The 57,128-nt window shown below is 71.3% G+C and carries 50 protein-coding genes and 1 riboswitch (1 of these 51 running past the window's edge); of the genes, 22 read left to right on the forward strand and 28 right to left on the reverse strand.

What is annotated here, in order from left to right; genetic code table 11:
- Positions 1–288 precede the first annotated feature (288 nt).
- Positions 289–458, forward strand: a riboswitch (cyclic di-AMP (ydaO/yuaA leader).
- Between the two features lie 11 nt (positions 459–469).
- The gene (locus ABH920_RS11935; RefSeq protein ID WP_370348965.1) at positions 470–1,516 is read left to right on the forward strand and encodes an NlpC/P60 family protein; all 1,047 of its coding nucleotides are present in this window, start codon (positions 470–472) and stop codon (positions 1,514–1,516) included.
- A 69-nt stretch (positions 1,517–1,585) separates the two neighbouring features.
- A complete protein-coding gene (locus ABH920_RS11940; protein WP_370348966.1) occupies positions 1,586–2,638 on the forward strand; it encodes a hypothetical protein in 1,053 nt (350 codons plus the stop codon).
- A 155-nt stretch (positions 2,639–2,793) separates the two neighbouring features.
- On the opposite strand, the gene guaA is transcribed toward ABH920_RS11940, so the two are convergent.
- The 4 genes from guaA to ABH920_RS11960 form a co-directional block, all read right to left on the reverse strand.
- Positions 2,794–4,365: a glutamine-hydrolyzing GMP synthase gene (gene guaA, locus ABH920_RS11945; RefSeq protein ID WP_370348967.1), complete on the reverse strand. Its 1,572-nt coding sequence runs from the start codon at positions 4,363–4,365 to the stop codon at positions 2,794–2,796.
- Positions 4,366–4,574: 209 nt separating this feature from the next.
- On the reverse strand, positions 4,575–5,960 hold the full coding sequence (locus ABH920_RS11950; protein WP_370348968.1) for an amidase: 1,386 nt from the start codon (positions 5,958–5,960) through the stop codon (positions 4,575–4,577).
- 96 nt (positions 5,961–6,056) lie between these two features.
- Positions 6,057–6,296 (reverse strand): DUF397 domain-containing protein, encoded by a 240-nt coding sequence (locus ABH920_RS11955; RefSeq protein WP_370348969.1) that lies wholly within the window; start codon positions 6,294–6,296, stop codon positions 6,057–6,059.
- A 452-nt stretch (positions 6,297–6,748) separates the two neighbouring features.
- Positions 6,749–7,327, reverse strand: coding sequence for an ATP-binding protein (locus ABH920_RS11960; RefSeq protein ID WP_194915416.1), 579 nt, complete (start codon positions 7,325–7,327; stop codon positions 6,749–6,751).
- 302 nt (positions 7,328–7,629) lie between these two features.
- Between ABH920_RS11960 and ABH920_RS11965 the strand changes: the two genes are divergently transcribed.
- The 3 genes from ABH920_RS11965 (at position 7,630) to ABH920_RS11975 (ending at position 11,808) form a co-directional block, all read left to right on the forward strand.
- Positions 7,630–8,526: a helix-turn-helix domain-containing protein gene (locus ABH920_RS11965; protein WP_370348970.1), complete on the forward strand. Its 897-nt coding sequence runs from the start codon at positions 7,630–7,632 to the stop codon at positions 8,524–8,526.
- 73 nt (positions 8,527–8,599) lie between these two features.
- On the forward strand, positions 8,600–11,197 hold the full coding sequence (locus ABH920_RS11970) for a hypothetical protein (protein ID WP_370348971.1): 2,598 nt from the start codon (positions 8,600–8,602) through the stop codon (positions 11,195–11,197).
- A gap of 371 nt (positions 11,198–11,568) precedes the next feature.
- Positions 11,569–11,808: a helix-turn-helix transcriptional regulator gene (locus tag ABH920_RS11975; RefSeq protein ID WP_370348972.1), complete on the forward strand. Its 240-nt coding sequence runs from the start codon at positions 11,569–11,571 to the stop codon at positions 11,806–11,808.
- A gap of 288 nt (positions 11,809–12,096) precedes the next feature.
- Here ABH920_RS11975 and ABH920_RS11980 read toward each other — a convergent pair whose 3' ends face one another.
- Positions 12,097–13,074 carry an alpha/beta fold hydrolase gene (locus tag ABH920_RS11980; protein ID WP_370348973.1) on the reverse strand — a complete coding sequence of 326 codons (978 nt, stop codon included), beginning with the start codon at positions 13,072–13,074 and terminating at the stop codon, positions 12,097–12,099.
- 119 nt (positions 13,075–13,193) lie between these two features.
- On the opposite strand from ABH920_RS11980, the gene ABH920_RS11985 reads away from it, so the two are divergent.
- From ABH920_RS11985 to ABH920_RS11995, 3 genes are all read left to right on the forward strand, one after another.
- Complete coding sequence (locus ABH920_RS11985) at positions 13,194–13,817, forward strand: TetR/AcrR family transcriptional regulator (protein ID WP_370348974.1); 624 nt, start codon at positions 13,194–13,196, stop codon at positions 13,815–13,817.
- Between the two features lie 126 nt (positions 13,818–13,943).
- Positions 13,944–14,810, forward strand: coding sequence for a ZIP family metal transporter (locus ABH920_RS11990; protein WP_370348975.1), 867 nt, complete (start codon positions 13,944–13,946; stop codon positions 14,808–14,810).
- A gap of 113 nt (positions 14,811–14,923) precedes the next feature.
- Positions 14,924–15,619 carry a DUF4262 domain-containing protein gene (locus tag ABH920_RS11995; protein WP_370348976.1) on the forward strand — a complete coding sequence of 232 codons (696 nt, stop codon included), beginning with the start codon at positions 14,924–14,926 and terminating at the stop codon, positions 15,617–15,619.
- A gap of 16 nt (positions 15,620–15,635) precedes the next feature.
- On the opposite strand, the gene ABH920_RS12000 is transcribed toward ABH920_RS11995, so the two are convergent.
- A complete protein-coding gene (locus tag ABH920_RS12000) occupies positions 15,636–16,514 on the reverse strand; it encodes a hypothetical protein (protein ID WP_370348977.1) in 879 nt (292 codons plus the stop codon).
- 225 nt (positions 16,515–16,739) lie between these two features.
- Here ABH920_RS12000 and ABH920_RS12005 point away from each other — a divergent pair, with 225 nt between their 5' ends.
- Positions 16,740–18,761 carry a chaplin gene (locus tag ABH920_RS12005; RefSeq protein WP_370348978.1) on the forward strand — a complete coding sequence of 674 codons (2,022 nt, stop codon included), beginning with the start codon at positions 16,740–16,742 and terminating at the stop codon, positions 18,759–18,761.
- A gap of 146 nt (positions 18,762–18,907) precedes the next feature.
- Here the strand turns inward: ABH920_RS12005 and ABH920_RS12010 are convergent, their stop codons facing one another.
- The 3 genes from ABH920_RS12010 to clpS all read right to left on the reverse strand — a co-directional run bounded on the left by ABH920_RS12010 (position 18,908) and on the right by clpS (position 20,400).
- The gene (locus tag ABH920_RS12010) at positions 18,908–19,384 is read right to left on the reverse strand and encodes a hypothetical protein (protein WP_194921166.1); all 477 of its coding nucleotides are present in this window, start codon (positions 19,382–19,384) and stop codon (positions 18,908–18,910) included.
- A 132-nt stretch (positions 19,385–19,516) separates the two neighbouring features.
- Positions 19,517–20,074: a DUF2017 domain-containing protein gene (locus tag ABH920_RS12015; protein ID WP_370348979.1), complete on the reverse strand. Its 558-nt coding sequence runs from the start codon at positions 20,072–20,074 to the stop codon at positions 19,517–19,519.
- Between the two features lie 23 nt (positions 20,075–20,097).
- Positions 20,098–20,400 (reverse strand): ATP-dependent Clp protease adapter ClpS, encoded by a 303-nt coding sequence (gene clpS / locus ABH920_RS12020; protein ID WP_370348980.1) that lies wholly within the window; start codon positions 20,398–20,400, stop codon positions 20,098–20,100.
- A gap of 24 nt (positions 20,401–20,424) precedes the next feature.
- On the opposite strand from clpS, the gene ABH920_RS12025 reads away from it, so the two are divergent.
- From ABH920_RS12025 to ABH920_RS12035, 3 genes are all read left to right on the forward strand, one after another.
- Complete coding sequence (locus ABH920_RS12025) at positions 20,425–21,726, forward strand: nicotinate phosphoribosyltransferase (RefSeq protein WP_370348981.1); 1,302 nt, start codon at positions 20,425–20,427, stop codon at positions 21,724–21,726.
- A gap of 119 nt (positions 21,727–21,845) precedes the next feature.
- Positions 21,846–22,421 (forward strand): nicotinamidase, encoded by a 576-nt coding sequence (locus tag ABH920_RS12030; protein ID WP_370348982.1) that lies wholly within the window; start codon positions 21,846–21,848, stop codon positions 22,419–22,421.
- 142 nt (positions 22,422–22,563) lie between these two features.
- Entirely contained in the window at positions 22,564–23,232 is a 669-nt protein-coding gene (locus ABH920_RS12035; RefSeq protein ID WP_370348983.1) for a hypothetical protein, read from the forward strand.
- A gap of 605 nt (positions 23,233–23,837) precedes the next feature.
- Here ABH920_RS12035 and ABH920_RS12040 read toward each other — a convergent pair.
- Positions 23,838–24,920: a DUF2510 domain-containing protein gene (locus ABH920_RS12040; protein ID WP_370348984.1), complete on the reverse strand. Its 1,083-nt coding sequence runs from the start codon at positions 24,918–24,920 to the stop codon at positions 23,838–23,840.
- A gap of 132 nt (positions 24,921–25,052) precedes the next feature.
- A complete protein-coding gene (hppD, locus tag ABH920_RS12045) occupies positions 25,053–26,195 on the reverse strand; it encodes a 4-hydroxyphenylpyruvate dioxygenase (RefSeq protein WP_370348985.1) in 1,143 nt (380 codons plus the stop codon).
- A 182-nt stretch (positions 26,196–26,377) separates the two neighbouring features.
- Between hppD and ABH920_RS12050 the strand changes: the two genes are divergently transcribed.
- The 3 genes from ABH920_RS12050 (at position 26,378) to ABH920_RS12060 (ending at position 28,910) form a co-directional block, all read left to right on the forward strand.
- Positions 26,378–26,857, forward strand: a complete 480-nt coding sequence (locus ABH920_RS12050; protein ID WP_370349039.1) for an Lrp/AsnC family transcriptional regulator — start codon at positions 26,378–26,380, stop codon at positions 26,855–26,857.
- Between the two features lie 101 nt (positions 26,858–26,958).
- Entirely contained in the window at positions 26,959–27,660 is a 702-nt protein-coding gene (locus ABH920_RS12055) for a DUF5819 family protein (RefSeq protein ID WP_370348986.1), read from the forward strand.
- Positions 27,657–28,910, forward strand: a complete 1,254-nt coding sequence (locus tag ABH920_RS12060) for an HTTM domain-containing protein (protein ID WP_370348987.1) — start codon at positions 27,657–27,659, stop codon at positions 28,908–28,910. The genes ABH920_RS12055 and ABH920_RS12060 overlap by 4 nt, the downstream gene beginning before the upstream one ends.
- Here the strand turns inward: ABH920_RS12060 and ABH920_RS12065 are convergent.
- The gene (locus ABH920_RS12065; protein ID WP_370348988.1) at positions 28,792–29,421 is read right to left on the reverse strand and encodes a hypothetical protein; all 630 of its coding nucleotides are present in this window, start codon (positions 29,419–29,421) and stop codon (positions 28,792–28,794) included. The genes ABH920_RS12060 and ABH920_RS12065 overlap by 119 nt on opposite strands.
- A gap of 38 nt (positions 29,422–29,459) precedes the next feature.
- Between ABH920_RS12065 and ABH920_RS12070 the strand changes: the two genes are divergently transcribed.
- Positions 29,460–30,140 (forward strand): IclR family transcriptional regulator, encoded by a 681-nt coding sequence (locus tag ABH920_RS12070; protein WP_370348989.1) that lies wholly within the window; start codon positions 29,460–29,462, stop codon positions 30,138–30,140.
- Between the two features lie 16 nt (positions 30,141–30,156).
- On the opposite strand, the gene ABH920_RS12075 is transcribed toward ABH920_RS12070, so the two are convergent.
- Positions 30,157–30,633, reverse strand: coding sequence for a nitroreductase family deazaflavin-dependent oxidoreductase (locus ABH920_RS12075; RefSeq protein ID WP_370348990.1), 477 nt, complete (start codon positions 30,631–30,633; stop codon positions 30,157–30,159).
- A gap of 117 nt (positions 30,634–30,750) precedes the next feature.
- A complete protein-coding gene (locus tag ABH920_RS12080) occupies positions 30,751–31,506 on the reverse strand; it encodes a helix-turn-helix transcriptional regulator (protein ID WP_370348991.1) in 756 nt (251 codons plus the stop codon).
- A 142-nt stretch (positions 31,507–31,648) separates the two neighbouring features.
- Between ABH920_RS12080 and ABH920_RS12085 the strand changes: the two genes are divergently transcribed.
- The gene (locus ABH920_RS12085) at positions 31,649–32,761 is read left to right on the forward strand and encodes an MFS transporter (protein ID WP_370349040.1); all 1,113 of its coding nucleotides are present in this window, start codon (positions 31,649–31,651) and stop codon (positions 32,759–32,761) included.
- Between the two features lie 20 nt (positions 32,762–32,781).
- Positions 32,782–33,450, forward strand: a complete 669-nt coding sequence (locus ABH920_RS12090) for a hypothetical protein (RefSeq protein ID WP_370348992.1) — start codon at positions 32,782–32,784, stop codon at positions 33,448–33,450.
- Positions 33,451–33,477: 27 nt separating this feature from the next.
- On the opposite strand, the gene ABH920_RS12095 is transcribed toward ABH920_RS12090, so the two are convergent.
- The 8 genes from ABH920_RS12095 to ABH920_RS12130 form a co-directional block, all read right to left on the reverse strand.
- Positions 33,478–33,849: a hypothetical protein gene (locus tag ABH920_RS12095; RefSeq protein ID WP_370348993.1), complete on the reverse strand. Its 372-nt coding sequence runs from the start codon at positions 33,847–33,849 to the stop codon at positions 33,478–33,480.
- Positions 33,850–33,887: 38 nt separating this feature from the next.
- A complete protein-coding gene (locus tag ABH920_RS12100; RefSeq protein ID WP_370348994.1) occupies positions 33,888–38,420 on the reverse strand; it encodes an RHS repeat-associated core domain-containing protein in 4,533 nt (1,510 codons plus the stop codon).
- 291 nt (positions 38,421–38,711) lie between these two features.
- A complete protein-coding gene (locus tag ABH920_RS12105; protein WP_370348995.1) occupies positions 38,712–40,511 on the reverse strand; it encodes a DEAD/DEAH box helicase in 1,800 nt (599 codons plus the stop codon).
- Positions 40,512–40,596: 85 nt separating this feature from the next.
- The gene (locus ABH920_RS12110) at positions 40,597–42,876 is read right to left on the reverse strand and encodes a xanthine dehydrogenase family protein molybdopterin-binding subunit (RefSeq protein WP_370348996.1); all 2,280 of its coding nucleotides are present in this window, start codon (positions 42,874–42,876) and stop codon (positions 40,597–40,599) included.
- The gene (locus ABH920_RS12115; RefSeq protein WP_370348997.1) at positions 42,873–43,436 is read right to left on the reverse strand and encodes a (2Fe-2S)-binding protein; all 564 of its coding nucleotides are present in this window, start codon (positions 43,434–43,436) and stop codon (positions 42,873–42,875) included. Before ABH920_RS12115 ends, ABH920_RS12110 begins: the two co-directional genes overlap by 4 nt.
- Before the next feature lie 88 nt (positions 43,437–43,524).
- A complete protein-coding gene (locus ABH920_RS12120; protein WP_370348998.1) occupies positions 43,525–45,009 on the reverse strand; it encodes a xanthine dehydrogenase family protein subunit M in 1,485 nt (494 codons plus the stop codon).
- A 5-nt stretch (positions 45,010–45,014) separates the two neighbouring features.
- A complete protein-coding gene (locus ABH920_RS12125; RefSeq protein WP_370348999.1) occupies positions 45,015–45,314 on the reverse strand; it encodes a DUF3039 domain-containing protein in 300 nt (99 codons plus the stop codon).
- A gap of 86 nt (positions 45,315–45,400) precedes the next feature.
- On the reverse strand, positions 45,401–47,047 hold the full coding sequence (locus ABH920_RS12130; protein WP_370349000.1) for an RICIN domain-containing protein: 1,647 nt from the start codon (positions 47,045–47,047) through the stop codon (positions 45,401–45,403).
- A gap of 173 nt (positions 47,048–47,220) precedes the next feature.
- Here ABH920_RS12130 and ABH920_RS12135 point away from each other — a divergent pair, with 173 nt between their 5' ends.
- Positions 47,221–48,057, forward strand: a complete 837-nt coding sequence (locus ABH920_RS12135; protein WP_370349001.1) for a hypothetical protein — start codon at positions 47,221–47,223, stop codon at positions 48,055–48,057.
- A gap of 118 nt (positions 48,058–48,175) precedes the next feature.
- Here the strand turns inward: ABH920_RS12135 and ABH920_RS12140 are convergent, their stop codons facing one another.
- Complete coding sequence (locus ABH920_RS12140) at positions 48,176–48,793, reverse strand: YqgE/AlgH family protein (protein ID WP_194905001.1); 618 nt, start codon at positions 48,791–48,793, stop codon at positions 48,176–48,178.
- 315 nt (positions 48,794–49,108) lie between these two features.
- On the opposite strand from ABH920_RS12140, the gene murA reads away from it, so the two are divergent.
- Positions 49,109–50,461 (forward strand): UDP-N-acetylglucosamine 1-carboxyvinyltransferase, encoded by a 1,353-nt coding sequence (gene murA, locus ABH920_RS12145; RefSeq protein ID WP_370349002.1) that lies wholly within the window; start codon positions 49,109–49,111, stop codon positions 50,459–50,461.
- A 116-nt stretch (positions 50,462–50,577) separates the two neighbouring features.
- Entirely contained in the window at positions 50,578–51,045 is a 468-nt protein-coding gene (locus tag ABH920_RS12150) for a DIP1984 family protein (protein ID WP_370349003.1), read from the forward strand.
- 490 nt (positions 51,046–51,535) lie between these two features.
- On the opposite strand, the gene ABH920_RS12155 is transcribed toward ABH920_RS12150, so the two are convergent.
- Both ABH920_RS12155 and ABH920_RS12160 read right to left on the reverse strand, forming a co-directional pair.
- Complete coding sequence (locus ABH920_RS12155; protein WP_370349004.1) at positions 51,536–52,027, reverse strand: nitroreductase/quinone reductase family protein; 492 nt, start codon at positions 52,025–52,027, stop codon at positions 51,536–51,538.
- Between the two features lie 40 nt (positions 52,028–52,067).
- The gene (locus tag ABH920_RS12160) at positions 52,068–53,495 is read right to left on the reverse strand and encodes an NAD-dependent malic enzyme (protein ID WP_370349005.1); all 1,428 of its coding nucleotides are present in this window, start codon (positions 53,493–53,495) and stop codon (positions 52,068–52,070) included.
- Positions 53,496–53,808: 313 nt separating this feature from the next.
- On the opposite strand from ABH920_RS12160, the gene ABH920_RS12165 reads away from it, so the two are divergent.
- Positions 53,809–54,012, forward strand: coding sequence for a cold-shock protein (locus ABH920_RS12165; protein ID WP_370349006.1), 204 nt, complete (start codon positions 53,809–53,811; stop codon positions 54,010–54,012).
- A gap of 125 nt (positions 54,013–54,137) precedes the next feature.
- Here the strand turns inward: ABH920_RS12165 and galE are convergent, their stop codons facing one another.
- From galE to ABH920_RS12180, 3 genes are all read right to left on the reverse strand, one after another.
- Complete coding sequence (gene galE, locus ABH920_RS12170; protein WP_370349007.1) at positions 54,138–55,109, reverse strand: UDP-glucose 4-epimerase GalE; 972 nt, start codon at positions 55,107–55,109, stop codon at positions 54,138–54,140.
- Positions 55,110–55,180: 71 nt separating this feature from the next.
- Positions 55,181–55,816 carry a lactate utilization protein C gene (locus ABH920_RS12175; protein ID WP_370349008.1) on the reverse strand — a complete coding sequence of 212 codons (636 nt, stop codon included), beginning with the start codon at positions 55,814–55,816 and terminating at the stop codon, positions 55,181–55,183.
- On the reverse strand, positions 55,813–57,128 hold the 3' portion of the coding sequence (locus ABH920_RS12180; RefSeq protein WP_370349009.1) for a LutB/LldF family L-lactate oxidation iron-sulfur protein. Its footprint extends 142 nt past the window's final position; only the last 1,316 of its 1,458 coding nucleotides appear in the window; its start codon lies beyond the right edge, outside the window; it ends in the stop codon at positions 55,813–55,815. Before ABH920_RS12180 ends, ABH920_RS12175 begins: the two co-directional genes overlap by 4 nt.

Genomic DNA, 57,128 nt, shown 5'->3' on the forward strand with positions numbered 1-57,128 from the left:
CGCCTACCGCTCCCGCTCTCCGGGCATCATGCCGACGATGCGTCGGCAAGAACCACGCGATCGACCCTGTCCAAACTCGGACAGGCCGGAGTGAATCAGGATCTCTAAACGCCTCCCAAGGTAAAATCCTGGTATAGCGTCCTGGGCCGGTCCGTTTTGTCGTTCGGGGTCTCGCTAGGGTTACGGCCGGACACCCGTAACCACGCCGACCGCCCTGGACGGTGGCGGGAGTTCACGCCGAATCCGGCAAAGCGCGGCCCGCAGTTTCCACGGACTCCCACACGGTCCGAGGGCGGAGCGCCGATCCGGAACCGGGGACCCACCAAGTCCCACCGGCCCGCATCCACTGGGGCCAAGGGGTGAATCGGTCCGCTGCGTACCCCCGCGCGGCGGCCTGTAGGGCACGCTTCTCAGCCCGAACCCGTCAGCTAACCCGGTAGGCGGCAGGGAGAGAAGGAGAGTCGCCCTAGTGGCGTCCCACAAAACCGTGACCACTCACCGCGCGTCCAAGAAGACGATCACCGCGCCTCGCACCGCGGTGACGCTGGCGACCGCCACGGTCGGTTCCATCGCCCTGGTCCCGGGTCTGGCCCACGCCGACCCGACCGCGAACCTCAATGACGTCAAGGGCCAGGTCAACAGCCTCCAGCAGCAGGCCGAGCAGGCCTCCGAGGCGTACGACCAGGCGGCCACGAACCTGGCCACCCTGCAGCACAAGGTCGACCAGATCCAGGCCCGCATCACGGCCGAGCAGACCCAGCTGACCACCGCGCAGTCCTCGCTGGGCAGCCTGGCCGCCGCGCAGTACCGCGCCGGCGGCGTGGACAGCTCGCTGGAGCTGATGCTGTCGGCGGCGCCGGACTCGTTCCTGCAGCAGGCCACCGCGATGACCGAGGTGTCCAGCCACTCCGCGGACTCGATGAAGACCGCGCAGGAGATCAAGCGCCAGCTGGACCAGGACAAGAACGAGGCCTCCTCGGACCTGCAGCAGCTGCAGAAGACGCGCGACGAGATGGCGGCGAACAAGGCGGCCATCGACGCCAAGGAGAAGCAGGCGCAGGCGCTGCTGGACTCGCTGACGCCGACCCAGCGCACCCAGTACGTGCAGCAGCAGGCGCAGCAGAACCAGCAGAACGTCAAGACGCCGAGCAACCTGCCGCCGGCACCGAACGCCCGCGCGGCGATAGCGGTGGAGTTCGCCAAGGAACAGCTCGGCAAGCCTTACGTCTACGGCGCCGCGGGCCCGCGCAGCTTCGACTGCTCCGGCCTGACGATGGCCGCGTGGGGCGCCGCCGGAGTGTCGATGTCGCACTCCTCCTCGGCGCAGGCCTACGAGTTCCCGCAGGTCAGCGAGAGCAACATCGCCGTCGGCGACCTGGTGATCTACTACGGGAGCCTGCACCACGTCGGGATATACGTGGGCAACGGCATGATCATCCACGCCGCGATGCCCGGCACCGTGATCCAGTACGCTCCGATCAACTCGATGCCTGTGGCGATGATCGTCCGGCCGTAGTATCGTGCCGAGCCAGCCGCGGGGCGCCGACGTCACGTCGGCGCCCTTCGACGTCGTCAGGGGGAAGGAATGCCAGAGTACGGACTCGGTCGGGAGACCGGCGCGGGCGAGCAGCCGGTGGCGACCGCCGGCGGTGAGCCGTGGTTCGAGCGGGGCGAGGCCGCGGCGGCCGCGGAGCCGATGACGGAGCCGGTCGTCGATCAGGTCGTCGATCAGGTCATTGATTCGGGGATCGACCCGGTGATCGATCCGATCGAGGAGCCGGTGGAGGACCCGGTCGAGGACTACGCCGACCCCTACGCCGACCCGCAGGAGTGGATCAGCAGCCTGATCGCGAAGGTGGAGCGGGCCGAGCAGGGCATCGGCTCCGGGCCGCGCGACGCGCTGATGGCGCGGATCAAGCTGGCGCAGGCGTATTCGGAGCTCGGCGACACCGTGCAGGCCGCCTCGCTGGCCGTGAAGAACGTGGCGCAGGCCCGGCAGCTGTTCCCGTCGAGCGAGGGGATGCTGCGGCAGCTGCGGGAGTTCCGGGACGCCGCGTGCGAGGCGGCGGGGTGGACCGCGGCGATGATGCGGGAGTCGGAAGAGGACGTGGCGGTCGAGGAGCCGAGCGAGTTGGTGACGCGGCCGGACGCGGTCCCGGCGGCCGAGGCGGCCACAGCGCCCGACGCGGCCGTGAGGGCTGACGCCGCCGAGGCGGCCCTAGCGCCTGACGCGGCCGAGGACTCCGGCTTCGAGCAGGAGACGCAGTCCGCCGAGCCGACGCCGAGCCCCGCGAGCCGGCCCGCCGAGGCGGAGTCGGTCGGCGCGGTGATCCACGAGTTCGTGCGCCGCTCCCCCGAGCCGGACGCGCTGCAGTGGGCCGCCGAGGTGCAGGCCGCGCTCACGCAGCCGGCCGAGCTGGCGATCCCGTCGCCGCCGGAGCCGGAGTACGCCGAGGAGGTCGAGCCCGCGCTGGCTTCGGCGGACCTGGCCGACCTGAGCGACCTGGCCGACCTCGCCGCCATCGAGGAGATCATCCGGCTGCGGTACGAGCTGCGGGAGGCGCAGCGGACCATCGAGCGGCTGCGGCACGTGAACCGGAAGCTGCGCGAGGCGCTGGAGTTCGACGAGAAGGCTTAGGCCAGGCTTAGGCCGCGGGCAAACAAGGCTCAACGCATGGCTCAACGCGCGATCCAACGCGCGCAAAAAGGCTCAGCACAAGGCTCAGCACACGGAAAAGCCGGGTCCGAAGACCCGGCCTTCCAGCACCGCAGCCGCACCCGCGACCGCGGCGCCTACTCCCACTCGATGGTCCCCGGCGGCTTGCTGGTCACGTCCAGCACCACCCGGTTGACGTCGGCGACCTCGTTCGTGATCCGCGTCGAGATCCGAGCCAGCACCTCGTACGGCAGGCGCGACCAGTCGGCGGTCATCGCGTCCTCGCTGGAGACCGGGCGCAGCACGATCGGGTGGCCGTAGGTGCGGCCGTCGCCCTGCACGCCGACCGAGCGCACGTCGGCCAGCAGCACCACCGGGCACTGCCAGATCTCGGTGTCCAGGCCGGCCGCGGTCAGCTCCTCGCGGGCGATGGCGTCGGCCTCGCGGAGCAGGTCCAGGCGCGCCTTGGTGACCTCGCCGACGATGCGGATGCCCAGGCCCGGGCCCGGGAAGGGCTGGCGGCCGACGATCGCCTCGGGCAGGCCGAGCTCGCGGCCGACCTGCCGGACCTCGTCCTTGAACAGCTTGCGCAGCGGCTCGATCAGCTCGAACTGCAGGTCCTCCGGCAGGCCGCCGACGTTGTGGTGGCTCTTGATGTTCGCGGTGCCGCTGCCGCCGCCGGACTCCACGACGTCCGGGTAGAGCGTGCCCTGCACCAGGAACCTCACCGGCTCGCCGGCGTCCGCCGACTGCTCGACGATCTCGCGCTCGGCCTGCTCGAAGACCCGGATGAACTCGCGGCCGATGATCTTGCGCTTCTCCTCCGGGTCGGACACCCCGGCCAGCGCCGACAGGAAGCGCTCCTCGGCGTCGACGACCTTGAGCTGCACGCCGGTGGCCGCGACGAAGTCCTTCTCGACCTGCTCGGCCTCGCCCTTGCGCAGCAGGCCGTGGTCGACGAACACACAGGTCAGCTGCTCGCCGATGGCCTTCTGCACGATCGCGGCGGCCACCGCGGAGTCCACGCCGCCGGACAGGCCGCAGATCGCGCGCTTGCCGCCGACCTGCTCGCGGATCGCCGCGACCTGCTCCTCGACGATGTTGCCGGTGGTCCAGTCCGGCTCGATGCCGGCGCCTTTGTACAGGAAGTTCTCCAGCAGCAGCTGCCCGAACTGCGAGTGCAGCACCTCGGGGTGGTGCTGGACGCCGTAGAGCCGCTGCTCGTCGTCCTCGAACGCCGCGACCGGGGTCTTGGCCGTGGTGCCGGTCACCCGGAAGCCCTCGGGGGCGGCCGTGACCGCGTCGCCGTGCGACATCCACACCGGCTGCTCGGCCTGCGAGCCGCGGAACAGCGTGGAGTCGGTGTCGGTGACCTCCAGCGAGGTGCGGCCGTACTCCCGGCCGCCGGTCTGCTCGACCACGCCGCCCAGGGCCCGGGCCATCGCCTGGAAGCCGTAGCAGATGCCGAGGGTCGGCACCCCGGCGCGGAACAGCTCCGCGCCGACGTTCGGCGCGCCGTCGGCGTAGACCGAGGACGGCCCGCCGGACAGGATCACCGCCTTGGGCTTCTTGGCGAGGATCTCGGCCACCGTCGCGGTGTGCGGCACGATCTCGCTGTAGACGTGGGCTTCGCGGACCCGGCGCGCGATGAGCTGCGCGTACTGGGCGCCGAAGTCGATGACAAGGACGGTGTCGGCAGGCTGCTCCATGATGCGGTCAAGTCTATCGGGAGCGCGTGACTGCTCAGGTCACGACGGTGATCGCGGAATTCACGCGCCGCCGCGACGTCGGTCACAGGAACCGCTGCCGGACGGGCCCAGCGATCAGTCGCGCGATCGACCCCGAGACAAGCCCCGAGGCGAGCCCTGAGGCAAGCCCCGAGACCAGCGCGAAGACCGGCCCCAAGGCCAGCGCAGCATCAGCCGCCCACCACCCCCACCGGCGCCGTCCGCGGCCACGGTCGCACCGCCTCGAGGTGCGCCGCGAGCCCCAGCAGCAGCGCCTCCCGACCGGGTCGCGCGACGAACTGCACGCCGATCGGCATCCCGCTGCTGTGCGTCCCGGCTGGGACGCTCATCGCCGGCCAGCCAGCCAGGTTCCACGGCGGGCACAGCCCCGCATAAGAGGTGTTGGCGATCAGGTTGGCCAGCAGCCCACGCCGTCCCCACCGCAGGGCCGGGGGCGGCGGCCTGAGCAGCGTGGGGGTGAGCACGATGTCGGCGTCGCCCAGGAAGCGCTCGGCTCCGGTGTCCCGCCACCGCCGCCGGGTCCGGGCCCCGGTCAGCCCGGCCTTCGCCAGCGTCCGGCCGGCCGACGCCATGCGCCGCGTGCGGCGCTCCAGGGCCCGCCGGTCGTACTCCTCGGCGTCCAACGCGGCGGCCGCGTACCAGGTCAGCACCGCACCGGGCCCGAGGAGGGCGGGATAGCGCGGCGCCTGGACGATCGTGTGCCCGGCTGATTCGAGCAACCCGGCCACACCTTCGACGGCGTCCTTGTGCTCCCGGTCGACGCGGTAGCCGACCGAGGGCGGCGCCGTGGAGACCGCGATCCTCAAGCCGGACGGCCGCGAATTCACGGCGTCGACGAGCTCGGGAGCGTCGGCCATCACCGACAGCATCAGCGCCGCGTCCTCGACCGTCGTGGCCAGCGGACCGTTCTCCGACAGCCCCCACCACGAGTTCCGCCCGAGCTCCGACGGCACGGTCCCGTAACCGGGCTTGAAGCCGAACAACCCGCAGCACGCCGCCGGCCCGCGGATCGAGCCCAGGCCGTCGTTCCCGTGCGCGATCGGCACCAGCCCGGCGGCCACCGCCGCGGCCGCGCCGCCGGACGAGCCGCCCGGCGTCCGCGTCAGGTCCCAGGGATTGCGCGCCATCCCCAGCGCGCTGTCGGTCATCGCGACCAGCGACAGTTCCGGGGTGTGAGTGAGGCCGACCACGATCGCGCCGGCGGCCCGCAACCGCGCCACCACCGGGTGGTCCTCGGGCTGCGGCGGCCGGTCCGCGGTCGCCGCGGTGCCGTTGCGGCACTGCTCGTCGGCGACCGGCACGTTGTCCTTCACCGCGATCGGCACACCGGCCAGCGGCAGCTCCGCCAGATCGGGCCGGCCGGCCAGCTCGTCGGCCTCGGCCAGCGCCGCGTCCTGCCGGACCTTGCGGAACGCCCCGATCCGGGGGTCCGCGGCGGCTATGCGGTCCAGGGCCTCCTGGACGGCGCCGCGCACACTGCTCTTTCCTTGACGGACGGCCGCCGCTATCTCGGCGGCCGTCCGCGGCTCCACGCCGCTTCCGGTCCAGCCAGCCATCCCTGCATCATCGCGCCGTCAAGGTGCGAGGCCAAGGGGGCAGGCGTCGGAGTCCGGAAGCGGGTACCACTATCTATCGCGCAGCTCCCGCCGGCCTCAGCCGAGCAGGTCGTCGAACTCGCCGTCCTTGATCCCGTTGATCATGGCCTCGATCTCGGCCCGGGTGTACAGCAGGGCCGGGCCGTGCGGGTCGCGCGAGTTGCGCATCGCCACGGAACCGTCCCCGAGCCCTGCGAACTCCACGCAGTTGCCCTGCGAGTTGGAGTAGCTGCTCTTGCGCCACGCGGCGGCGACCTTGGTGGCCGGCATGCCGTTGTAGACCTCGAACTCGCTCATTGTCGTTTTCCCCTTACATGTACGGTGGGAAGGGTTGATCCACTGCACGTGCATCCGCGCTGGAATCAGCATTCGCCGATGCATGGCAGTAAACGGATGCTAGCGGTCTTGCTGGCGCACGCGCAGAGGTTTCGAGTGTGAAACGTTCAAAGAGCGGGTAAAGGTTCTCCCCGCAGGTTCAAGGCATGCGTTCGCCGCGGCTTCGATACCAGATCGATATACATTCGAGCCCTGTGATCGCCAACCAATTCGACCGTGTGCCGGCCGTGACCGGGTGCGGACCGTTCGTTAGGGCGAACACGGAAAGCGGTTACTGCGTCACAGCTCCCGCGGTCGGTCGACGACAGAGGAGCGACGAGGCCGTCAAGCCGATGGGAATCCCTGACTGAAACAGTGGATGAAGCCCCGTATGAACCCCTGGACGGAACCGGGCGGAAACGCCGGGTTCACCTTCAACAGGCGAGTTCGAAAAGCGCCCAAACGACTTTCCCGGACGGCTCGGCCGCGCCGGGCGCACGGAAACGGCGCCAGCCCCAGTCGTCGGCCAGCGCCTCCACGAGATACATCCCCCGCCCCGACTCGTCCAGGCCCCATAACCCGTCGGCCGCCCGGGCCGGCGTCGGTGCCACCGGCGAGGCGGCCGAGGGATCGGCGACGGCGAAGAGCACCCGCTCCACGCCGGCCTCGCCGGCCCCGGTGTCACAGGGTTCGTGGACCAGACACAGCGATATCAGATCGGACTCGTCCCGCACCCGGTCCGGCAGCACCGCTTCATAGGCGTGCAGGAGCGCGTTTGTCACGAGTTCGGAGACCACGATGCCCAGATTCTCCAGCAGTGTGGCGAATCTCTCAGGTTGTCCGCGCCAGTCCTCGGCGACGTCCCGCACGAACCGCCGGGCCGCCGAGACCGATTCGGCGCGCGCCGGGAGCACGCAATGCCGCGTCGACACGCTGCGCCCCACGGCCTGGTACCCGATGCAGACCGGCAGGTCGGCATGGAGCAGGGAGTAGGCGTAACCAGACGCGACCATCGGGTCTCCCGTCAGGTGCCGGCCGCTGTGGCGGCGGCACATGCAATCGCAGAGTTTTCCTATGCATAAGGCGGATGCACGTGCATGCTACAGCGTAGACGGCGCGCGCAGGGTCTCGGATGGGCAAAGACTTTGCCTAAATGATTCAGGGCCCTGTGGCACGCTGCCGGGTGTCCCGACCGACCGGACCACCTAGGCTTGCGGTGTTCACAAGCGGACGCCCGAGTGGCACAATCGGCAGCTGATCCACCGCCCGGCACCTGCGATTTACGGGGTCGGGCCTCAGATGGAGCGAGGAAGCAATGAGTGGGCCCCACACCGCTGATCCCGAGTCCGAGCCGCCGCGCTCGGGCGGCGCGACGGTGCGCCGGATCATGCTCGGCTCGCAACTGCGGCGGCTGCGCGAGGCCGCGGCGATCACCCGGGAGACCGCGGGCTGGGAGATCCGCTCGTCCGAGTCCAAGATCAGCCGCCTGGAACTGGGCCGCGTGGGCTTCAAGATGCGCGACGTGGAGGATCTGCTGACGCTCTACGGCGTCACCGACCCCGGCGCCCGCGAACCGTTCCTGTCGATGGCCAAGGCCGCGAACGCGACCACCTGGTGGCACGGCTACCACGACGTCCTGCCGAGCTGGTTCGCCGGCTACATCGGCCTGGAGGAGTCGGCCTCGCTGATCCGCACCTACGAGGTGCAGTACATACCGGGCCTGCTTCAGACCCCCGACTACATGCGCGCGGTGATGGCCGGCCGCGGCGGCGGCGTCTACGACAGCGACTCCGAGCGCCGCGTCCAGGTCCGGCTGGAGCGCCAGAACGTGCTGCTGCGCGAGCAGGAGGCGCCGCGGCTGTGGGCCGTGGTCGACGAGGCCGCGCTGCGCCGTCCGGTCGGCAGCCCGGAGATCATGCGCCAGCAGTTGTCCCACCTGCTGGAGATGATGGAGCGGCCGAACGTCACGGTGCAGGTCCTGCCCTTCCAGTCCGGCGCGCACGCCGCCGAGGCCGGAGCGTTCACGATCCTGCGCTTCGCCGAGCCGGACCTGCCGGACGTGGTCTACCTGGAGCACCTGGCCGGCGCCCTCTACCTGGACAAACGCGATGACGTCGACGTTTACCTGCAGGTCATCGAGCGCATCAGCGTCACCGCGCTGACCCCGGCCCTCACCGCCGAGGCCCTGGCCAAGCTGATCAAGGACTTCTAGAAGGCCGAAGGCTTCTTAAGGTTCTTAATCTGGTATCTGTACTCGAACATCCAAAACGGATACGTTCGTAGCCATGCCTGACAGGGGAGACGAACGGGGGCGTGGCGGTACACGGACGCTGGTGACCGGCATTCTGGCCGGCACCGAATGGCTCCCCGCCACCAACCCGCAGGAGGCGACTCAGACCGCGCGCGAGGCCCGGGACCTGGCCGTCCGGCTGCGGCCGGTGCTGTCCAAGCTGGCGCAGGCCCCCCGCGGCGGACGCCGCCGCGATCTGGAGTGGCTGCCGGCGGTCGAGCAGCTGGCGGTGGACGCGCAGTACTTCGCCTCGTGGTGGCTGCCGAGGCTGGAGGGCAAGTCGGCGCAGTCCTGGCCTTCCTGGTCCGCCGACGGCTACGCGGACTGGGTGAAGCGGCTGGACGCGCAACGCCTGCGCACCCTGGAGATGGTCGAGGGCACGGCCCCGGTGACCCGCATCGCCTCGGTCACGCAGCTGCGGCGCGGCAAGGGCGCGGCGCCCGAAGCGGAGGCGGAGGCCGAGGTCGCGCAGCCGCCGGCGCCGAGCGTCGAAGAGCCCGCAGCGCCCCAGTCCCCCGCGCGGCACGCCAGGGACGACTCCCAGCAGACCGAACGCCTCGACGAGGAACACACGGCCCGGATCACGCCGCTGCGCGGGCCCGGTGCGGCCTTGATGGACGCGGCGCTGATGGACGTGGCCGGCGCCTCCGGATCCCTGGACGCGCCGAGTACCCACGACGCTCCCGGCATGCGCGTCGAGGAGCCCGAGCCGAGCCTGTCGGCGGACGAGACGCACATCGCGAAGGCGACGCCGATTCCGGCCGACGGCGGCAAGCGCGCGGGAGCCGGTGCCGCCGCGGGTGTTGCCGGTATCGCAGGTGCGGGTGTCGCCGGTGCCGGTGCCGGTGCCGCAGGTGCCGGAGTTACCAGCACCGAGGGCTTCACGGAGTCGACAGCTCCGCCGACGTCCAAGCCCGTCGCTCCCGTCGCCCCGGTCTCCCCCGTCAGCCCGGTCAGCCCAACCAGCCCGGTCGCGGACGTGCCGGCCGCCGGCGTGCGCGACGAGCTCCCGCCGGTGCCGCGGACGCCGCCGAATCAGGGTCCTGGCACCGGTTCGATCACCGTCACGGTCTCGGAGGACCCCGACACCACGCGCATCCAGCGGCCGCCGGTCGACAGCACGCCGCTCGGCTTCGACGACATCGCCTCGGCCGCCTCCGAGGCGGCCCTGCCGCGCGTCCCCCGGACGCCGCCGAACCAGGGCCCGGTCGACGCCGACACGAAGGCCGACACGAAGGCAGGCACCAAAGCAGGCGCCGGACCCGACACCGGAATCGGCGCGGACATCCTGCAAATACCCCGCACGCCGCCGAACAGCGGTCCGGCGGAGGCCGACCGCCCGCGCGGCCCCCGGGCCCCGGTCGTCAGCCTGGTCGGCGACGCGGAGCCGCCTCGCGTACCCCGCACACCGCCGAACCCGGGGCCGGCCAGCGGAACTCGCGCCGCCGAGAGCGACGCGGACTCGACGCACGTCTCGCTGGCCCCGGCCGGTCCGGCGGCGCTCGGGACCGGCGCCGAAGAGCTGACGCGGCCTCTGTTCCGTCCCGATCCGCCGGCTCCGAAGCCGGCTCCGAAATCGGGCCCGGGGTTGGGATCAGGATCCGGATCGGGGTCAGCACCGGGCCGGGCGTCGGGATCGGAATCGAGCCGGGGTTCGGGCGCTGCCGTCCCGGCCGCGGCCGCCCTGGCCGGCGCCGCCATGGGAGCCGCCGCGATCGGCTCCGGTCGCTCCGGCGGGCCTGGCGGGCCGGGTGGCCCCGGCGGACCGAGCGGGCCCGTCGGCTCCGGCCGATCCGGTGACTCCGGCGCGTTCGGCGACACCGGCCGCGACGAGTTCGAGAACTTCCAGCCCGGCAGCGACCTGCCCCCGCCGGTGTTCCCGATGACGGAGCCGATCGAACCGGTCGATCGCGGCCGCATCGTGCGGTACGCGCTGGCGGCTGTGGTGGCCGCAGCGGCCTGCGTGGTGGTCTTCGTGGCGGCCACCCACAAGAGCCCCGCCACCAAGAACGTGTCCGCGCCGCCGGTGACCAGTTCCAGCTCCACCGCCGCCAGCAGCAGCGACTCGTCGAGTTCCGCGATCCCCGGCGCGGTGACGGCGCCGACCGCGACCGGCACCCCCGCGCCGTCCTCGACCTCCAAGCCGGCGCCGCCAAAGTCGAGCCCGCCGCCGAGCACGGCGCCGAAGACCACCGCGCCCGCCTCGCACAGTTCGGCCGCGCCTCCGCCGCCGCCGCAGACCACGACGCACCAGGCGCCGCCGCCGGTCGAGGGCGGTGTCAGCGCCCTGAGCGTCTCGTCGCTGACCCCGGACCAGACCGGCAGCTACAACTACACCGCGCATGTGCACGTGACCACGAACGGGACCGGACCGGTGACGGTCACGGTGACCTTCGCCGGGACCGCGTCGCAGGGCTCGCCGGGGTCGATCGGGGCGCAGAGCCAGTCATTCAACCTTTCGGGAAAAACGTCTTACGATATCGCTCCGCAATTGGATGTGCACGGCATGTGTCCGTCGTCCCCTTATATCGACGCGGTCGCCAGCGCGTCGGGAGCCGGCTCCTCGGCGGCCTACGCCAGTTCGCCCTGCTGAAATAGGGCCGTTATGGGAGAACCCCTACCGCGCTTTCAAGCGCCACCCTATAGTTCAGTGCATGGGCCAGGATGGGGGGATTGGCCTGCCGACCTTTGTGTCGGAGTTGGCCGATCAAAATGCCGGGGCTGGCGTGTGGTTTCAACCGTGCGCGCCGACGCCTTCTGCGCGCACGGGGTCGGACGGAGTCGCTGACGCGGCCCGCCCGATGATCGCTGACACCACAATCTCCCTCTGGACCACGCCCCACGCCGCTCGCACGCACCACGCGGACGGTGAACACCGACGCCTCCCCACGCCGTGGCCGGCGAACCGGCAGGCCGCACGCAAGGAGCGTCAGTAACAACCATCACAACAGGGGGGAACCACCAATGAGCACCACAACCGTCAGCACCCAGCGGCCCGCCTCGCTCGACCGCCTCACGGCGCGCGAGATGGAGATCGCCCGGCTCGTCCGGGACGGACGCACCAACCGCCAGATCGCCCGCGCCCTCGGCCTGTCCACCAAGACGGTCGAGGCGCACCTGTCGCGCATCTTCGCCAAGCTGTCGATCCCGTCCCGGACGGTCCTCGCGGTGCTGGTGACGACCGGCGAGCGCGCGGCGGCCTGACCGGCCCGGGCGCGCTGACCGCGCCGAGCCGTTCCGGCGGCTCGCGCGGTCGATGAAGTGAAGTGGAGACGCCTTCTGGCACGGTGCGCGAAGGTAGGGTTCGCGCACCGCGCTGGGAGTCGCGCTTCAGGGGGCTGACGGCGATCGTGCGGGAACGCCGACAGGTATCGCGAGGTATCGACCGGCTGTCGACGGGTTCGGTCCGACACGGCCGGGCCGTCGGTCACCGTCCGGGCTCTGTCAGGCCCCGCTTCCCTTTCCCAAGTCTCCATCCACAGCGATCCGCGATCATGCGGCGCTTTCCTCACGAGCCCGCGCCGCCGCGACCAGCCTCGTCAACAGCGCCGTCGCAACCTGCGGCCGCTCCATCGGCAGCATGTGCCCGGTCCCCGGGACCACCGTCAGCCGCGCGCCGGGGATCGCCTCGGCCATCCGCCGCGAGTGCCCCACCGGCGTCAGCCGGTCCCGCGCCGAGGCCAGGACCTCGACCTCGGTACCGCCGAGGTTCTTCAGCGCGTCCCGCTTGTCGTGGGTCATCAACGCCGGGAAGAAGCCGGCCAGCGTCGCGCTGGGACACGTCTTGATGATCTCGTTGCACTCCACGATCGCCGCGCGCGGCGCCTTGCGTCCGAACAGCAGCCAGCGCGTCTGCGCCACCGCGAGCCGCGAGCCGGTGGACTGCTTCGCGCGGACCGCGTCGGCCTTGCCCGGCCTGGCCGCGATCTTCCGCAGGGTCCTGATGATCGAGTTCCGCACCGGCTTGGCGACCACCTCGGGGAACCCGAGCGTGAGCCGCGAGAGGCCGCCGCTGGAGGTGTTCGTGAGCAGCACGCCGGCCACCCGGCCGCCGGTGGCGAACAGCTCGGGGCGCTGATCGGCCAGCGCCATGACGGTCATGCCGCCCATCGAGTGCCCGGCGAGCACGACCGGACCGGTCGGCACCAGCTGGTCCAGCACCGCGGCCAGGTCCCGGCCGAGCTGGTCCACCGACGGCCCCGGCCCGAAGCGTTCGGCGTCGGCGCCGGAGACGCCCGACGGCCACGCACCGCCCTGCGTCGACGACCCGTGGCCGCGCTGGTCGTACCTCAGGATCCGGACGTCGCCGGCTTCGGCGAGGGCTGCGGCCTGAGCACGCCAGGCCTGGAGAGACAGCGTCCAGCCGTGCGCCAGCACGAGCGTGACCGGCGCGCCGGCGGCGCCGTCCTCCTCGACGTGCAGTTCGGCGCCGTCGAAGGCGATGACGGTGTGGAATCGCGGATCGGCCATGCTTCCCAGCCCCTGTTCCTGCTCGTACTGCTCGGGTCCTGCTCAGTCCCTGCTCGACGGCACCCTACCGGCGGGTAGCTTACTGAGAGTAGGAAAGGAAGTCGATAGAGTTCGCTGCCATGACCGACGCCCCGCGCCGCAAGCGCGTGCCCCGCGCCGAGCGCGAGCAGCAGATCCTGGCCGCAGCCGAGGAGGTCTTCGCCGAGCGCGGGTTCCAGAACACGTCGATGGACGAGGTGTCGCTGCGCGTCGGGGTCTCCAAGCCGATGCTCTACGAGTACTTCACGTCGAAGGAAGGGCTCCTGCTCGCCTGTGTGGCGCGGATCCGCGCGGACCTGCACTCCGCGACGATCGACGCCGTCTCCGCCGCCGAGCCGGACGGCCCGCGCGCCGTCCTGGAAGCCGGCCTGGAGGCCTACTTCGACTTCGCCGACCGCCACGGCCGGGCCTGGGCGGTGCTGCTCAACGAGTCGGTGATCGTCGCGGGCCCCGCCGAGGAGGCGATCGAGGCGATCCGCGGCCAGCAGACGCAGCTGCTGGAGGACGTCATCGGGCGCTGGCTGCCCGCGGCGTCCCCGGCGCGGGTCTCGATCCTGGCGCACGGCCTGGTCGGCGCCAGCGAACGGGTGGCGCGCTGGCGGCTGCGCGACGGGGCGGGGATCGGGCCGCGGGAGACGGCGGTGCTGCTGGCCGACGCGTTCTGGCCGGGCTTCGCCGAGGTCGAGGCGACGGCGAAATCATGAGGCGCACAAAAGCCGCATAATGCTCATCCAGTACAGCCGGGCTTGTCCCGCAAAACCAGGCGAGGCTAACCTGCACGCCGGTCCCCACCCTCAGGACCGTCCCCGGCCACGAATCAAGGTGCTGCCATGTCCTCGTCCCAGATCGCCTTGCTCGGCGCGATCGCCGGCTTCACGATCTACCTCGGCCTGCCGCTCGGCCGGCTGCGCGCCCCGCTGCCCCGGCTGCGCGCGCTGCTGAACGCGGTCGCCATCGGGATCCTGCTGTTCCTGCTGTTCGACGTCCTCAGCCACGCCTGGGCGCCGGTCGACTCCGCGCTCAGCGACAAGCCGCACCGGGTCGGGGACGCCGTCGGCTACGGCCTGCTGATGGCCGCTTGCATCGGGGTCGCGTTCCTGGGGCTGACGCGCTTCGACCGCTGGGTCGCCAAGCACGCGGCGCGCGGTCCGGGTGCGGCCTCCGCCGCGGAGCTCGGGGGCGGAAGCGGGGGCGGGAGCAGCGCGGGCAGCGGGGACGGGACTCGCCGCAGGCTGATCTCCCGGCTGGCGAGCCTGCCGATGCTGATCGCCATCGGCATCGGCCTGCACAACTTCGCCGAGGGCCTGGCGATCGGGAACTCGGCCGCCGACGGCGAGATCAGCCTGGCCGTGATGCTGATCGTCGGCTTCGGGCTGCACAACGCCACCGAGGGCTTCGGGATCGTGGCCCCGATGGCCGCGGTCGGCGAGCGGCCGTCGTGGCGCTATCTGGGGCTGCTCGGACTGATCGGCGGCGGGCCGACCTTCGCCGGGACGCTGGTCGGCGAGCAGTTCACCTCGACGCCGACCGCGGTCGCGTTCCTGGCGCTGGCCGCCGGATCGATCCTGTACGTGATCATCGAGCTGCTGGCGGTGGCGCGGCGGACCGGGCTGAAGGAGCTGACCTCGTACGGGATCATGATCGGGCTGGTCGCCGGGTTCCTGACCGACGCGATCGTGACACTCGGCGGCGCGTGAGCGTACGCCCTGCGTGACGGGGCGAACACCGCGGGAGAGCCTTTCGTCCGAAAGGTGAACTCCGGGCGTCCTGGATAGGTACTCTCATGCACTCATCGCATATCGTGAACATCATGGCGGAGAGTCCTGGCCACGGCGGTCCTGCGGAACCGACGGGCGAACACGAAGACCGGCGTCGCGTGACGGCCGACATCCCGCCGTGCCACTGCGTGATCTGCGACAGCGAGAACGCGGTCAGCCACACCCTCACCGCGGCCGAGAACGAGGCGTTCGCCGACGACGATCCGGCCGACGACGAGGAAGAAGACGCGGTCCGCGCGCTGGTGCCCGGCTGGTTCGGCGAGGCGGCCGCGCACGTGCGGCGCACCGGCTGGACCTCGATCGGCATCATGCCCGGCACCCGCACCCCCGGATGGGCGTTCTCGGTGGGGCTGTGGCACAGCTACCGCGCCCCCGAGGTGTCGCTGTTCGGCCTGCTGCTGCCGGACATGCAGCAGCGCGTGAACCGGGCCGGGCGGCTGATCCGCGACAACAAGCCGTTCGGGCTCGACATCGAGATCGACGGGATCCTGGACGCGCAGCCGGTGGTCGCCAAGCGCGTGCACCCCGGGTGGTACCCGACGCTGTTCGGGTTCGCCGTCGGGTTCTACCGCGGGGCCGTTCCGCCGTTCGTGCAGCTGGTCTGGCCGGACAGCCACGGGCTGTTCCCGTGGCAGCCCGGCTGCGGCCTGCGGTGCCGGACGGTGCAGCCGCAGCTGTGGCTGCCACCGGAGCTGCACCCCGACGGCCCCTGGCAGAACCCGCGCTGAGGAGCGTGGTTCAGGTTCAGGACCGCGTTTCGGCGCCGTCCCGAACCTCCTTGGTCTCCTTCGCCGCCAGCGCGTTCGCCACGCCGCCGCCGCTGGCCATGTAGGCGGCCCGGGACAGCAGCGCGAGCAGCCGCTCGGCAGCCTCCTGGGTCAGCCCGCGGTAGGCCCGCGACGCCAGCTCGTCGGTGATCTCCTCGGCCTGCTCCCGGAACAGGCGCGTGGCGTCGTCCGGCTGGGGGTACGGCGCCGGCCACCGGAAGAACTTCGCCCCGGCCTCGCCGAGCGACCCGGCGACGATCGCCTCCAGCGGGTCCAGCCCGGCCATCTGCACGGCCGTGATGTGCAGCCCGCCGCGCTGCTCGCGCATCACCATCGCCCAGTGCACCACCCGGTGCCGGGCCGAGGCCGGCTCCGGCATCGCGCCCCAGGCCGCGGCCAGCGGGGACAGGCCGGTCTCGGAGGTGGTGGCGATCTCGCGTAGCATGTCGGCCAGCTCGTGCGCCTCGTCCTCGGGGAGCGCGGCCAGGAACTCGTCGGCCCACATGCGCTGCACGTCGCGGTAGCGGTCCACGACGCGGTCCAGCGGCGGACTCTGCTTCGGGTCGCGGGCCGTCTCCCAGCTCTGCACCGCCAGCTCGGTCGGGAAGAACCCGACGACCGCGTGCACCACCTCCGGGGCGACCGGCCCGAGGACCCCGACCCGGCCGCCGAAGTAGAACGGCCAGCCCTTCATCCCCAGGTCCTTGGCGGCGGTGCGGGCCGCCTGGGAGGACATGTAGTCGCCGCCGAGGGTGTAGAGCGCACCCTTGGCCTCGACCGCGGTGCTCAGAGCCAGCTCGCGGATCTGTGCCGGACCAGAAAGCGGTGCCGGATCGATAGTCGGATCAGCCGTCATGGGGCCCGATTCTCCCGCTCGGCCGCACGAGCTTACAAACCGCCTCGCACGAATGCTCGGACAGCCGGTCCGACCTGCGCGTTGTCCGGCAACCGCGCAATACATCGCACAGAACGACTATTCATCCGCACGGACCACACCGGCGTGACGCGGCGGAGCCAGGGGCGTTTGTCGCGGTGACGGGCCTTGTCGGCCCGGACCCCCCTGAGAAGAATGAGGACTGGCATGCACGACGTGACCAAGCGCGGACTCGCGCTCGCGGTCGCGACCGGCGGCCTGCTGATCACTGGAGCCGCGCCCGCGGTCTCGGCGGTTTCGACCCACCCCGAGAACCCCGAGCACGCCGGGAAGAAGAGTCAGTCGACGGGCGACTCTTCACACCACGCGGCCATCCCGGTCAGCGCGCCGAAGGTCAAGCAGTACACCGGGCGGCACAAGGCCCCCGAGCCGCACGCCGCCGCGCCGCACCACACGGCCGCGTCGCACGTTCCGACATCGCACACCCCGACATCACACACTCCGGCGTCGCACGCTTCGCACGCCCCGGCGTCGCCGCACCACCCGGAGTCGCACCACGCTCCGGCCCCGCACCACGACGCCCCGGCGCACCACGCCACGGCTCCGCACCACACGGCGGCACCCCACCACAGCGCCGCTCCGCACCACACAGCGGCCCCGCACCACCCCGCGGCTCCCCACCACCCCGCCGCGCCGCACCACCCCGGGACGGCCCCGCACGGCGCCCCGGTGTCCCAGGCCGCCGGAGCCACCGCGCACTGGCCGGCCCACCCCGGCGGCGACCGCCCCGAGGCCCTGGCGGCCGAGGCGGAGTCCGCCGACCTCGGCGGCGGCGGCTTCCTGGCCGGCAACACCGTCGAGGTGCCGATCGACGCCCCGGTCAACGTCTGCGGCGTGGTCGCGACCGTGCTGGGCGGCGGCGACAGTGCCGCCGACGAGCACTGCGTCAACGGCCCGGACACCGCCGGCGGGCCGAGCAGCTCGGCGGCCGCGGTGGCGGCCGGGAACCCGGGCGCGCTGTCGGACAACGTCGTGCAGATCCCGGTCTCGCTCCCGACGAACATCTGCGGCGACACCGCGACCGTGGTCGGCGGGCACGACTCGGCCGAGGACATCCTGTGCGCCAACCGGGGCGGCGAGTCCTCCTCGACCGCCCGGGCCGTGGCGGCCTCCTCCCCCGGCCTGGTGAGCGGGAACGTGGTCCAGGTCCCGGTCGACGCGCCGCTGAACGTCTGCGGGATCACCGCGAACGTGGTCGCGGTCTACGACACCGCCGCCGGCACCACCTGCGTCAACGGCGGCGAGCACGGTGACCACGGCGACCACGGCAGGTACGACGGCTACGCCCCGATGCGCGCGCGCTCGGCGGACGCCCCCGGCATGCCGCAGCAGACCGCGGGCTCCGGCGCGAGCGCCGTGACCGCGAACTCCTCCGGCGCGGTCACCGGCAACATCGTGCAGGTGCCGATCGAGGCCCCGATCGACGCCTGCGGCGACTCGGTGAGCGTGGTCGGCGTGTTCAACTCCGCGCTGGACAACCACTGCGTGAACCACACCGCCGGCGGCGCGGCCGCCAACGGCCGGGCCGTCGGCAACAACGGCCTGGCCACCGGCAACGTCGCGCAGCTGCCGATCGACATCCCGACCGAGGTCTGCGGCGTGGTGGCCGCGGTCGGCGGGTACCACGACACGGCCGAGGGCAACAGCTGCGTGAACACCGGCGCGCCGACGACGACGTCGAGCGCCGGCACCACCGGCGAGACCGGGATCGTCACCGGCACCGTCGCGCAGGGCAGCGTCAACGCGCCGGTCGAGGTCTGCGGCACCACCGTGGGCGTGGGCATCGTGAACAGCGGGACCGAGGACACGAGCTGTGTCACCGGGCCGCCGTGCCCGCCGCCCCCGCCGTGCAACTGCGCCCCGCCGCCGGTGTTCCCGCCTCCGCCGCCGTTCTACCCGCCGCCGCCTCCGCCGCCGGTGTTCCCCCCGCCGCCTCCGCCGCCGCCGGTCTTCCCGCCGCCGCCCCCGCCCCCGCCGGTCACGCCGCCGGGGCACCACCATCACCACCACGAGCACCTGCACCGGCACCATCACCACCACGAAGAGGTCGGCCAGCTGCCGCACACCGGCACGGACGTCCTCGACTACGCGGGGATCGGCGCCGGAGCCATGGTGCTCGGCGCCGGGGCGCTGATCGCCGCCCGGCGCAAGTCCGGCTCGGCGGGCTAGCGGAACGGCGCGTCTGATCGCGGCAGATCGCGCCGGATCCGTTATCGCCTCATCGCGTCATCGCGTCACAACGGAGCGGGGCCCCTGGGATTCCAGGGGCCCCGCTCCGTTCCGTTGTCATCGCGTGCTGACGCGGTCCGCCGAGGTCACACCTTCCCGGACAACACCGCCCCCAGGTAGCCGTCGACGTCACCGTCGGCCTTGGTCCCCAGCATGGTCCGGGTCCAGGCCCGCCGCTCGTGGTCGATCACCGCGAGCTCCCACACGCAGCCGGCCTGCCGGGAAGGCGCCCGCGCGATGTCCGCCGGCTCGGAGAACCGGGCCGAGTAGGCGGCCGTCGACAACAAGCACCCATACGACCACCACCCGACCACGTACGAGTAGGCGTTCGTCGACCGGTGCGCGATCACGAATCCGACCCCGTACCGCCCGCCCCCGACGCCGGGCCGGGGTAACGCCTCCACGGCGGCCTTGCGCGCGCCCTCCCGCGCCGCCTCCTCGAGGTCGCCGCCGGGCGTCGCGGACAGCCCGTGGAGCTTCACCCGCCAGTCGTCGATCTCGAGCAGGCCGAGCGGCCGCACCCGCCGGGGGGTATACGGCACCGCTCCGAGTGGCTCTGTCATGAGGCAGGATGCTGGCACACCTCGGGAATCGACTCAATGCCCTGCGCCAGCTTTCACCCGGTGCGGGGTGGCGCCGGGTGTTCGCCACAGCGGTCCGGGGTCCGGACCGCACGGGACCGAATAGCGGACTGCTCACCCCATCAGGGCTTCGACCAGCCATTCCACCATCGCGCCGAGCCAGTGGTACATGACCACTATCTCGTAGCGGTCGTCCCGCTCGTCGATGCGGTCGAAGGGGTTGTCGTCGTCGTCCTCGATCTCCAGCCAGACCGCGAGCACCAGGCGGATGTCGTTGACCGCGCCGAGCCAGGACCGGGCCTGCTCGGCCGCCAGCGCCAGCTCCTCGCCGGGCTGGTAGTCCCGCAGCGAGTCCAGCACCTGGCGGGCCGTGGCACGCTTGCCCTCGCGCAGGTCGGGCTCGGTCAGCCGGCGGAACTCGCTGGCCTCGTCGGCGTCGCCCTCGTAGGCGTCCGGGAACAGCCGCGCCAGCGCCGGGTTGTCCGGCTTCTTCACCGGACCGTCGGCGATGCCCAGGGCGGCGGCCAGCGAGTCCGGCTCCTCGCCCAGCGGGTCCTCCTCGTCCAGCAGCGCGAGCTGCCCGGCGAGCAGGAAGCGCAGGACGTCGGTCTGACCGTCGGTGAACGCACCGACGATCCGACCGGAGCGGTCGGCCTGGAAAGGCTGGAGCACGTGCGGATCCCCGATCTGGTCGTTCAGCCGTCCTGGCGCTGCACGGTCGCCCACAAGCCGTAGCCGTGCATCGCGGCCACGTCCTTCTCCATCTGCTCGCGGCCGCCGCTGGACACTATCGCCTTGCCGAGGTTGTGCACCTCCCGCATCAACCGCTCGGCCTTGCCCTTGCTGTAACCGAAGTAGGTCATGAACACGTAGGTGACATAACTCATCAGGTTCACAGGGTCGTTCCAGACCACGGTGACCCACACCGGGTCCTGCACCGGAGCCGCCCGGGTCTCCTCCGTGGCCTCCGGAACGACCTCCACCGGCGCGACACTCATCCCACCAGACTACGCTGATAGATCGTGAACAGCACCGCGCTCCTCACGGACCACTATGAGCTCACCATGCTGGAGGGCGCCCTGCGCAGCGGGGCCGCCCACCGACGCTCGGTGTTCGAGGTCTTCGCCCGCCGGCTGCCCGACGGCCGCCGCTACGGCGTCACCGCCGGCACCGGCCGCCTCCTGGACGCCCTGGAGGAATTCCGGTTCGATTCCGCGATCTGCGACTTCCTGCACTCCTCGGGGATCGTCGACGAACCCACCCGGGACTGGCTGGCCGGCTACCGGTTCACCGGCGACGTCCACGGCTACGCGGAGGGAGAGTGCTACTTCCCCGGCTCCCCGCTGCTGATCGTGGAGTCCACGTTCGCCGAGGCGGTGCTGCTGGAGACGCTCGTGCTGTCGGTGCTGAACCACGACAGCGCGATCGCCTCGGCGGCCTCCCGCATGACCTCGGCCGCGATGGGCCGCCCCTGCCTGGAGATGGGCTCGCGGCGCACCCACGAGGAGGCCGCCGTGGCCGCGGCGCGCGCCGCCTACCTGGCGGGCTTCTCGGCGTCCTCCAACCTGGAGGCCCGCCGCCGCTTCGGCGTCCCGACCACCGGCACCTCCGCGCACGCTTTCGTCCTGCTGCACGACAGCGAGCGCGACGCCTTCAGCATCCAGGTGGAGACCCTGGGCCGGGGCACGACGCTGCTGGTCGACACCTACGACGTGGCCGAGGCCGTGAAGATCGCGGTCGAGGTCGCCGGCCCCGACCTCGGCGCGGTCCGCCTGGACTCCGGCGACCTGCTGTGGATGGCGCACCGGGTGCGCAAGCAGCTCGACGAGCTGGGCGCCAAGCACACCAAGATCGTCGTCACCTCGGACCTGGACGAGTACCAGATCGCGGCGCTGGCCGCGGCCCCGGTGGACTCCTACGGCGTCGGCACCCAACTGGTCACCGGCTCCGGCGCGCCGACGGCCGGCCTGGTCTACAAGCTGGTGGCACGCGGCGCGAGCGCGGACGCCGACGCCCCGATGGTGCCGGTGGCGAAGAAGTCCTCTGAGAAGGCCACCCGCGGCGGCCGCAAGTTCGCCTGGCGCCGCATCGGCTCCGACGGCGTGGCGCAGGAGGAGGTCATCGGCACCGGCTCGGCACCGGAGGAGCTGAAGTCCGAGGGCCGCGACCTGCTGATGCAGTACGTCGCCAAGGGCGAGGTGATCGCGCGGCCGAGCCTGGCCGAGATCCGCGAGCGCCACGAGGCCTCCCGCGCCGAACTGCCGCCGTGGTCCACGCAGCTCTCGCGCGGCGAGCCGGCGATCCCTACGGTGTATCCGAGCTAGGACCCATCAGCGCCAGGGATCACCGGCACGAATCAGCGGTACTACTCAGCGGTACGACCTACGACCAGAGCTAGAGACAGCGCCTGAAACCCTTGCAGCGCCTAGGAAAGAGACCGAGCATGACGCGCGCACTGATCGTCGTCGACGTCCAGAACGACTTCTGCGAAGGCGGCTCGCTGCCGGTCTCCGGCGGCTCGGCCGTCGCGGCCGGCGTGACCGGGCTGCTGGCCGGCCCGGACCGCGGCGGCTTCGAGCACGTGGTGGCCACCCGCGACTGGCACACCGACCCGGGCGCACACTTCGCCGCGGAGCCGGACTACGTGACCAGCTGGCCGGTGCACTGCGTGGCCGGCACGAAGGGCGCGGAGTTCCACCCGGACTTCGACCGCACGCACGTCGACGAGGTGTTCTCCAAGGGCGCGTTCCAGGCCGCGTACAGCGGGTTCGAGGGCGTGGACGGCTCGGACACGCCGCTGGGCGACTGGCTGCGGACGCGCGGGGTGGACGCGGTGGACGTGGTCGGGATCGCCACCGACTACTGCGTGCGGGCGACAGCGCTGGACGCGGTGAAGCTGGGCCTGCGCACCCGGCTGCGCTCGGACCTGGTGGCCGGCGTCGCGGAGGCCTCGACGGCCACGGCGCTGGCCGAGATGAGCGCGGCCGGGGTCGAGATCGTGCCGGCGGCCGAGGGCTGACCGCTGACACCAGCCCACCGGCGGGTCTGCGAGCCCGCACGCTGACTCACTAGCTCGCTGATTCGCACGACTCGCACGCACGGCGGCGGCACGCCCGAAACCGGCTGGCCGCCGCACGCCGCGAACGTCCAAGATGGCCGACATGCCCGGGAGACTGGAACTCAGGACCCGGATCAGCCGCGTCGGCCTGGACGGCCGCGAGTACCGGGTGATCCGGCCGGACCGCCCTGCCACCCGCCTGGTCCTGCACGACAACAGCTTCTGGTACTCCGGCTTCGCCGACCGCGAGGCCCTGACCCAGCTCGCCACGCTCTGGTCCCTGGCAGCCGTGTCCCCGCACTCGATCATCCACGTCCCGACCCGGCACAACGCCTCGCCATTCGAAGGCCGCAGCGTCGATCTGGTCCTGTCCTACGCCTTACACCAGCTCCGGCCCTCGCGCTGGAAAGCGATACGCACCCGCCTCGGGAACGGCGCACCGCACAAAATCCACGTCCCCGACTTCGCCGACACGCAGATGGACTACAACCGCCTGCGCTACCGGGAGTACCGCGACCGGCTGAACTTCGACTCCGCCAGCGACACGCTCTTCGTCACCGGCAGCCGCGAGTCCTTCCAGCAGTCGGCACACGAACTCAGCACCGTACTGGCCGAAGCAATCCGCCCCGGCACCCACCGCCACGACGCCGCCCGGCACGTCTGCGCGGAACTCGCCGCCGGCGGATGGCCGCCGGCACGCACCCGGCACGGCACGCCGGGCATGCTGCACATCCAGTACTACCCCGATGATTGGCCGGCCCGCGCCGCCTAGATCGCGCGCGCCGCCGCCGAGCCACGCCACCACGAGCGCCGCCGCCAAGCCGCGCCGCAGCCTCCGCGATCGCTACGACAGAGCCGGGCCCCCTGCGAACCTCGCCGCCCGGCCACGACGCTGCCGCGCTACGCCGCCGCCGCGAACACCACCGCCGACCCGAGCCACGCCACCACGAGCGCCGCCTCCGAGCCGAGCCCCGCGAACCCCGTTGCCCGGCTGGCCACGCCGCCGCGAGCACTACGGCTGAGCCGGACCCTGCGAGCGCCGCCGCTAAGTCGAGGCCCAATAGCGCCGCCTCCGAGCCGAGCCCCGCGAACCCCGTTGCCCGGCTGGCCACGCCGCCGCGAGCACCACCGCCGAGCCGAGCCCAGCGAACCTCGCCGCCCGGCTGCGCCGCCGCCGTGAGCACTACGGCTGAGCCGGACCCTGCGAGCGCCGCCGCTAAGTCGAGGCCCGATAGCGCCGCCTCCGAGCCGAGCCCGCGAACCTCGCCGCGCGGCCAGGCCGCCGCCATGAGCACTACGGCTGAGCCGATCCCTGCGAACTCCGTTGCCCGCCCGGCCACGCCGCCGCCAGCACCGCCGCCGACCCGACCCGAGCCTCTACCGCGAGCGGCGCCGCTTCAGCCGCGTCACGTAAAACACCGTCACCACCAGCAGCACGGCGACCATCCCGCCGAGGTAGGCCTCGGAGGTCGTGTCCAGCACGTTCATCTTCGTCGGTACGGTGATCGTCGCGGCGAGCTTGTCCTCGCGGTCGTGGACCGACTTCATCAGCAGGTAGGCCAGCGGGACGATGCCGATCGCGGAAATCAGCAGCACCGCCAGCGTGTGGCCGGCGCGCTCCAGCGGGCCGGTCTTCACGACGACCTTCGGGGCCTGCTTCTTCGGGCCGCGCGGGGGGTCGAACTCGGTGCGGGAGGTGCCCTGGGGTGCGTCGCCCTGCTTGGGGCCGGTGGTGATCTCCGGGCCGTCGAAGGGTTTGCCGTCCGGGCGCAGCAGCCGGATGCGCAGGGCCTGGTTCGCCGCCGCCATCTGCGCCGGGGTCTGCCTCGGTGCGCCCGGCATGCCCGGCATACCCGGCGCCCCGGTGATCGAGATGCCCATCCCGGCGGCACTGGCCACCTGCGGCGGCCCCTGGCGCGGGGCCTCGGGTAGCGGGCTGTCGAAGCTTGTGTCCGCCAGCGACTTCGGCGGCGTGAAGACGGGGGGTCTCGGCTCCGGGGCGCCGCCCGGGAAGTCCGCCGAGGGACGCTGCCCGAACGGGGAGGGCTCCGACGGCTTCGCGTCGTCGAAGCTCACCTCCGACAGCGGACGCGGCGGCGCGAACGTCGGAGCCTTCGCCGTCGGAGCGGCCGTGGCCGTGTCGAAATCGTCCTCGTACGACGGATCCTGCGTCTCCTGATCCGGCATCGGAAGGAGATCGTCGAAGGTCAGCTGTCCGATGGACGCCCGGCCCGACGTCTCGCCGCCGGACGCGGCGGCACCCGAAGCAGAAGAGGCACCGGCCCGCGGCGGCGGGGGCAACGCCCCCGACTCCACAACCACCTCCGCGTCCCCGGCGCCGCCGGCCTTCTTAGGCATCGGCTTGCTGGTGCCCGGGACCCACTTCGAGCCGTCCCAATACCGGATGTATCCGGGAACTGAGGGGTCGGGGTAATAGCCGGGACGCGGTGTACTCTCCACGATCACCGAGCCTAGAACACCGCCGCCCAAACCTGTACGGGTGCCGGGATTCCTTACGCAACCTTGGGGAATCCCTACACCCGCACGATGACCAGCTACTACGTCCTTTGCAGTAGACGCCTCAGCCGGGGCTCACAGGTTGCCGCGGCGCTCCTGCTCGCGCTCGATCGCCTCGAACAGGGCCTTGAAGTTCCCCTTGCCGAAGCCCTGGCTGCCGTGCCGCTCGATGAGCTCGAAGAACACGGTCGGACGGTCCTGCACCGGCTTGGTGAAGATCTGCAGCAGGTAGCCCTCCTCGTCGCGGTCGACGAGGATCTTGCGCTTCTGCAGCTCCTCGACCGGCACGCGCACGGTCCCGATGCGCGCCCGCAGTTCCTCGTCCTCGTAGTACGAGTCCGGGGTCTCCAGGAACTCCACGCCCGCGGCGCGCATCGCGTCCACGGTGGCCAGGATGTCGCCGGTGTTCAGTGCGATGTGCTGCACGCCGGGGCCGCCGTAGAACTCCAAGTACTCGTCGATCTGCGACTTCTTCTTCGCGATCGCCGGCTCGTTCAGCGGGAACTTGACCTTGCGGGTGCCGTCGGCGACCACCTTGGACATCAGCGCCGAGTAGTCGGTGGCGATGTCGTCGCCGATGAACTCGGCCATGTTCGTGAAGCCCATGACCTTGTGGTAGAACTCCACCCATTCGTCCATCTTGCCCAGCTCGACGTTGCCGACGCAGTGGTCGATCGCCTGGAAGATGCGGGCGTTCGGCTCGACCAGCGGCGCGCGCTCGACGTAGCCGGGGGCGTAGAGGCCGTGGTAGCGGGACCGGTCGATCAGCGAGTGCCGGGTGTCGCCGTAGGCGGCGATCGCGGCGCGGACCAGGACGCCGTGCTCGTCCTCGATCTCGTGCGGCTTCTCCAGGCCGGTGGCGCCGTGCGCGACGGCGTACTCGTAGGCGGCGTACACGTCCGGGACGGCGATCGCCAGGTCGGTGACGCCGTCGCCGTGCTCGGCGACGTGCCGCGCGATGTCGGTGCCGGGACGGACCGAGCCCTTCAGCACGAAGCGCGCGCTGCCGGACTCCAGCACGTACGACACGCGGTCCACGCGGCCGGTCTCGGGGCCGGAGTACGCGACCACCTTCATGCCGAACGCGGTCGAGTAATAGTGGGCGGCCTGCTTGGCGTTGCCGACGGCGAACACCACGGCGTCCATCCCCTTGACCGGGAACGGGTCGGCAGAGGTCGCGGTGACGTTGGCGGTGGCGGGAGCGACTGTTTCGGTCATGGTCACAGCTTCGATCCGCAGATCAACCTGCGCAACGCGAGGTCGGAGAGCTATACAATCTGCCCAGCGAGAGTGCCCCGAAGACCGCAATTCTGTACAGTGTGACCAGCGACACATCACCTCGAAACCGACATGGAAGGGAATCATCCGGTATGTCCATGCATGAACCATCACCCTCGATGATGCAGATCGACGGCCTGGACGCCCGGCTGCTGGCCCTGCTCACCGAGGAGCCGCGCATCGGGATCCTGGAAGCGTCACGGCGCCTGGGCGTGGCGCGCGGGACCGTGCAGGCGCGCCTGGACCGGCTCCAGGCTCGCGGCGTGGTGCGCGGCTTCGGACCGGTCATCGACCCGATCGCGCTCGGCTACTCCGTGACCGCCTTCGCCACGCTGGAGATCCGGCAGGGCCGCGGCGCGCAGGTCCGCGAGCATCTGGCGGCGATCCCGGAGCTGCTGGAGATGCACACCATCACCGGCGCCGGCGACATGCTGTGCCGCATCGTCGCGCGGTCCAACGCGGACATGCAGCGGGTGATCGACAAGCTGGTCTCCTTCGAGGGCATCCAGCGGACCTCGACGGTGATCGCGATGGCGAACCCGGTGCCCTACCGGGTGCTGCCGCTGACCGAGGTGTGCGCCACCGAGCACGCGGAGGGGTAAGGACTGCTCCAGGGCTTTCTCAGGAGTCGCATTTGGTCACGGACGTCACGACTTGCGAGAACGACGTTTCCGGGGCTACGGCTATCCGTTAGGTTTGCTGCGTGTCCGAGCCGATCGAGGAACCCGCCGCGTCCGTCCCCGACCCCCCTCGACAGGCTCCCCGGCCGTGGTGGTCCCGGGCGGTCCTGGGCGTCGGCGTCCTCGGCATCTCGATGCTGGCGCTGTACCACCTGACGATCACGTTCCTGACCAACTCGCCGACGAACACGGTCAGCACCAGGTTCGCGACCCCCATCGCCAAGTGGGTCTACCCGTGGTTCGACCAGAACTGGCGGCTGTTCGCGCCGAACCCGATGTCCCAGAACTTCACGATCGAGGCCAGGGTCTCCACCGACTGCTACAGCAGCGTCACACCCTGGTACAACCTGTCGCAGATGGACTACGACGCCATCCTGCACAACCCCTTCCCCGGCCACCTGGAGCAGAACGAGCTGCGCCGGGCCTGGACCGACGCGTACCTGACCACGCACGACAACTCCGACGTCGGCACCTCCGGGCGCGCCGAGATGACGCGGCAGTACCTGGTGAACATCGCGATGCAGCGGATCCAGCCGCGCAGCGCCAAGGACGGCGTGCCGCCGGACAAGATCATGAACATCGAGTTCCGGGTCACCACCACCGACATCGCGCCGGCCGAGAACCCGAACCAGGTGCAGCAGCCGGCGGTGCACATCATCCCGTGGCGGCAGATCTCCCCGACCGCCGTCTCCTACGGCTGCCCGAACGGGAGCGTGGCTCCGTGACCTCGGAAATCGACGACACCGCCGACAGCGTCGAAGCCCCGGAGGCCGCCGCCGCCCTCGCGCCGGCCGCCGACCCGTGTCCGCCGTTCCGCCGACAGCCCCTGATGTGGGCCGTCCACAAGGCCGGCACGACCCTGACGCACCTGACCACGCACGCGATCGCCCTCTACGGCACGGCGGTCCTGCGCATCGGCTACGGCTCCCTCTACCTGATCTTCCTGCTCCACGAGTACCCGAACCGCCAAGCCCTCTGGGGCCCGAACGCGCCCTGGACCTCGGCGCTGAACCAGCAGTTCGCCAACGACCCCGGCCTGGACTGGTTCGCCGTCGACCGCTGGTGGTACACGTTCCTCGGCCACGGCGGCAACGCCTGGTTCGAGTTCTGGTACCACGTGGCGATCCTGGTCTGCCTGCTGTTCGTGCTGGGCTGGCGCACGCGCGTGACGTCGATCTGCTTCGCGCTCACCCTCATGGCGTTCACCGGCCGCAACGTCTTCCTCACCGACGGCGGCGACAACATCATGAGCCTGATGGCCATCTACCTGGCCTTCAGCCGCTGCGGCACGCGCTGGTCGCTCGACGCGCGGCGCAAGCGCCGGCAGGCCGAGAAGCGCGAGGCGGCCGGCATCGCGGAGTTCGCGTGGCCGAACACCCCGGGCTGGCAGGCGGTCGCCGAGCTGGACCGGACGCGCGAGGAGATCGTCACCTTCCTGCACAACGCCGCGGTGCTGGTGATAGCGGCGCAGATCTGCGTGGTCTACGCCGCGGCCGGGCTGTACAAGTCGCAGGGCTCGGACTGGCAGAACGGGACGGCGCTGTACTACACGCTGCACCTGGACTGGTTCCGGCCCTGGCCGGGGCTGTCGAACTTCATGGCGGGGCAGAGCGTCACGATCGCGATCGTGGCGTACCTGACGGTGTTCGTGCAGATCGCCTTCCCGTTCGCCGTGTTCAGCAAGTGGCTGAAGTACCCGTGCCTGGTGATGCTGGTCGGGATGCACTTCTCGATCGCGGTCGTGATGGGGCTGCCGCTGTTCTCGGCGGCGATGATGGTCGGCGACGCGGTGTTCCTGCCCACCGCGCTGTGGCTGTGGCTCGGGCGCCGGGTGCGCGAGCGGCTGGCGCGGCTGCCTAGGCCCGGTCGGTATCTGACGTCACAGCGGCTGCGTCCTGCGCCAGCCACTCCGCGAAGTCCGGAAGGGTCCGTACTCCCCCATCAAGCACAGCCTCATAAATCAGAGTCCCGTTGACCTGACGGCCGTACTCGGGGCGCGGCGTCCACTCCTCTTTGATGCGCAGGATGGCTTCGCGCGTCTCGTCGGTGAGGCGCGGCAGGAGTGTGCGCAGGTGGCCCAGGTCCGGCTGGCGCTCGGGCTGGTCGACAAACCACAGGTCCAGACTCCAGTCGCGCGACCGCTGAGAGCGGTACTGGAGCTGGAGGAACAGGCCGTCGGGGTACTTGTCGGGCTCGGTGTTCCAGCTTCCGGTGTCGTCGCGGAAGGTCACCTGGCGCACGCGCTCGTGCCGGGCCAGCCGGGTCGCCAGGTGCGCGACGGCGTCGAAGGCCGCGAGGTCGAGGCGCGCGCAGGCGGTGGTCATGTCGATGTCCGGCTTCACCATGACGCCCAGGGCGGAACTGCCGGTGCGGATCGGGTCGCCGATCGCCTCCAGCCCGGCCATCAGGTCCAGATCGTCGAGGACCGCGTCCGCCTCGCCCTGGAGAAGCCGCTGCCGCCGGAACAGATCGTCGTCGATGCCCATCCGTCGAGTATGGTCCACGCACGATCTAAGCTGCGCGTATGACCCGCACCGATCCCGCGCCGGAACCGGAGACCAGCCAGACTCTGGACCGGGGGATCCGCGTGCTCACAGCGCTGGCGGACGCCACCTCCGGCCTGACGGTCGCCCAACTGGCCGAACGCGTCGGGGCCCCGCGCACCGCCGGCTACCGCCTCGTCGCCACCCTGGAGGCGCACGGCCTGGCGAGGCGGGATCCGGACGGCCGCGTGCACCTCGGCGTCGGCGTGCTGCGGCTGGCCGCGCGCGTGCACCCGCTGCTGCGCGAGGCCGCGACGCCGCCGCTGCGGCGGCTGGCCGAGGCGGTGGGCGCGACGGCGCACCTGACGGTCGCCGAGGGGCCGGACGCGCTGGCGATCGCGGTGGTGGAGCCGACGTGGACGGACTATCACATGGCGTATCGCGTGGGATCGCGGCACCGGCTGGGGCAGGGGGCCGCGGGGAAGGCGATCCTGCTCGGGCGGTCGGCGGCGGGACGCGGCGGTATTCAGGACGCTGCGACGCTGTACACGGTGAGCGAGGGCGAGCTCCAGGCCGGGGCGCACGGGATCGCGGCGCCGATCCGCGCGGTGCCGGGGCTGGAGGCGAGCGTGGGGGTGGTGTCGTTCGCGCCGTTGGACGTGGGGGCCGTCGCGCCTCGGGTGATACAGGCGGCGGCGGAGATTTCGGCTGCGCTGAAGTAGGGCGCGGCCCCGCACCTCACCGCGGCGTCAGCTCGAAGACCCGCAACTCGCGCCCGCTCCGCTCCGTGTAGACGTCGAAGTTCGGCCAGGTCGTGGTCAGCACCGGCCAGATGGCCGTTCGCTCGTCGCCTTCCAACAGCCGCGCCGTGACCGGGATCTTCTTGCCCTTGACCGTCAGCGTCGCCTCGGGGGTCGCCATCAGGTTCAGCGTCCACACCGGATGGTGCTCCTGGCCCCAGTTCGAGCCGGTGAGGTAGTACTTGCCCTCGTGCCCCACGTACAGCAGCGGCACGGAGCGTTCCTTGCCGGTCTTGCGGCCCACCGTCGTGAGCAGCAGGCCGGTCAGGCCCGAGGGGCTCATGGCGCCGACGCGGCCGCGCGTCACCTTGTACAGCACGCGGTCCACGCGCGGGATCGTGTGTTTGCCGACCGCCACGAACCAGGGTTGGCGGGCGAGCGTCTGCGCTGTGCGCTTCAGTCCCTTGGGCGTCATGGCGCGGAGTATGTCATCTGACGGCCTATCAGAAAAGAGTGGGCCGGACCGGGCCCGGCCAGGCGATCGCGGGGCGGCGCGGTGGCGGTTTCCAGCAACCTCGTCACAACCATCGATCTACCCCGTCGGCGGGTTCGCACTCGCCCGATACCGCCCCGGCGTCGTCCCCAGCCCCTTCCGGAAGGTCTCGATGAACGCGCTCGGCGTGGCGAACCCGCACGCCGTCGCGACCGTCGTCACCGCCTCGCCGGTCGCCAGCAGCGCCATCGCGTGTTGGAGGCGCAGCTGCGTGCGCCACTGCGGGAACGTCATGCCGGTCTCGGCGCGGAACAGGCGGCTGAGGGTGCGCTCGGCGGCGCCGGCTTCGCGGCCGAGGGCGGCCAGGCCGCGGTCGTCGGCGGGGTTGTCGGCGAGGGTGCGGGCGATCGTCGCGAGGCGGTCGTCGCGCGGCCAGAGCAGGCGCAGCGGGAGTTCGTCGACGGTGCGCAGCCGGTCCAGCGCCACCTGTTCGAGGGTGCGGCGCTGCCGGGGGCCCGGGTCCTCGGTGGTGAGGGCGGCGATCACCTCACGCAGCAGCGGATCCACGGCCAGGACCGTCGGGCTGTCCAGGTGCAGCGGGTTGGTGGCGGCCGGGAAAATCAGGGTCCGCATCTCGGTGGGGCCGTGCGCCCGGTGCGCGTGCGGGACCCGGGCCGGGATCCAGGCGGCGCGGTGCGGCGGCACCATCCACACCCCGGCCGAGGTGGCGACCTCCAGCATCCCGCTGAGCGGGTAGACGAGCTGGTTCACGTCGTGGTCGTGGCGTTCCACCTGCTCGCCGGGCATGAGCGGGTGGCGGGTGGGGCCGGTGAGGACTAGGCGGTTTTCCGACATCAATCGGCAGGATATCGGAAGCCGGACAGGGGTGCGCGGCGCGATCGTGGAGTCCATGAGCCTGACCGCACCGAAAACACCGGAGGCTTCCGGAACGACGGACGCGCCCGATCCGGCGAGCCCGCGCGGAGTCCGCAACCGCATGGCCGTCTGGGGCCTGGCGCACGCCGTCGACGACATGTACCAGGGCCTCGTCCCGGCCAGCGTCCCCTACTTCGTCCTGGAACGGCACTACAGCTACCTCGCCGCCTCCGGCCTCACGCTCGCCGCGACCCTCGGCAGCGCGCTCCCACAACCGGCGATCGGCCTGGCCGTGGACCGGTGGCGGCTGCCCCGGATGGCCGCGGTCGGCGTCGCGATCGCCGGGACCGGCCTGGGGCTGTCGGGCCTGGCGGGCCCGTACGCACTGGTCTGGCTCTGCATCCTGATATCAGGACTCGGAGTCGCGATGTTCCACCCCGCGGCCGGCCGCTCGGCCCGCGAGGCCGCCGGCGACAGCGCGAGCGCGATGAGCGTCTTCGCGGCCGGCGGCAGCGTCGGCTTCTTCCTGGCACCGGTACTGGCGACGCCCGCGCTGAACGCGTGGGGCGTCGGCGCGACGGCCCTGTTCATCCCGCCGGCGTGGCTCATCGCCTTGGTGCTGCTCAAGAAGCGCAGCGGCACCCGGCACGCGCACGCGACGACGACCGGCGGCCACGACCGCTGGGGCCCCTTCGCCGCGCTGACCGGCGTCGAGGTGGTCCGCTCGGCGGCGTTCTTCGGCATCAACACCTTCATCGAGCTGTACTGGCTCAAGCACCTGCACGCCTCCCGCACCCTGGCCGGCGCGGCCCTCGCCTGCTTCCTGGTCGGCGGCGTCGCGGGCACGCTGCTCGGCGGACGCATCGCCGACCGCTTCGGGATGGTGCGCACGGTGCAACTCGGCACCGCGCTGACCGTGCCGATGCTGGTGGCGCTGCGCATGTGCCCCGGCAGCATCGCACCGCTGGCGTTCGCGGTCCTGACCGGACTCGCGCTGAACATCCCGTTCGCCGTGCTGGTGAAACTCGGCCAGGACTACCTGCCGGGACGCCCGGGCACCGCGGCCGGCGTCACCCTCGGGCTCGGCGTCAGCGCCGGCGGCCTGCTGGCGCCGGTGTTCGGCCTGATCGCCGAGCACAGCGGGCCGCAGGGGGTGCTCACCGCGCTGTGCGCGGTGCCGATCGCGGGCCTCGTCCTCGGCTTGCTGCTACGGGAGCCCGGTGATCTTCAATAGCGATGCTGTTCAATAGCCCCGTGACCGTCCAGGATCTGGCAGCACGGCTCCCCGAGCCGGAGGAGCTGCGCACCACCTGCCGCGCGTTCGGCGTACTCGACGCGGCCTTCAGCCTCAAATACCCGAAGTACATGTTCACCGCCGCCTGGCAGCCGGGAGTCGACCTGGCCCGCATGGACAACGGCGGCGGCGACCACTGGGACATCGCCTTCGAACCAGCAGGCGTCTTCCTCTACGGCTTCGACCACGAATCCGAGGCCACACCCTGGCGCGACGAACCCCGCGCACACTGGCCGGGCCTGCTCGACGGACTCCCGCCCACCCTGGCCCGCTGGACCGAGGAGAAGGCGTTCCTGTTCGAGGAGTTCTTCGACGCGACCCTCTGCATCTGGCGCGAAACCGCCGACAGCGCCTGGCACTGCGGCCCGGTCGAGTTCGACGGCGACGCCTCCTCCACCGACGGATCAGGCTGGATGTTCGGCAGCGTCCTTGAGGGCGGCGTTGCGGGCTACATCGATCACGCCAAGTACTACTTCGAGCGGGAGATCGACGCGGAGGCGGTGCGGGCGGTTTTCGCCGGAGAGCCGCTGACTGCGGAGCTCGTCCGCGTGCTCAACCCCGATGCTGATTTCGCGGCGGTCGCGAAAGTCGCCGCGGTGGCCGGCTATCCAGTAGTCCCGGCGGTTTGACCTGGTGGCGGGTGCGGCTGGAGTCGATCAGTAGGCGCTGACCCACGTGTACTCGGTGAGCAGAGCCGGCCAGTCGTCGACTCGCAGCAGGGCTTCCAGTCCCAGTTCCCTGTCCACGAGCGCCCCCTTCGGCACCTGCCCGTCGACGCCGCCCATGATGATCGTGACGAGTTCGTCGTCGTCGGACGTCTGGAGGTAGAAGTAGTCGTCGTCCGAGGCCATGCTGACCACGCAGTAGTCGTCCGCGACCTGCACGATCAGCGACCTGTCGGTGTCCTCGCCCCAGGAGACGTTCGGTGCGTTGGCCGTCTTGAGCTGTGCGTACTCGGCCGGCAGATCGGCTCGGGTCACTGTCTTCTCGACATGGGTCGGATACATCAAGGTGATCTGGTAATCCACGATTGTCTCTCCCTGCACCGTTTCGCGGTTCCGGCAGCCTATGCGATCTTGCCGGTCGCGTCCCAGACGCCGACCAGTCCACGGGGATCGTAGACGGTGATCGAGTCCAGGTTCAGCAACTTCACGTACCCCTTGATGGACCTGTTGCAGAAACCGCACTGGTTGCGGTCGGTGTAGATCGCGGCATTGCCGCCGCTGTAACCGCGCTGGGATGCCTGATAGGCCATGTCGCCCTCAGCGTGGTCCACGTACGACTGCGGCATCAAGCTGTTGCCCTTGCCGGGGTAGGCGTCGGTGCGCTCGGCCAGTCGGCCGTTGATGCCGTAGACGGGTTCGCGGCCGCCGTCGAACTCCATCTTCCCGAGGGTGTTGAGGGTTCCCGGCGGAGGGTTCTTGCCCGCCGCGAGGTACGGGGCAGCGATCGCGTCCTCCTCGTCGACGGTCTTCATGCCCATCCCGCCGCGCATGCCCTCCAGTTCCTTGCCCACGGCGATCGGGCAGGAGAACAGGCCGAGCGGGTCGCTCTCGACCAGCGGGTTCGTGACGTACGCGGTGTTGTTGTCGGCCGGCGCGAAACCGAGGGGGTCGGGCGACAGGTACGCCGCCGTCTCCGGGTCGTAGTACCGGTGGACGTTGTAATACAGGCCGCTCTCGTCGTCCCGGTACTGGCCGGGGAAGCCGAGCGGGCAGTCGGTGGTGCTCTCCGGCGCCACGATTCGCCGACCGTACAGCGAGCGGGTGGTGTACCACGCCAGCCGACCGTCGGAGGTGACCAACTCCATCGGGGTGCCGACGGCGTCCGTGACGATCGCGTGGAACTCCTCGTCGATCTCCTCCTGCGGAGCGTCGGCGGCCCAGCTCCGCCGGGTCTGCGCCACCGGCTTGAATCCGCGCGGCTCGTAGTCCCACGTGACCGTGGTGCTGCGGCCGTCGGGGGCGATCCGCAGTTCCTCGGCGACCCGAGGTCCGTCCCAGCTGAAGCGGACGGTGTCAGCGACCGTGCCGTCGGCGGCGATCCGGGTTTTGGCCGTGCGCCGGTCCAGCGGGTCGTAGCTGTAGGACCAGGTGTCTCCGTCGGGTCCCGTGAAGCCGGTCAAGCGGCCGTCCGCGTCCCAGCTGTACGTCCAGATCCGGCGTCCGCCGGACAGCGTTCGGCGGATCTTGCGGACCAACTGTCCGGCGTCGTCGTACTCGTAGGTCGTGCGGTGGTCGCGGTCGATCCGGGTGCCGGTGTGGGTGCGTTCGCGCGAAGCGGGCTCGTCGCGGTCCTGGTCCTGGAGCTGCGGTGTCTGCGCGAGGCTCAGATTGCCCAGTGCGTCGTAGGCATAGGTCTCACGCCAGGACGCGGCCTCGACCGCGGTCACCCGGCCGGAGAGGTCGAGCTGGTAGACAGTCGTGCCGCGGAGCGCGTCCCTGGCCTCCACCGGGAGTCCGTCGGCGCGGTAGCTGACACTCCGGCTCTGCAACGACACCGGCTCGGCAGCTCGGGCCGCCGCTGCGGGGTCCTGCCCCGGGTGCGACCAGATGCCCTGGACGAGGGGCCGTCCGACCGAGTCATAGGTCTGGCTCAGCGAAGCTCCGGGGCCGAGCAGGCGGAGTGTCTCGCGCCCGGCCGCGTCGTACCGGAATTCCAGGGCCCCGGCCGTCCCCGTAGCGCTCTGGTGGCGGCCGGAGGCGTCATAGCTCCACCGGGTCGTGACGCCGCCCGGCGTGGTCCGCTCGGTGCGCTGCCCGACGGCGTCGTAGACGTTCACGAGCGTGCGGCCGTCCACTGTCTCGGCGGTCACGCGGCCGAGCGCGTCGCGCTCGTACGAGATCGTCGATCCGGCCCCGGTCGCCGCCCGCAGCCGCCCCGCCTCGTCGTAGGCGTAACGGAAGACGTCGCCTCCCGCGTACCGTTCCACCACACGGCCCTGCCCGTCGCGCACGAAGGTGACGTCCGTGCCGTCCGGGCCGGTCCGGGCGACCAGGCGGCCCGCGGCGTCGAGGCGATAGGCGAGCCCGACGCCGTCGAAGGAGGTCTCGCCGACCAGGTTGCCGACCGCGTCGTGCTCGTAGCGCCAGGTCAGCCCGGTCGGACCGGTGACCGTGGCCAGGCGCAGCTCGCTGTCGTAGCCGAACAGGTAGCGGCCGCCGTCGGGATCGGTGCGGGCCGTGACCTTGTCGAAGGGCCCGTATTCGAACACGGTGACCGCCCCCGCCGGGGTGGTGTAGGCGACGAGGTTGCCCTCGGGGTCGTACTCCCAGCGCTGCGTGGTCCCGTCCGGCGCGGTCTCGCGGACCGGACGGCCCAGGGCGTCGCGCTCGATCGTCGTGACCGCGCCGAGGGGATCGACGTACTCGACGATGCGGCCGAACGCGTCGCGACGGCAGCGGACGACTCCGCCGGTCGGGTCCACCACCTCGACCGGAAGCCCAGCCGCGTCGCAGACATGGCGCTGCGACGCGCCCAGCGCGTCCGACGACCGCGTCAGAAATCCTCGTTCGTCGTAACGGAAGCCGCTGACCGCCCCCAGGGGATCGGTCACGGCGATGAGCCGGCCGCGTGCGTCGTACTCGTAGCGCCACACCGCGCCGTCGGGCGCGGTGAGTTCCACCGGGCGGTCGAACGCGTTGTAGGCGGCCCGCACCCGCGTGCCGTCCGACCGGTTGACGCCGAGCTCGTTGCCGCGGTCGTCGCGGACGAACTCGGTGACCTGTCCCAACTGGTCGACCTGGCGCATCAGGTGGCCGCGCGGATCGGAGCGTATTTCGCGCACCCCGCCGAGGGCGTCGGTGATCAGGTCCGGGTGGCCGTTCTCGTCATGGCGGTAGGTCGTCCGGAAGCCGAGGGAGTCGGTGACGACCGTGGTACGGGCCTCGTCGTCGTAGGCGAACGCGGCGGCGAGCAGACCCTCCGGGTTCGAGCCCCGGACGACGCGCCCCGCCTCGTCGTACTCGTACCGGTACGTGACGCCGTTGCGGTCGATCCAGGCGGTGATCCGGTCGGCGTCGTCGTAGACGTACCGGAAGGCCGTGGCCGAGGCGTCGACCATTTCAGTGAGGCGGCCCGCTTCGTCGTAGCCGAACTCGCGGACGAGGACGCTGCCCTCGGTCGCGTCGAGGAGGCGGATGCCGGTGAGGCGCGGCCCGCCGGCCGTCGGGCCGACGTCGATGGCGACGCGGTAGCCGCCGTAGTGCTCGATGCCGGTCGGGATTCCGTCGGCGGTTCGCAGGATCTCTATTCGGTTGCCGTTGCGGTCGGACAGGGCGGTCAGATCACGGATCTGGCCGGCTTCCTCGCGATGGTGCACCACGCCGAAGTGCCATGTCGTCCCGCCGCGGACCGACTCGATCCGGATCTCGTCGTTCTCGCGATCCCACGTCAGGGACAACAGCTCGCCCCGTGCCGTGTGCACCGGCTCGGCGCCGACCGGGATCGGGAAGTCGAGGACCTGGCAGTCCTCGCCGGCGAAGTGAATGCCCGCGGCGTTGACGGAGACCCGCTGGTCGAGGAAGGACGCCCAGCCGGGGCCGAACAACCGGCCGGCGGAGTAGGCCGACGCATAGGAACGACCCACCACGAGCGGGAGCACACCGGGCAGGAAAAGGTCGGTGTCCCCCTTCAGCAGCATCTGACCGGACACCACGTCGACCGGGTCGCCGGCGGTCAGGGCTTCTTTGTTGGCTCGGGCGCCGATCCGCTCCAGCGCGGCACCACCGAACTTCTCAATGGCCTTGCCGCCGAGGAAGGTGAGCCCGAGCATGCCGGCGCCCATCAGGGCATCGCCCCAGTGGCCCTGCATGGCGTCGCCGGCGATCTCCAGACCCGTCCCCGCCAGGGCGATCAGGTTGTCAGCTTCCGCGAGTCCGGCGGTGATGACGTCGACGCCGGGGATCCAGGAGGTGGCCAGGGCCAGGACGTCCAGGATCGGCGCGAGGTCGTTGGCGATCTCGGCGATCTTGCCGCCCCACTCGGCCAGGTCCGCGCCGAGGTGTTCCCACCAGTGCTTGTTGTGGATGCCGTCGGATTGGGCGTGGCCGATGGCGCGGGCGCAGGCTTGGGCGGCGGTGATGCGGTCGTGGTAGGCGTCGTTGGCCTGTTTGGTCAACGCGGCCATTGTGGCTTTGGCGTTGGTCAGGTTGGTTTGCGCGGTGTCGTGCGCGGTTTGGGCGTCGGTGACCGCCTGCGGGTTGGGGCTGGCGGCGTGGTTCTGCTGCGCCGTCTTCAAATCGGCCGCCGCGCTGTTGGCGTTGGTGGTGGCGCGCTGCAGGTCCGCGTTCGCGTCCTGAGCCTGCCGCAGCGCGGCATCAGCCTTGGACTGGGCTGCCTGCAACGCTGGCGCGTACGCGGACAGTGCGTCGGAGGCCTCGCTGTAAGACGTGTACAGCTTCTGCAAACGCCCCGGCAACGGACCGTACTGGTTCTTGAACGAATCAGCGGTCTGACCGACCCACTGCATCGCCGCCGTGTCGGAGCCGAACGCGTTCAGGCTTCGATACGCCGCCTCCACATCATGCGCGAAATCCCCGAACTCCCTCGCCAAAGCCTGCACCGACTCCACCACGCCCGGCGTGGGGTCGCCATCCAAGCCCAGAATGTCCCAACCAGTAGGACGTGCCATCCCCCGAAGCCTCCCCGTTTCGAGTCGCCGACCGCAGCGAGACGCCGACTACAGCGCATGGCCGCTGCAGCGAGTCCGGCAGGAACTGAGCTGGGTCTGGCGCGAAGCAAGTCGTCGCTGCTCAAGCCAAATGCAGAATACTGAGCTTACAAAATCTTCGGACGGACAAGTAGCCTGGCAGCGTGCACTGACCTGCTGCCGGCTAAGGGGCTTGTTCGGGCCAGCAACCGCGGCAGGCGGCAGGGCAACGACCAGCGCCTAATACCCGCCCTCGGCAGCCCACCGCCGCACCATGTCAATCCGCTTCTGCAACTGCGTAGCAGTAGCCTGCGCCACCGCCGGCCCCCCGCACGTCCGCCGCAGCTCGCCGTGGATGGTCCCGTGCGGCTTGCCGGTCTTGTGGTGCCACGCGCCGACCAGCCCCTGCAGCTCCTTCCGGAGCTCCAGCAGCTGCTTGCGCGTCATCACCGGACGTTCCTCGGCCCCGACGATCGCCTCGGCCTGTGACCGCAACAGCGCCTTCTTGCGTGCGCTGCTCAGGTGCATCTGCTGCCGCTTCGCCAGCAGAACCTTGATGTGCTCCGGGTCCAGCAGCCCCGGCAGGCCCAGGTACTCCGCCTCCTCGCGCGAGCCCGGGTCGGCCGGGAGGCCGAACTCCGCGCCGTCGTAGAGGACCCGGTCGAACTCGGCCTCGGAGTTCAGGGCCTGGAAGGTGAAGAGTTCCTCTTCGTAGCCCTGCTCCTTTTCGGTGCGGTTGGCCTCCGCGAGCAGTGCCTCTTCCTCGCCCCAGACGTCCTCGGTCGTGGTGGCCTGGGTCGGCTTGTCCAGCGCGTGGTCGCGCTGCTTCTCCATCTCGTTCGCGAACTCGAGGAGCATCGGGATCGAGGGCACGAAGACCGACGCCGTCTCGCCGTGCCGGCGGGCGCGCACGAAGCGGCCGACGGCCTGGGCGAAGAACAGCGGCGTGGAGATGCCGGTGGCGTATACGCCGACCGCCAGGCGCGGGACGTCGACGCCCTCGGACACCATGCGGACCGCGACCATCCAGCGGTCGTCGTTTTCGGTGAACTCGGAGATGTTCTTCGAGGAGTCGGGGTCGTCCGAGACCACGACCGTCGGCCGCTGTCCGGTGATGTCCTTGAGCATGTCCGCGTAGGCCCGGGCGGCGCCCTGGTCGGTGGCGATGACCAGCCCGCCGGCGTCCGGGATGCCGCGCCGCACCTCGCGCAGCCGGCGGTCCGCGGCGCGCAGCACCTGCGGCATCCAGTCGCCGGCCGGGTCCAGCGCGGTGCGCCAGGCCTGTTTGACGGCGTCGTTCGTCATCGGCTCGTTGAGCTGCATGGCGATCTCGTCGCCGGCCTTGGTGCGCCAGCGCATCCGGCCCGCGTACGACATGAACACGACCGGACGCACGACGCCGTCGGTGAGCGCCTCGCCGTAGCCGTACGAGTAGTCCGCGATGCTGCGGCGGATGCCCTCGTTGTCGGGCGCGTAGGTCACGAACGGGATCGGGTTCGTGTCCGAGCGGAAGGGCGTGCCGGTCAGGGCCAGGCGCCGGGTCGCCGGCTCGAAGGCCTCGTAGGCCGCCTCGCCCCACGACTTGGAGTCGCCGGCGTGGTGGATCTCGTCCAGGATCACCAGGGTCCTGCGACCCTCGACGCGGTTCCGGTGCAGCATCGGGTGCGCGGCCACGCCGGCGTAGGTCACCGCGATGCCCTGGTAGTCCCGGGAGGTGCCGCCGGTCACGCCGCTGTAGTTGGGGTCGATCTTTATCCCGACCCGGTGCGCCGCCTCAGCCCACTGCGTCTTCAGGTGCTCGGTCGGCGCCACGATCGTGATGGTGTTCACCACGTGCCGGTCCAGCAGCTCCGTGGCGATGCGCAGCGCGAAGGTGGTCTTGCCCGCGCCGGGGGTCGCGACAGCCAGGAAGTCCCGCGGCTCGCGCTCCATGTACTGCTCCAGCGCCGCCTGCTGCCAGGCCCGCAGCCGCCCCGCGGTGCCGCGCGCGGCCCGGTCCGGGTAGGACGGGGACAGATGGGAGGCCGCCGAGATGCTCACGGTTCCTCCTCTTATTCCACCCGCTTGCTGTGCCTACTCACGCCTTCGAACGCGCGGTCCGTAAGGACCGACCCCCGAGATTACCTCACCCGAGAACCCACCACGCCCGATCGGGTCGCAACGGCAGTCGAAGCGGTGACCCACCCTGCGGATCCCCCACCGCGTCCCGGATCGCGGCCAGCACCGCGGCCGGGGTCGCCATCACCGACAGGTCGCCGACCGGCTTCATGCCGCCCAGCGGCGGCGCGGCGACCGGCAGGCCGTCCGGGCCGATCTCCTCCTTCGCCTCCTCGGCGGTCTCCAGCAGCGCGGCGACCACGACCTCCGGGGCGTCCATCGTCGAGGGTTCGCCCCAGCCGAAGGGCAGATCCGAGCCCTCGGACAGGACGAAGCCGGCGCCGGCCACGGCTCCGGAGGCGACCCGGTGCACGGCCCGGTCCATCACCGCGACCCGGCCCGCGTCCTGCGCGATCGCCACCTGGATCACGTTCACCAGGCCGAGTTCGGTGTCCACGTCCACCACCGCGCGCACCGCGCCGACCGCGACGCTGGCCGCGTCCGAGGTGCCGGTCAGGGCCGGCATGGTCACCATGCGGAACTCGCCGTCGCCGCGCACCACGCGGCCGGACTGGAGGCACTGCCGGTAGGCGTCGTCGAGGGGGAGATGGAAGACGTCGTCGTGCGAGACCAGGTAGCCGTCGATGACCTTCAGCAGCCCGCCGTCGATGCCTATCTGCTCGGCCAGCGACCGGAAGAGCTTCGCACGGACCTGCTTCGCCGCCGCCTCGACCGCGCTGCCGTGCACCCACGCCGGATGCGTGACGGCCGACGACGAGGGCAGCGAGCCGGGGTCCTCCGGCGCCCGGACGGCGACCCGCTCCGGCGCGATGCCCAGCGTGCGCTCGACCGTGACGCGGATCAGGTCGTGCAGGCCCGAGCCGGTCTCCACGGCCGAGCAGGCCACGGTCGCGGCCGGGCCCTCCGCGGTCATCGAGACCAGCACGACAGCGGTCGCGTACTCCCCCAGCTGCGTCGGGTTCGACAGGTCGGCCATGCCCAGCGCGACGCCGACCCCGCGCCGGATCCGGGTCAGCTCCCCGGTCCGCCCGACGGTTCCCGGGTATTCGCGGATGTCCGGCCCCGGCGGGAAGTTCGGCATCGGGGTGTCGAGGATCTCGTGCAGGCAGTCCGGGATCGGCACCGGGGCCGCGGCCGGCTTGCCCAGCGGATCACTCGCGTCCGGGACCAGGTCGCCGGGTCGCAGCAGGTTGCGAAGCCGGACCTCCAGGCCGCCCAGGCCCACCGCCGAACCCGCGGCGTCCATCTGCGCCTCGTAGGCCGCGCACGTCAGCGCCCCGCCGCCGCCGCGCACCCGGCCGGTCGGCGGGTTGTTCGTGCGGACCACGCGGCCGGTGACCCGCACGTTCGGCACCCGGTAGGGCCCGACCGCCAGCCGGCAGGCCTCCTCCAGGATGTCGATCGTGGTGGAGGCGTAGGCGCCGCCGTCGAGCAGGATGTCGGCCTCGACCGCGACCAGGCTGCCGTCCTCGCCCACCACGTGCCGGTAGCGCAGCTGCGCCGCCGGGCGTCCCGGATGCGCCGGGGCGTCGCGCGGGACGACCGCCTTCACCGGCCGGCCGGTGGCCATCGCCAGCAGCGCCGCCTGCACCTGCAGGCCCACGTCCTCGCGGTGGGTGTCGGCGCCGCCGACCCGGGTCGGGATGACGTGCACCTTCTCCACCGGCAGGCCCAGGCACTGCGCGACCACCTCGCGGTCGCCGCGCGGGGAGACGGTCGCGACGTAGATCTCGATCCCGCGCTCGCCGTTGGGCACCGCGATCACCACGGCCGGAGCCGCGGGCCGGGAGGCGACGCCGTCGAAGACGTACTCGCCCTCGACGATCTTGCGCCCCGCGGACTCGGCGCTCGCCGGATCGGCCAGCGTCGCCGGCTCGGTGCCGAAGGCCAGGGTGGTGGTGTGCAGGACGTTGCCGTCCGGGTGGATCGGCGGCGCCGTCGAGGCCTGATCCGGGTCGTGCAGGGGCCGCAGCGGGTCCCAGATCACGCGCACGCGCTCGGCCGCGGCGCGCGCCAGCGCCGGGTGCTCGGCGGCCACCACGGCCACCGGCTCGCCGATGTACCGGGCCACGTCGGCGGCCAGCACCGGCTGGTCGATGGAGCGCGGGCCGTGGAAGTTGTAGCCAGGCAGGTCGGCGGCGGAGAGCACGGCGTGCACGCCGGCGATGGCGCGCGCCGGCCGCATGTCCAGGCCGCGGATCGCGGCGCTGGCGTGCGGGGAGCGGGTGACGCCCATCCACAGCATGCCCTCGGCCCGCAGGTCGGCGGGGAACTTGGGCTCGGTCACGCGGGCTCCCCGGCCTCGACCACGTACGCCGGCATCTCGCCGGAGTCGGAGATCCCGGGTCCGGCGGCGCCCGCGTCCCCGACGCCGGCCTCCCCGGCCCGGGCCACCGCCTCGATCCAGCGTCCGGACTCGGCGCAGCGGCAGACGATCCCGGCCAGCGCCTCCCGGACCGCCGCCGGCCCCGGATCGGCGTTGCGGTGCAACAGATCGGTGATGGCGACGGTGAGCGCCGGGGCGCAGAATCCGCAGGGGCTGGCGTTGGCGGCCTCGACCGCCTCGCGGGCCGCCTCGAACGCCGCGTCCTGGGGCGTGCGCACGTCCCGGTCCGCCGCGGCGACCGCGGGCACCAGGCACGCCGCCGCCAGCCGGCCGTCGAGCGTGACCAGACAGGACCCGCATTCGCCGACCCCGCAGCCGTCGCGCGGCTCGTCGAGGTCCAGGCGCTCGCGCAACACCGCCAGCAGCGAGTCGCCGATCCACACCTGCGGCACCGGATATTCGTGCCCGTCGACGCGCAGCGTCAGGCCCACGGCCGGCCATTCCACCGCCGACTCGCTCACCTGTGGCTCACTGGTCCATCCCCTTCGCCCGGCGGCGCCGGCGGATGCCGGCGGCCCAAAAAGTCCCACTGTCCTACTGAACTACCGGCTACCGGTCCTGGTTCCGCGCCTGCTCGGCCCGTTCCACCCGCTGCTTGGCACGCTGGAAGTCGGCCCGCTTCTGCAACTCGCGGACCTGGTCCAGCCAGCCCAGCGGCGGCAGCGCGCGCAGCAGCGCCCGGCGGGCGCAGATCTCCACGGCTTTCCGACGATACGGGTCGCCGCCCCCGCCGAGGGTGCCGCTCCCGTCGCCGTAGACGAGCGAGTCGGCGACCAGGCGGCCGAAGGTCTCGTAGACGGTCGGGTCGGCGATCGCGCCGGCCTCCCAGTCCACCTGCTCGGCCAGCCAGCGGTCGGCGTGGTCGGCGCGCAGCAGGGTCGGCAGCCCGCCGCGGCCGGTGCCGGACGGCAGCGCGGCCAGCGCCATCGCGCCGACGACGCAGGTCGCGCTGCGCCGCGCCGGATCCACGGCCAGCATGATCGACAGGATCGACCGCGAGATGCCGCCGCGGACCCCGATCTTCATGAAGCCCTGCATGCCCTCGACGACCGGCACCCGCGCGCCGACGACGAGTTCGCCGGGGGTGAGCTGCGGGACGCCGTCGCGGTCGTAGAAGTCGGACACCGAGACCGTGCGCACACCGTCGGCGGAGGCCACCAGCACGGACGCGCCGAGCGCGGCGAGCACCACCGGCAGGTCCGCCGAGGCCGGGCCGACCACCAGGTTGCCGCCGAGGGTGGCGTTGGCGCGGACGTGCGGCGCGCCGACCGTGCGCGCGGCCTGGTTCAGCGCCGGGACCTGCTGGCGCAGGTCGCGCTGCGACATCTCGGCCAGTGTCAGGCCGGCGTGCAGCAGCACCTCGCCGGGCCCGGTCGACCAGCCGCGCAGTTCGGCGCAGCGGTGCAGGGTGAGGACCGCGCCGGGGTGGCGGCGGCCCTCGGTGATCTCCGGCATGGCGACGGTGCCGCCGGCGATGATCACCGCGTCCGGGTGCTCGGCCAGGACCTGCACGGCTTCGACCACGCTTTGCGGGCCGAACAGGGAGCGCGGGGCGGCTACCGGGGAGCCGGCCAGGCCGGGGCCCACTGCGGGCGGAGCCTGGTCGGCTGCCGAGCCCGGCAACACGCCATCGGCCGACGTACCGGCGCCGACTGGACCTGCTCCTGCTCCTGCTCCGGTTCCGGCACCTGCTTCCGCCGGCACGCCTGCGCCGCCGGAGCCTGCGCCGGCTGAGCCTGCTCCAGCTGAAGCGCCCGAGGTGCCCGAAGTACCAGCGCCGTCGAACCAGCTCGCCGCCGGCGCGCCCGCTCCGACCTCGTCGGCCGTCCCGGCTATCTCGCCGTCGTCCTCATCGGTGTCGAAAGCGCCCAGCTCGAACCCGGGCCGCTCGCCCTCGCCGCCGAAGACCAGCGCACCCTCCGGGCTGCCGGCGGCCCGCACCGGCAGCGCGTGACCGCCGGCCGGCACCGCACCGCCCGCATCGCCCCCGAATCCCCCGTCGCCGGACGGCCCGAAACCGTCCGGCCGAATCATCCCGGTCAGCTCGTCCCGCCGTCCCCGTCGCCGTCACCGCCGCCGGGCTCCAGGCCCTCGAAGATCTCCTTGCACTCCGGGCACACGGGGAACCGGCTCGGGTCCCGCGAGGGCACCCACACCTTCCCGCACAGCGCCACCAGCGGCGTCCCGAAGACGGACGCCTCCATGATCTTGTCCCGCTCGGCGTAGTGCGCGAAGCGCTCCTCATCACCGGGCTCGTAGCGGTAGTCGGACTCGACGCGTTCCTCGACGATCGTCGAGCCGCCGGTGTCCGTGTCCGGTTCGAAAGTCGGCGTGCTCATGCTCTTGAGTCTATGCCGCGCCGCACCCCGGCGAGCAGCGTTGGGGTACGACGCGGCACTGGATCGTTACCTGCAGGTCACGGGGGCTACCCGTGCAGGTAAACGATCCCCAGTTCGTTGAGCTGCCAGAGCTGGTTCGCGGCGCCGGAATACGGCTGGAGCTCGATCACCGGATTCCCGGAGCCGTCGGTCGAGCCGCCGATCGTGGCGACCAGATCCTGGTTCTGCGCCGACGACACCGCGTAGTAGCCGCCGCCTTCCGGCTTGAAGAACCAGTGCTGGTTCGCGTTGCCGTTGCAGCCCCACTGCTCCAGCTTCACGCCGGCCGCGGCCTGACCGCCGGTGGCGTCCAGGCACATGTTCCGGTTGCCGCTGAAGTCGACCTCGTAGGAGCCGTCGGCCTTGATCTCGGTCACGAAGGACTGGTTCAGCCCGCCGGTGGCCGCGTAGGTGATCAGCGGCCGGCCGTTGGTCGAGTCGCCGTCGGTGCCGCCGCCGGAGAAGTCCCAGACGTTCCCGCTCGCCTTGCTGGTCAGCTGGAACCAGCCCCCGTCGTCGACCTGGTCCAGCCAGGGCTGACCGGGGCTCAAGGGCCGGATCGCGGTGCCGTCCTGCTGGTCCAGCGTGCAGTACGACTCAGCGTTCGCCGACGCGTAGAAGTCGCCGAGGCACGCGCCCTCGCCCTGGTAGCCGGCGACCCGCAGGTGGTAGGACTGCCGGATCTCGTCCATGCAGATCAGGCCGCCGAACAGGACCTTCTGGTCGCAGCCGTTGCGGGTCATCTCCGAGGTGTCGATGACGTCGCCGTTGGTGTACTCGTACGGCGAGGACGTGAGCTCCGCGCAGACCTCGTGGCCGTAGCTGACGCGCCGCTGGTCCAGGTACCGCACGCCGGGCACCTGCTCGGCGGCGTGCCGCAGCGCGTCGGAGAACAGCGGCACCACCAGGTTGTGGCCCCAGGCCAGGTCCTCGGTGGCGGCCGGGCAGCCGTTGGCGACCTTGCTGACGTAGTTGTCGACGCCCGAGCGCAGGTCCGGGGTGATCGGCGTGAAGTAGGACTGGAAGACGAGCTGGTAGTCCGAGTCCGCGTAGCCGGCGTTGCGCATGGTCTGCCGGACGTCCTCGATCGCCGCGACCACCTTCGGCTGCACGGCCGCGGCCCGCCGCTGGATCTCGGCGGTGCCGATGGTGTCCCGGCAGCCCTGCGACTGCGGGATCGGGAAGTACTGGTTGAGGCAGGCCTCCATGATCCCGGTGAAGTCGAAGTCGTCGTTGGCGCCGATGGTCAGCACGACCATCTTCACGGTGTCCGTCTTCGCGATGGCGGCCAGCTGCGTGTCCTGCTTCGGCTCGCCGTAGTCGCCGCCGCCGCTGCCGGTGACCGCGGAGTACTGCGGGAGCGAGGCGATGTCCCCGGTCTGGGCGCCGGAGCAGGCGACGTCGAACGGGGTGAGGCCGGACAGCCCGGTGTCGAAGATCTCGGACTTGGTGCTGCGGTGGCAGTAGTCGCTGGGGCCGTCGGTACCGGCGACGTAGCCGTCGTTGGTGTCGGTCCCGGCGCCTTCGCCGGAGATCGCGCTGTCGCCCATCGCGACGATGGCCGCCGGGCCGGCGTGGGTGGCGGCCGGGACCGGGACGGCCTGAGCGGTGCCGCTCCACGTCGACACCAGCGCGCCGGTGAGCGCGGTGGCCGCGAACAGGGCCGTGAGGGGTCTGCGCCGTGTTCTGTTCACAGGTGCTCCTAGCAGGTGAGGGGGTGCTACGGAGATGGAACATGACGATTCCTCAAATATGACTTACCTGCGGGTAGCTAACAAGGGGCATCGACCGCGCGCCGCGCGCCGCCCCGGGATGGGGGCTACCAACCGGTCACAATGGTGCGAACCGTTATGAATGGACTGATGCTGTGACCGAGAACCCGAATACCCAGCCGGACCCGAACACCGGCCAGCCCCCTGGTGGTTCGGCCGACCGGCCCACGGCGCCGGCGCCGGCTGAGTCCGGGGCGGCGAAGCCCGCCGAGACCGCGAGCGCCGCGAAGCCTGCCGAGTCCGTCGAGTCCGTCGAGGCCGCGATGAGCGAGGCGACGGCGCGCGCCGCCGACCAGCCCGGTCAGAGCGGTCAGAGCGGTCAGCCCGGCCAGCCCGGCCAGCCCGCTCAGCCCGGCGAGGCGACCGCTCAGCCCGGCGCCGAGGCCGCGGCGGCACAGGACCCGGCGACCGGCGCCTTCGCCGGGGACACCTGGGTCTCCCCCACCGACGGCGAACCCGAGTTCGCCGAACCGGTCGACCCGAACGCGCCGAACACCGGCGTCGCGGCGACCTTCCTGCCCGGCATCGACGCCGCCTCGATCCTGGCGCTGCTCGTCGCGGCCCTGGCCGCCGGCGCCTACCTGCTGGTCAACCCGCTGGTCCAGGCGCACGACGCGGCCCGCACGTGGTCGGACTTCAAGAACAACGTGCCGCGCACCAAGCAGGATCCGTTCGGCGTGCAGCGCGACTGGGTCTCCTACCAGTCGTGGGCGCACATCATCCTGGGCCTGGTCGCGGTGCTGCTGGCGCTGCTGGTCCTGGGGCTGTGGACGGCGCGGAAGAACAAGCTGCGGTCGCGCTCGTTCGCACAGGCGGCGCTGGTACTGGGGCTCGCGGTCGTGCTCTACGGCATCCTGCTCAAGACCGGCGCGGTCGGCTCGGAGATCCCGAGCATGAAGGACATCAGCTCGGGGCTGAGCTCGACGCAATAGCACTCGCGGCACGATTCACAGCCAGTCGCCAGCCCGGCGCCGCGTCCCGTACGCGGCTCCGGGCCGTCCGGCGCCGTATCAGATCTTTGACACCGCAAGCCGACGCCGCTAGTTGCCGCTAGTTCAGGTCCGGGTCCTCGGTCCAGTTCGCGACCATCGCGATGGTCCCGCCCTGGCGGCGCAGCACCCGGCGCCACAGGTCCTCGGGCTCGGTGGTGAACACGTCGGCCAGCTCCGGCTCGACCACGTACCAGGCCCGCTGCGCCAGCTCGCCGGCCAGCTGCCCCGGGCCCCAGCCGGCGTACCCGGCGAAGATCCGCAGCGCGGTCAGGTCCGGGGCCAGCACCTCGGGGGGCGCGTCCAGGTCCACCAGGCCCAGGCGGCCGGAGAACTGCCGCCAGCCCAGCGGCTCCTCACCCGGCACCGCCGCCTCCGGGCGCACGCAGGCGATGCCCAGCGCCGAGTCCAGCGCGACCGGGCCGCCCAGGAACACCGTCGGGGGCTCGGCCGCCAGCGGCGCCCAGGTCTCCAGCACGTCCTCGACGTCCAGGCTCCCGGGCCGGTTGAGGACGACGCCCAGGGTGCCGTCGTCGTCGTGGTCGACGACCAGCACCACCGTGCGGTCGAAGTTGGGGTCGACCAGGACCGTGGTGGCGACCAGCAGTTTGCCGGTCAGCCGTTCCAGCGGCACTCTGCCGCCGTCCTGCTCCCCCGCGTCGCGCCCTGCGTCCGTCATGGCACACATGATCCCGCACCCGGACCCCCGCTGGCGCCTTTTGCCCCAAGGCCCGCGCGTCCGCGACCGCCTCTTGACGCTCTGTTGACCTTCCGCCACCCGGCGGGGCGGCGAACGGCGACCCTCAGCGTTCGAATCAGTACGTCCTGTTGCCCACACAGGGCTTCCGGGCGGGGACAACGCTCGCACGAACTGCGATCTTCGCGAGCTTCGACCGCATGCGCCCCGTGTTCGAGTACCCTGGACCAGCCGCCGACCCGTCCCGCCCCGTGTTGCCCCACGCGAGCGGTCCGATGCACACACCTGTGGAGAACCATGGCTCTGAGCACCGCCTCCGACGTCCTGACAGTGCACGGCGGTACCGCCCTGTCCGGTGAGGTCCGGGTCCGTGGCGCGAAAAACCTGGTCCCCAAAGCGATGGTGGCCGCGCTGCTCGGACACGGTGAATCGGTGCTGCACAACGTGCCGTCGATCTCGGACGTGCGGATCGTCACGGGCCTGCTGGAGGCGCACGGCGTCTCGGTGACCCGCGGGGCCAGCCCGGACACGCTGATCCTGGACCCGGCCTCGGTCGAGCGCGCCAGCGACGCCGCGGTCGAGGCGCACGCCGGCACCAGCCGCATCCCGGTGCTGCTGTGCGGGCCGCTGCTGCACCGCCTGGGCCGTGCCTTCATCCCGGACCTGGGCGGCTGCAAGATCGGCGACCGGCCGATCGACTTCCACCTGGACGCGCTGCGGGCCTTCGGCGCCGTGGTCGAGAAGCGCCCCGAGGGGCTGCTGATCTCGGCCCCCGAGCGGCTGCGCGGCACGCACATCCGGCTGCCGTACCCGAGCGTCGGCGCCACCGAGCAGGTGCTGCTGACGGCGGTGCTGGCCGAGGGCGTGACAGAGCTCTCCAACGCGGCCACCGAGCCGGAGATCGTGGACCTGATCGCGGTGCTGCAGAAGATGGGCGCCATGGTCTCGGTGCACAACGACCGCGTGATCCGCATCGTCGGCGTGGACCGCCTCGACGGCTTCACGCACCGGGCCATCCCTGACCGCCTGGAGACGGCGTCGTGGGCCTGCGCGGCCCTGGCCACCGGCGGCGACATCCGCGTGGTCGGCGCCACCCAGGGCGAGATGATGACGTTCCTGAACGTCTTCCGCCGCATAGGGGGAGACTTCGAGGTCGACGACACCCCCGGCGAGCCCTCGATCCGCTTCTGGCACTCCGGCGGCCAGATGCGCGCCCTGGCGCTGGAGACGGACGTCCACCCGGGCCTGTCCACCGACTGGCAGCAGCCGCTGGTGGTGGCGCTGACCCAGGCCCAGGGCCTGTCGATCATCCACGAGACGGTCTACGAGCAGCGCCTGGGCTTCACCGAGGCGCTGAACCGCATGGGCGCCCAGATCCAGCTGTACCGCGAATGCCTCGGCGGCAGCGCCTGCCGCTTCGGCCAGCGCAACTTCATGCACTCGGCGGTCATTTCCGGCCCCACGAAGCTGCACGGAGCCGAGCTGACCATCCCCGACCTGCGCGCCGGCTTCAGCTACCTGATCGCGGCCCTGGCGGCCCAGGGGACGTCCACGGTCCAGGGCATCAGCCTGATCCACCGCGGCTACGAGGACTTCGAGGCGAAGCTCTCGGCGCTGGGCGCGGACGTGGAGCTGGGGATTCCGGCCTGACCGGAATTCCCCGGCAATTCCAGGCACGGGACCGAATTCCGGGTGCACGACCACCTACCACCCCCCGATACTGATGCAGCTGGCGAGCACACCAGCGGAACTCGGGGGTGACCGGAATGAAAGTGGCTGAAGCTTTGGCCCTGCGCGCCGACGCGGCACGCCGCGTCGAGCAGCTGAAGTCCCGCATCGTGGCCAACGCGCGCTACCAGGAGGGCGAGGAGCCCTCCGAGGACGCCGCGGCCCTGCTGACCGAAGCGGGCACCGCCCTGGACCACCTCGAAGACCTGATCCGCCGCATCAACCGCACCAACGCGGCCGCGACGATCGGCCCCGACGGCACCCTCAGCGACGCCCTGGCCCGCCGCGACACCCTCCGCCTGCGCCACGCGGTGGTCACCGCCGCAGCCGACGCCGCCGCCGGCAAGAACACGGGCTACCAACGCCAGCTGCGCTCAGAACTGAAGATGCTGTCAGCCCTACCGGTCGCCACCCTACGAGCCCAAGGCGACACCCTGAGCCGCGACATCCGCGAACTCGACGTCCGCATCCAACGCGCCAACTGGGAGGTCGACCTTCTGGACTGACCCCGCCGAAAGGCGAGGTCCCGTGTGAAGCAGGTAACCGCCGCGGAGGCGCGCACGACCCCGACGAGCCGACGGGGAAATCTCGGCTCTCCATGGTGCACGGAGGGCAGTGCCGGGGTTCGATTCCCCACCACACAACGCAGCCCAGCACACCGCACAGGTAACGGCGCACAGCGCACACCTCACCACCACGTGCGGATCCGCGACGGCGAGGGCGGGCAAGGGGCACTTCACACGGACCGCGCGGCGGTCGCGAATTGGGTCGCGACCGCCGCGCTTGGTTTTTGCAGCGAGGGCGGCGCGCTGGGGCTGCGGCCGGATCGACTGAGCGGCGCATCGGCGCGTCACGTTTCGCGACGGCAGGCAGCAAGGTCGCGGCTGGATTGGCGCACCTCCGAGCACCGCGCGTCGCATCCGGTTGCGGCACCGGAGAACTCAGCGGCCTGGCTGCTGCGCGGTTTGGCTGCCTGGTTCTCGGCGGCGAGCCGGCCTACCCAACCTGCGGCGTCAGCAGAATCGCCCGAGCTCCCAGCCGCACGGCCTCCCGCACCGCCGCCGCGTCCGGCGTGCCCGCGCTGTCGAAGCCGATGTTGTGGAACTTCGCGAAGGCGTGATTGTCCCGGCACATCAGCGTGTACAGCTCCGCCACCCGGTCGGGGTCCTCGACCACCTCGATGTCGGCCGAGCGCAGCTTGCCTTTGTACCTGACCTGGATCGGGTCGCCGGTGCGGAGGTTGCGGCTCCAGCCGAACTGGGTGCCGATCAGTACTTTCCCGTCGTGCTCCATGTAGGCGATCGGGATGGCGTACCTCTTGCCGCTGCGGCGGCCGAAGACGTACAGCAGGATCAGCCTGCGGCCGATGCCCTTGGCCACTCCCGGCGTGCTCAAGGCCGCGCGCGTCAAAGCGTTCACCAGGCCCTGCATCGGCAGCGTCTGAGCCCGCCCCGCCGCGCGCCCGGCCGGTTTCGTCCCAGTACCCATGGTGCGGACGCTACTCCCGCATCCGCACCACGACCACGGGTCACTCCGCCTGCTGGCCCTTCACCGCCGCCACCACGGCCTCGGCCACCGTCTTGGCCAGGTCCTTGTGGAACACGCTCGGCACGATGTAGCTCGGGTTCAGGTCGCTGTCCCCCACCGTCGAGGCGATCGCGCGCGCCGCGGCGACCAGCACCTCCGGCGTGACGTTGTTCGACTGCGCGTCGATCAGGCCGCGGAACACGCCCGGGAAGGCCAGCACGTTGTTGATCTGGTTCGGGTAGTCGCTGCGGCCGGTGGCCACCACGGCCGCGTGTGCCAGCGCGTCGTCCGGGTCGACCTCGGGCTCGGGGTTGGCCAGGGCGAAGACGATCGCGCCGGGCGCCATCGTGGCGATGTCGTCGCCGGTCAGGATGCGGGGGGCGGAGACGCCGATGAAGACGTCCGCGCCGGCCAGCGCCTCCTTCAGGGTGCCGCTGAGGTTGCCGGGGTTGGTGTGCTCGGCGACCCAGCGCAGGTCCTCGCCGCCGTCGCCGCCGTCCCCGGCGCCGCCGTTGACGTCCTCGCGGCCGACGTGGACCACGCCGTGGTAGTCGGCGACGGTGATGTCGGTGGCGCCGGCGGCGATCAGCAGCTTCAGGATCGCGGTGCCCGCGGCGCCCGCGCCGGAGCCGACGATGCGCACGTCCTGCAGCTTCTTGCCGACCACCTTCAGCGCGTTGGTCAGCGCCGCCAGCACCACGATCGCGGTGCCGTGCTGGTCGTCGTGGAAGACCGGGATGTCCAGCTCCTGGCGCAGCCGGCGCTCGATCTCGAAGCACCGCGGCGCGCTGATGTCCTCCAGGTTGATCCCGGCGAAGCCCGGCGCGATCGCCTTGACCACCATGATGATCTCCTCGGTGTCCTGCGTGTCCAGGCACAGCGGCCACGCGTCCACTCCGGCGAACTGCTTGAACAGCGCCGCCTTGCCCTCCATCACCGGCAGCGCCGCGATCGGGCCGATGTTGCCCAGCCCCAGCACCGCCGAGCCGTCGGTGACCACGGCGACCGTGTTGCGCTTGATCGTCAGGCGGCGGGCGTCCCCGGGGTTCTCGGCCAGCGCCAGCGACACCCGCGCGACGCCCGGCGTGTAGGCCATGGACAGCTCGTCGCGGTTGCGGAGCGCGACCTTGGAGCTCATCTCGATCTTGCCGCCGAGGTGCATCAGGAAGGTCCGGTCGGAGACCTTGCCGACCTCGACCCCCTCGATCTTGGTCAGCTCGTCGGTGATCGCCTTGGAGTGCTCCTCGCTGCTGGCCGCGATCGTGACGTCGACGCGCAGCCGGTCCCGGCTCGACCCGGAGACGTCCAGACCGGTCACCACGCCTCCGGCGTCCTCCACCGCCCTGGTGATCCCGCTCACCGCGTTGCCGTAGGAGGGAGCCTCCAGACGGACGGTGATCGAATAGGACACGCTGGGTGAGGCGGACACGGGCGGTTCTCCTTTGGACTGCCGACTTTCTTCATGTCAAGGGTAGACGCATCAGCACCGAGCCCGGGGTGTAGATCGGCCAGCCCGTGGTGCGCATTATGAGCAGAACCGGCCCGCGGCGTGATCGAGTCGTGGCTGCATCGTGATCTGAGCGATGATCCACACTCTCGCCGGGGCCGGAATGATCGCGTACACTCGCAGCCAAGGTCGTAGTTCGCGGTGTTAAAAGGCCCAGCGGATCGCATTCCGCCGGGCCATTCTCGTCTAAGACCACAGACCGACAATGGTTCTTCAAGCAGGAAATGAGAGCAGGATGGCTCAGGGGACAGTCAAGTGGTTCAACTCCGAGAAGGGCTACGGCTTCATCTCGCAGGATGAGGGCGGCCCGGACGTGTTCGTGCACTTCTCCGCCATCCAGTCGAGCGGCTACCGCTCGCTGGAGGAGAACCAGCGCGTCGAGTTCGAGGTTACCCAGGGCCCGAAGGGCGCTCAGGCGGAGGACGTCCGTCCGATCTGAGAAAGCCCTCTCGGAATAACGCGAGCCGCATTCGGAACACCGCTTCCGAATGCGGCTTTTTGCTGTCCGCAAAACACCACACTGCATATCAGCCCCGGAAATCACCCAAGGGCTGATATGAGCGACTAACGGCGATAGAAGGCCCAGGCGTCCGCGACGGTCTCGGCCAGCTCGGTCCGCTCCGGGCTCCAGCCCAGCACCGTCCGGGCCCGCTCCGCCGAGGCCACCAGCCGCGCCGGGTCGCCCGCACGCCGCGGCTTCTCCGCCGCCGGCACCGCCGCCCCGGTCGCCTTGCGCACCGCCTCCAGCACCTCGTAGACCGAGAACCCGGTCCCGGTGCCCAGGTTGCAGATCAGGTGCTCGCCCTTCTTCGCCGCGGTCAGCGCCAGCAGGTGCGCCTCGGCCAGGTCCCGCACGTGGATGTAGTCGCGGATCGCGGTCCCGTCCGGCGTCGGGTAGTCGGTGCCGAACACCGAGGCCTCCGGCGCGTTCCCGGCCGCGACGTCCAGCAGCCGCGGGATCAGGTGCGTCTCCACCTCGTGCCGCTCGCCCTGCGCGCCGTAGGCGCCGGCGACGTTGAAGTACCGCAGCGACACCGCGGCGATGCCGTACGCGGGAGCTGCGAACGTCAGCATCTGGTCGGCGGCCAGCTTCGAGGCCCCGTAGGGGTTGGTCGGCACCGTCGGCATGTCCTCGGTGATCGGCGTGGCCTCCGGCTCGCCGTAACAGGCGGCGGTCGAGGAGAAGACGATCGTCCCGATCCCGTGGTCGCGCATCGCCTCCAGCAGGTTCGCCGTGGTGGTGATGTTGTGCCGGAAGTAGCGCGCCGGCTCGGCCACCGACTCCCCGACCAGCGAGCGCGCCGCGAAGTGCAGGATCGCGTCGATCGGGCCCTGCTCGGTGACGGCCCGCAGCACGTCCCCGAGCTGCCGCTGGTCCAGCACGTCGGCGTGCCGGAACGCGGCGCCGGCGGGCACGGCGTCCCGGTGCCCGGTGGACAGATCGTCGACGACCGTGACTTCGTGCCCGGCCTCGACCAGCACCGCGGAGGTGACCGAGCCGACGTACCCGGCGCCACCGATGACCAGCAAACGCATGCTTGTTCAGACCTCCGCGGAGAGCGAGTGGGACAGCCCCAGCCTAGCCGAAGTCTCAGAAATAAACAGACTCACCCAGAAATCAACACAACGGCAAGCGTCCGCGGCCCGTGCACGCCCTCGACCCGGTCCAGTTCGATGTCGGAGGTCGCCGACGGCCCCGAGATGAACGTGGTCGGCCGCGCCGGCACCAGCGTGCGGACCGCGAGCGGCACGTCGGCGGCGACCTGCGAGGCCCGGACCACGCACAGGTGCAGGTCCGGCACGAGCGAGAGCGCCCGCCGCCCCTGCCCGGGCCCGGCGTCCAGCACGATGGTCCCGGTCAGCGCGATCCCTTGTGCGGCAAGGGTGATCACGCCGTCCGACGCGTCGAGTTCCGCGGGGGTCAGCGGCGGATCGTCCGACAACCGCGAACCCTGATACGCGGCCAGCAACTCCTCCGGAAGACCCGGAGGGACGACCAGATTCTCGACACCGTGCTCGCCGAGGATCCGCGCGATCGCAGCCGGCGCGTCGGACTCGCCGACCCGCGTGACCGTGGCCCGGTAGTCCTCGACGCGTTCCACGAACAGGTCGACGACGTCCCCGGTCGCATGACTGTCGACGTAAGCGCGGGTGACCTCGACGTCCTCGGACTGTTCGCCGCGAGGCACGTCGCCCAAGGCTGAGCGAATACGCGCCAGGATGGCGTCCTTCGAGCCGCTCACCGCCGTCCCGCCTTCCGCCACCACGTCCGGAACGACTCCCGCGCCGGTACCGGCACGTCCCGCGCTCCCGTCCACTTCCGCGCCGGCCCCGGCAGCCACCGTCCGCCGCGGATCCCCACGAACCGCCCCGCCATCGCCCCCAACCGCTCGGCCATCGCCAACCGGCGCGGCGACCCGAACACCACCTGCGCGCCCTTCATCGCCAACGCCTCGGGCTTCGGCACGCCACCCCGATGCGAGTCCACGACCTTGGCCCGCAGGTGCACCAGCATCTCGGGGATGTCGATCCGCACTGGACACGCGTCGTAGCAGGCGCCGCACAGCGTCGAGGCGAACGGCAGCGAATCAGCGTGCTCAGACGTCCCGACCCCGACCAACTGCGGCGTCAGCACCGCCCCGATCGGCCCCGGATACACCGATCCGTACGACCGACCGCCGGTCCGCTCGTAGACGGGACACACGTTCAGACACGCCGAACAGCGGATGCAATGCAACGCCGACCGGCCCTCGACATCGGCCAACGTCTTCGTCCGGCCGTTGTCGAGCAGGATCAGGTGGAACTCCTGCGGCCCGTCGCCGGGCGTGACACCGGTCCACAGCGACGTATAAGGGTTCATACGTTCCGCCGTCGACGACCTCGGCAGCAGTTGCAGGAACACTTCCAGATCGCTGAACGACGGCAGGACCTTCTCCAGCCCCATCACCGTGATCAGCGTCTCCGGCAGCGTCAGGCACATCCGGCCGTTGCCCTCGGACTCCACGACCCCGACGGTCCCGGTGTCCGCGCACGCGAAGTTCGCCCCGGAGATCGCCACCTTCGCCCGCAGGAACTTCTCCCGCAGGTGCACGCGCGCCGCCTCGGCCAGCGCGCGTGGCTCGTCGGTCAGATCCTCCGGCGCGGCGATACCGTGCTTTCCCATCTCCCGCTTGAAGATGTCGCGGATCTCGGTGCGGTTGCGGTGGATCGCCGGGACCAGAATGTGCGAGGGCCGGTCGTCGTTCAGCTGCACGATCAGCTCGGCGAGGTCGGTCTCGGTGGCCTCGATGCCGTCGTCTTCCAGCGCCTCGTTGAGCCCGATCTCCTGGGTGGCCATGGACTTGATCTTCACGACCTCGGTCGCGCCCTTGGCCCGCACCAGCTTGCTGACGATGGCGTTGGCCTCGCGGGCGTCCTGGGCCCAGTGCACGACGCCGCCGGCCGCCGTGACCGACGCCTCCAGCTGGAGCAGGTACTCGTCCAGGTGCCGCATGACGCGGTCCTTGATCTGCGAGCCGGCCTCGCGCAGCGTCTCCCAGTCGTCGAGCTCTGCGA

Origin of the sequence: Catenulispora sp. EB89, from assembly GCF_041261445.1 — a bacterium.
Classification (GTDB): domain Bacteria; phylum Actinomycetota; class Actinomycetes; order Streptomycetales; family Catenulisporaceae; genus Catenulispora.

What these genes read in the sequence shown, in the direction of transcription:
- ABH920_RS11940 (WP_370348966.1), top strand. Translation starts at nt 1,586, where the DNA reads ATGCCAGAGTACGGACTCGGTCGGGAGACCGGCGCGGGCGAGCAGCCG.
- guaA (WP_370348967.1), bottom strand. Translation starts at nt 4,365, where the DNA reads ATGGAGCAGCCTGCCGACACCGTCCTTGTCATCGACTTCGGCGCCCAG.
- ABH920_RS11950 (WP_370348968.1), bottom strand. Translation starts at nt 5,960, where the DNA reads ATGGCTGGCTGGACCGGAAGCGGCGTGGAGCCGCGGACGGCCGCCGAG.
- ABH920_RS11955 (WP_370348969.1), bottom strand. Translation starts at nt 6,296, where the DNA reads ATGAGCGAGTTCGAGGTCTACAACGGCATGCCGGCCACCAAGGTCGCC.
- ABH920_RS11960 (WP_194915416.1), bottom strand. Translation starts at nt 7,327, where the DNA reads ATGGTCGCGTCTGGTTACGCCTACTCCCTGCTCCATGCCGACCTGCCG.
- ABH920_RS11965 (WP_370348970.1), top strand. Translation starts at nt 7,630, where the DNA reads ATGAGTGGGCCCCACACCGCTGATCCCGAGTCCGAGCCGCCGCGCTCG.
- ABH920_RS11970 (WP_370348971.1), top strand. Translation starts at nt 8,600, where the DNA reads ATGCCTGACAGGGGAGACGAACGGGGGCGTGGCGGTACACGGACGCTG.
- ABH920_RS11975 (WP_370348972.1), top strand. Translation starts at nt 11,569, where the DNA reads ATGAGCACCACAACCGTCAGCACCCAGCGGCCCGCCTCGCTCGACCGC.
- ABH920_RS11980 (WP_370348973.1), bottom strand. Translation starts at nt 13,074, where the DNA reads ATGGCCGATCCGCGATTCCACACCGTCATCGCCTTCGACGGCGCCGAA.
- ABH920_RS11985 (WP_370348974.1), top strand. Translation starts at nt 13,194, where the DNA reads ATGACCGACGCCCCGCGCCGCAAGCGCGTGCCCCGCGCCGAGCGCGAG.
- ABH920_RS11990 (WP_370348975.1), top strand. Translation starts at nt 13,944, where the DNA reads ATGTCCTCGTCCCAGATCGCCTTGCTCGGCGCGATCGCCGGCTTCACG.
- ABH920_RS11995 (WP_370348976.1), top strand. Translation starts at nt 14,924, where the DNA reads ATGGCGGAGAGTCCTGGCCACGGCGGTCCTGCGGAACCGACGGGCGAA.
- ABH920_RS12000 (WP_370348977.1), bottom strand. Translation starts at nt 16,514, where the DNA reads ATGACGGCTGATCCGACTATCGATCCGGCACCGCTTTCTGGTCCGGCA.
- ABH920_RS12005 (WP_370348978.1), top strand. Translation starts at nt 16,740, where the DNA reads ATGCACGACGTGACCAAGCGCGGACTCGCGCTCGCGGTCGCGACCGGC.
- ABH920_RS12010 (WP_194921166.1), bottom strand. Translation starts at nt 19,384, where the DNA reads ATGACAGAGCCACTCGGAGCGGTGCCGTATACCCCCCGGCGGGTGCGG.
- clpS (WP_370348980.1), bottom strand. Translation starts at nt 20,400, where the DNA reads ATGAGTGTCGCGCCGGTGGAGGTCGTTCCGGAGGCCACGGAGGAGACC.
- ABH920_RS12030 (WP_370348982.1), top strand. Translation starts at nt 21,846, where the DNA reads ATGACGCGCGCACTGATCGTCGTCGACGTCCAGAACGACTTCTGCGAA.
- ABH920_RS12035 (WP_370348983.1), top strand. Translation starts at nt 22,564, where the DNA reads ATGCCCGGGAGACTGGAACTCAGGACCCGGATCAGCCGCGTCGGCCTG.
- hppD (WP_370348985.1), bottom strand. Translation starts at nt 26,195, where the DNA reads ATGACCGAAACAGTCGCTCCCGCCACCGCCAACGTCACCGCGACCTCT.
- ABH920_RS12050 (WP_370349039.1), top strand. Translation starts at nt 26,378, where the DNA reads ATGCAGATCGACGGCCTGGACGCCCGGCTGCTGGCCCTGCTCACCGAG.
- ABH920_RS12065 (WP_370348988.1), bottom strand. Translation starts at nt 29,421, where the DNA reads ATGGGCATCGACGACGATCTGTTCCGGCGGCAGCGGCTTCTCCAGGGC.
- ABH920_RS12070 (WP_370348989.1), top strand. Translation starts at nt 29,460, where the DNA reads ATGACCCGCACCGATCCCGCGCCGGAACCGGAGACCAGCCAGACTCTG.
- ABH920_RS12075 (WP_370348990.1), bottom strand. Translation starts at nt 30,633, where the DNA reads ATGACGCCCAAGGGACTGAAGCGCACAGCGCAGACGCTCGCCCGCCAA.
- ABH920_RS12080 (WP_370348991.1), bottom strand. Translation starts at nt 31,506, where the DNA reads ATGTCGGAAAACCGCCTAGTCCTCACCGGCCCCACCCGCCACCCGCTC.
- ABH920_RS12085 (WP_370349040.1), top strand. Translation starts at nt 31,649, where the DNA reads ATGGCCGTCTGGGGCCTGGCGCACGCCGTCGACGACATGTACCAGGGC.
- ABH920_RS12120 (WP_370348998.1), bottom strand. Translation starts at nt 45,009, where the DNA reads ATGATTCGGCCGGACGGTTTCGGGCCGTCCGGCGACGGGGGATTCGGG.
- ABH920_RS12125 (WP_370348999.1), bottom strand. Translation starts at nt 45,314, where the DNA reads ATGAGCACGCCGACTTTCGAACCGGACACGGACACCGGCGGCTCGACG.
- ABH920_RS12140 (WP_194905001.1), bottom strand. Translation starts at nt 48,793, where the DNA reads ATGACGGACGCAGGGCGCGACGCGGGGGAGCAGGACGGCGGCAGAGTG.
- murA (WP_370349002.1), top strand. Translation starts at nt 49,109, where the DNA reads ATGGCTCTGAGCACCGCCTCCGACGTCCTGACAGTGCACGGCGGTACC.
- ABH920_RS12150 (WP_370349003.1), top strand. Translation starts at nt 50,578, where the DNA reads ATGAAAGTGGCTGAAGCTTTGGCCCTGCGCGCCGACGCGGCACGCCGC.
- ABH920_RS12155 (WP_370349004.1), bottom strand. Translation starts at nt 52,027, where the DNA reads ATGGGTACTGGGACGAAACCGGCCGGGCGCGCGGCGGGGCGGGCTCAG.
- ABH920_RS12165 (WP_370349006.1), top strand. Translation starts at nt 53,809, where the DNA reads ATGGCTCAGGGGACAGTCAAGTGGTTCAACTCCGAGAAGGGCTACGGC.
- galE (WP_370349007.1), bottom strand. Translation starts at nt 55,109, where the DNA reads ATGCGTTTGCTGGTCATCGGTGGCGCCGGGTACGTCGGCTCGGTCACC.